The 52,792-nt window shown below is 59.9% G+C and carries 68 protein-coding genes and 3 tRNA genes (2 of these 71 cut by a window edge); 54 read left to right on the plus strand and 17 right to left on the minus strand.

What is annotated here, in order from left to right; translation table 11 throughout:
- A protein-coding gene (locus tag ACZZ0Q_RS12990) for an amidotransferase (RefSeq protein WP_463542028.1) crosses the window boundary here: on the minus strand, positions 1-537 show its 5' portion. The gene continues 192 nt to the left of window position 1, outside the view; 537 of the gene's 729 nt are visible here — the first part of the coding sequence; it begins with the start codon at positions 535-537; its stop codon lies off the left edge, out of view.
- Between the two features lie 345 nt (positions 538-882).
- Between ACZZ0Q_RS12990 and ACZZ0Q_RS12995 the strand changes: the two genes are divergently transcribed.
- From ACZZ0Q_RS12995 to ACZZ0Q_RS13030, 8 genes are all read left to right on the plus strand, one after another.
- Positions 883-1,017, plus strand: a complete 135-nt coding sequence (locus ACZZ0Q_RS12995; RefSeq protein ID WP_463560639.1) for a hypothetical protein — start codon at positions 883-885, stop codon at positions 1,015-1,017.
- A gap of 28 nt (positions 1,018-1,045) precedes the next feature.
- Complete coding sequence (gene ptrC, locus ACZZ0Q_RS13000; RefSeq protein ID WP_463560641.1) at positions 1,046-1,246, plus strand: type III secretion system co-regulatory protein PtrC; 201 nt, start codon at positions 1,046-1,048, stop codon at positions 1,244-1,246.
- Between the two features lie 110 nt (positions 1,247-1,356).
- The gene (locus ACZZ0Q_RS13005; RefSeq protein WP_463542026.1) at positions 1,357-1,890 is read left to right on the plus strand and encodes a DUF3087 domain-containing protein; all 534 of its coding nucleotides are present in this window, start codon (positions 1,357-1,359) and stop codon (positions 1,888-1,890) included.
- Positions 1,891-2,005: 115 nt separating this feature from the next.
- A complete protein-coding gene (locus ACZZ0Q_RS13010) occupies positions 2,006-4,276 on the plus strand; it encodes an ATP-binding protein (protein ID WP_463560643.1) in 2,271 nt (756 codons plus the stop codon).
- Positions 4,276-4,752 carry a response regulator gene (locus ACZZ0Q_RS13015; protein ID WP_463542025.1) on the plus strand — a complete coding sequence of 159 codons (477 nt, stop codon included), beginning with the start codon at positions 4,276-4,278 and terminating at the stop codon, positions 4,750-4,752. Before ACZZ0Q_RS13010 ends, ACZZ0Q_RS13015 begins: the two co-directional genes overlap by 1 nt.
- 13 nt (positions 4,753-4,765) lie before the next feature.
- Complete coding sequence (locus ACZZ0Q_RS13020; protein WP_463542023.1) at positions 4,766-7,168, plus strand: hybrid sensor histidine kinase/response regulator; 2,403 nt, start codon at positions 4,766-4,768, stop codon at positions 7,166-7,168.
- Positions 7,161-7,712, plus strand: a complete 552-nt coding sequence (locus ACZZ0Q_RS13025) for a biliverdin-producing heme oxygenase (protein ID WP_463560645.1) — start codon at positions 7,161-7,163, stop codon at positions 7,710-7,712. The genes ACZZ0Q_RS13020 and ACZZ0Q_RS13025 overlap by 8 nt, the downstream gene beginning before the upstream one ends.
- Positions 7,713-7,790: 78 nt before the next feature.
- Positions 7,791-8,243: an anti-virulence regulator CigR family protein gene (locus ACZZ0Q_RS13030; RefSeq protein ID WP_463542021.1), complete on the plus strand. Its 453-nt coding sequence runs from the start codon at positions 7,791-7,793 to the stop codon at positions 8,241-8,243.
- A gap of 20 nt (positions 8,244-8,263) precedes the next feature.
- Here the strand turns inward: ACZZ0Q_RS13030 and ACZZ0Q_RS13035 are convergent, their stop codons facing one another.
- Positions 8,264-8,890, minus strand: a complete 627-nt coding sequence (locus ACZZ0Q_RS13035) for a response regulator (RefSeq protein ID WP_463542020.1) — start codon at positions 8,888-8,890, stop codon at positions 8,264-8,266.
- A 249-nt stretch (positions 8,891-9,139) separates the two neighbouring features.
- Here ACZZ0Q_RS13035 and ACZZ0Q_RS13040 point away from each other — a divergent pair, with 249 nt between their 5' ends.
- Positions 9,140-9,451 (plus strand): hypothetical protein, encoded by a 312-nt coding sequence (locus tag ACZZ0Q_RS13040; RefSeq protein WP_463542019.1) that lies wholly within the window; start codon positions 9,140-9,142, stop codon positions 9,449-9,451.
- A 48-nt stretch (positions 9,452-9,499) separates the two neighbouring features.
- Here ACZZ0Q_RS13040 and ACZZ0Q_RS13045 read toward each other — a convergent pair.
- The 6 genes from ACZZ0Q_RS13045 to gacA all read right to left on the minus strand — a co-directional run bounded on the left by ACZZ0Q_RS13045 (position 9,500) and on the right by gacA (position 13,068).
- Positions 9,500-9,585 (minus strand) — tRNA-Leu (locus tag ACZZ0Q_RS13045).
- A 160-nt stretch (positions 9,586-9,745) separates the two neighbouring features.
- A tRNA-Cys gene (locus ACZZ0Q_RS13050) sits at positions 9,746-9,819 on the minus strand.
- Between the two features lie 44 nt (positions 9,820-9,863).
- Positions 9,864-9,939 (minus strand) — tRNA-Gly (locus ACZZ0Q_RS13055).
- 65 nt (positions 9,940-10,004) lie between these two features.
- A complete protein-coding gene (gene pgsA, locus ACZZ0Q_RS13060; RefSeq protein ID WP_463542018.1) occupies positions 10,005-10,562 on the minus strand; it encodes a CDP-diacylglycerol--glycerol-3-phosphate 3-phosphatidyltransferase in 558 nt (185 codons plus the stop codon).
- Positions 10,563-10,595: 33 nt separating this feature from the next.
- Positions 10,596-12,422: an excinuclease ABC subunit UvrC gene (gene uvrC, locus ACZZ0Q_RS13065; RefSeq protein WP_463542017.1), complete on the minus strand. Its 1,827-nt coding sequence runs from the start codon at positions 12,420-12,422 to the stop codon at positions 10,596-10,598.
- Between the two features lies 1 nt (position 12,423).
- The gene (gene gacA / locus ACZZ0Q_RS13070) at positions 12,424-13,068 is read right to left on the minus strand and encodes a response regulator transcription factor GacA (protein ID WP_122498105.1); all 645 of its coding nucleotides are present in this window, start codon (positions 13,066-13,068) and stop codon (positions 12,424-12,426) included.
- 223 nt (positions 13,069-13,291) lie between these two features.
- On the opposite strand from gacA, the gene ACZZ0Q_RS13075 reads away from it, so the two are divergent.
- A complete protein-coding gene (locus tag ACZZ0Q_RS13075) occupies positions 13,292-13,945 on the plus strand; it encodes a LuxR C-terminal-related transcriptional regulator (protein ID WP_463542016.1) in 654 nt (217 codons plus the stop codon).
- Positions 13,946-13,948: 3 nt separating this feature from the next.
- On the opposite strand, the gene ACZZ0Q_RS13080 is transcribed toward ACZZ0Q_RS13075, so the two are convergent.
- Together ACZZ0Q_RS13080 and ACZZ0Q_RS13085 are read right to left on the minus strand one after the other, a co-directional pair.
- A complete protein-coding gene (locus tag ACZZ0Q_RS13080) occupies positions 13,949-14,695 on the minus strand; it encodes an ATP-binding protein (RefSeq protein WP_463542015.1) in 747 nt (248 codons plus the stop codon).
- The gene (locus ACZZ0Q_RS13085; protein WP_463542014.1) at positions 14,653-15,579 is read right to left on the minus strand and encodes a sensor histidine kinase; all 927 of its coding nucleotides are present in this window, start codon (positions 15,577-15,579) and stop codon (positions 14,653-14,655) included. The genes ACZZ0Q_RS13080 and ACZZ0Q_RS13085 overlap by 43 nt, the downstream gene beginning before the upstream one ends.
- Positions 15,580-15,792: 213 nt before the next feature.
- Here ACZZ0Q_RS13085 and ACZZ0Q_RS13090 point away from each other — a divergent pair, with 213 nt between their 5' ends.
- Complete coding sequence (locus tag ACZZ0Q_RS13090; RefSeq protein WP_463542013.1) at positions 15,793-16,152, plus strand: hypothetical protein; 360 nt, start codon at positions 15,793-15,795, stop codon at positions 16,150-16,152.
- A 774-nt stretch (positions 16,153-16,926) separates the two neighbouring features.
- On the opposite strand, the gene arsN2 is transcribed toward ACZZ0Q_RS13090, so the two are convergent.
- The gene (gene arsN2 / locus ACZZ0Q_RS13095; protein ID WP_463560646.1) at positions 16,927-17,412 is read right to left on the minus strand and encodes an arsenic resistance N-acetyltransferase ArsN2; all 486 of its coding nucleotides are present in this window, start codon (positions 17,410-17,412) and stop codon (positions 16,927-16,929) included.
- 108 nt (positions 17,413-17,520) lie between these two features.
- Here arsN2 and ACZZ0Q_RS13100 point away from each other — a divergent pair, with 108 nt between their 5' ends.
- Genes ACZZ0Q_RS13100 through arsH form a run of 4 tightly spaced genes read left to right on the plus strand, consistent with a single transcriptional unit; the run spans position 17,521 to position 20,432 of the window.
- Positions 17,521-17,877 carry a metalloregulator ArsR/SmtB family transcription factor gene (locus tag ACZZ0Q_RS13100; protein ID WP_463542011.1) on the plus strand — a complete coding sequence of 119 codons (357 nt, stop codon included), beginning with the start codon at positions 17,521-17,523 and terminating at the stop codon, positions 17,875-17,877.
- A 25-nt stretch (positions 17,878-17,902) separates the two neighbouring features.
- Positions 17,903-19,186, plus strand: a complete 1,284-nt coding sequence (locus ACZZ0Q_RS13105) for an arsenic transporter (protein WP_463542010.1) — start codon at positions 17,903-17,905, stop codon at positions 19,184-19,186.
- A gap of 15 nt (positions 19,187-19,201) precedes the next feature.
- Positions 19,202-19,672, plus strand: a complete 471-nt coding sequence (locus tag ACZZ0Q_RS13110; protein WP_463542009.1) for an arsenate reductase ArsC — start codon at positions 19,202-19,204, stop codon at positions 19,670-19,672.
- A 46-nt stretch (positions 19,673-19,718) separates the two neighbouring features.
- Entirely contained in the window at positions 19,719-20,432 is a 714-nt protein-coding gene (arsH, locus tag ACZZ0Q_RS13115) for an arsenical resistance protein ArsH (protein ID WP_463560648.1), read from the plus strand.
- A gap of 173 nt (positions 20,433-20,605) precedes the next feature.
- On the opposite strand, the gene ACZZ0Q_RS13120 is transcribed toward arsH, so the two are convergent.
- A complete protein-coding gene (locus ACZZ0Q_RS13120; RefSeq protein ID WP_463542008.1) occupies positions 20,606-20,974 on the minus strand; it encodes a response regulator in 369 nt (122 codons plus the stop codon).
- A gap of 177 nt (positions 20,975-21,151) precedes the next feature.
- On the opposite strand from ACZZ0Q_RS13120, the gene ACZZ0Q_RS13125 reads away from it, so the two are divergent.
- Positions 21,152-21,400: a hypothetical protein gene (locus tag ACZZ0Q_RS13125; protein ID WP_463542007.1), complete on the plus strand. Its 249-nt coding sequence runs from the start codon at positions 21,152-21,154 to the stop codon at positions 21,398-21,400.
- 873 nt (positions 21,401-22,273) lie between these two features.
- Here ACZZ0Q_RS13125 and ACZZ0Q_RS13130 read toward each other — a convergent pair.
- Together ACZZ0Q_RS13130 and ACZZ0Q_RS13135 are read right to left on the minus strand one after the other, a co-directional pair.
- Positions 22,274-23,326: a phage portal protein gene (locus ACZZ0Q_RS13130; RefSeq protein WP_463542006.1), complete on the minus strand. Its 1,053-nt coding sequence runs from the start codon at positions 23,324-23,326 to the stop codon at positions 22,274-22,276.
- The gene (locus ACZZ0Q_RS13135; RefSeq protein ID WP_463542005.1) at positions 23,323-25,083 is read right to left on the minus strand and encodes a terminase ATPase subunit family protein; all 1,761 of its coding nucleotides are present in this window, start codon (positions 25,081-25,083) and stop codon (positions 23,323-23,325) included. The genes ACZZ0Q_RS13130 and ACZZ0Q_RS13135 overlap by 4 nt, the downstream gene beginning before the upstream one ends.
- A gap of 153 nt (positions 25,084-25,236) precedes the next feature.
- On the opposite strand from ACZZ0Q_RS13135, the gene ACZZ0Q_RS13140 reads away from it, so the two are divergent.
- The 27 genes from ACZZ0Q_RS13140 (at position 25,237) to ACZZ0Q_RS13270 (ending at position 43,636) form a co-directional block, all read left to right on the plus strand.
- Entirely contained in the window at positions 25,237-26,079 is an 843-nt protein-coding gene (locus ACZZ0Q_RS13140; RefSeq protein ID WP_463560650.1) for a GPO family capsid scaffolding protein, read from the plus strand.
- A gap of 37 nt (positions 26,080-26,116) precedes the next feature.
- Positions 26,117-27,124 carry a phage major capsid protein, P2 family gene (locus ACZZ0Q_RS13145; protein ID WP_463542004.1) on the plus strand — a complete coding sequence of 336 codons (1,008 nt, stop codon included), beginning with the start codon at positions 26,117-26,119 and terminating at the stop codon, positions 27,122-27,124.
- 3 nt (positions 27,125-27,127) lie between these two features.
- The gene (gene gpM / locus ACZZ0Q_RS13150) at positions 27,128-27,838 is read left to right on the plus strand and encodes a phage terminase small subunit (RefSeq protein WP_463560651.1); all 711 of its coding nucleotides are present in this window, start codon (positions 27,128-27,130) and stop codon (positions 27,836-27,838) included.
- Between the two features lie 106 nt (positions 27,839-27,944).
- Positions 27,945-28,409, plus strand: coding sequence for a head completion/stabilization protein (locus ACZZ0Q_RS13155; RefSeq protein ID WP_463542002.1), 465 nt, complete (start codon positions 27,945-27,947; stop codon positions 28,407-28,409).
- Positions 28,409-28,618, plus strand: a complete 210-nt coding sequence (locus ACZZ0Q_RS13160) for a tail protein X (RefSeq protein WP_463560653.1) — start codon at positions 28,409-28,411, stop codon at positions 28,616-28,618. The genes ACZZ0Q_RS13155 and ACZZ0Q_RS13160 overlap by 1 nt, the downstream gene beginning before the upstream one ends.
- A complete protein-coding gene (locus tag ACZZ0Q_RS13165) occupies positions 28,609-29,112 on the plus strand; it encodes a hypothetical protein (RefSeq protein WP_463542001.1) in 504 nt (167 codons plus the stop codon). The genes ACZZ0Q_RS13160 and ACZZ0Q_RS13165 overlap by 10 nt, the downstream gene beginning before the upstream one ends.
- Positions 29,096-29,419, plus strand: coding sequence for a phage holin, lambda family (locus ACZZ0Q_RS13170; protein WP_463560655.1), 324 nt, complete (start codon positions 29,096-29,098; stop codon positions 29,417-29,419). The genes ACZZ0Q_RS13165 and ACZZ0Q_RS13170 overlap by 17 nt, the downstream gene beginning before the upstream one ends.
- Positions 29,416-30,258, plus strand: a complete 843-nt coding sequence (locus ACZZ0Q_RS13175; protein WP_463542000.1) for an N-acetylmuramidase domain-containing protein — start codon at positions 29,416-29,418, stop codon at positions 30,256-30,258. The genes ACZZ0Q_RS13170 and ACZZ0Q_RS13175 overlap by 4 nt, the downstream gene beginning before the upstream one ends.
- Positions 30,255-30,461, plus strand: a complete 207-nt coding sequence (locus ACZZ0Q_RS13180) for a hypothetical protein (protein ID WP_463541999.1) — start codon at positions 30,255-30,257, stop codon at positions 30,459-30,461. The genes ACZZ0Q_RS13175 and ACZZ0Q_RS13180 overlap by 4 nt, the downstream gene beginning before the upstream one ends.
- Positions 30,458-30,889 (plus strand): Rz-like lysis system protein LysB, encoded by a 432-nt coding sequence (lysB, locus tag ACZZ0Q_RS13185; protein WP_463541998.1) that lies wholly within the window; start codon positions 30,458-30,460, stop codon positions 30,887-30,889. The genes ACZZ0Q_RS13180 and lysB overlap by 4 nt, the downstream gene beginning before the upstream one ends.
- Positions 30,777-31,007 carry an Rz1-like lysis system protein LysC gene (lysC, locus tag ACZZ0Q_RS13190; RefSeq protein WP_463541997.1) on the plus strand — a complete coding sequence of 77 codons (231 nt, stop codon included), beginning with the start codon at positions 30,777-30,779 and terminating at the stop codon, positions 31,005-31,007. Before lysB ends, lysC begins: the two co-directional genes overlap by 113 nt.
- Positions 31,004-31,414: a phage tail protein gene (locus ACZZ0Q_RS13195; RefSeq protein ID WP_463541996.1), complete on the plus strand. Its 411-nt coding sequence runs from the start codon at positions 31,004-31,006 to the stop codon at positions 31,412-31,414. The genes lysC and ACZZ0Q_RS13195 overlap by 4 nt, the downstream gene beginning before the upstream one ends.
- The gene (locus tag ACZZ0Q_RS13200; protein ID WP_463541995.1) at positions 31,411-31,863 is read left to right on the plus strand and encodes a phage virion morphogenesis protein; all 453 of its coding nucleotides are present in this window, start codon (positions 31,411-31,413) and stop codon (positions 31,861-31,863) included. The genes ACZZ0Q_RS13195 and ACZZ0Q_RS13200 overlap by 4 nt, the downstream gene beginning before the upstream one ends.
- A 74-nt stretch (positions 31,864-31,937) precedes the next feature.
- Positions 31,938-32,510, plus strand: a complete 573-nt coding sequence (locus tag ACZZ0Q_RS13205) for a phage baseplate assembly protein V (RefSeq protein ID WP_463541994.1) — start codon at positions 31,938-31,940, stop codon at positions 32,508-32,510.
- Entirely contained in the window at positions 32,507-32,860 is a 354-nt protein-coding gene (locus ACZZ0Q_RS13210) for a GPW/gp25 family protein (RefSeq protein ID WP_463541993.1), read from the plus strand. Before ACZZ0Q_RS13205 ends, ACZZ0Q_RS13210 begins: the two co-directional genes overlap by 4 nt.
- A complete protein-coding gene (locus ACZZ0Q_RS13215; protein WP_463541992.1) occupies positions 32,857-33,768 on the plus strand; it encodes a baseplate J/gp47 family protein in 912 nt (303 codons plus the stop codon). Before ACZZ0Q_RS13210 ends, ACZZ0Q_RS13215 begins: the two co-directional genes overlap by 4 nt.
- The gene (locus ACZZ0Q_RS13220; RefSeq protein WP_463541991.1) at positions 33,768-34,385 is read left to right on the plus strand and encodes a phage tail protein I; all 618 of its coding nucleotides are present in this window, start codon (positions 33,768-33,770) and stop codon (positions 34,383-34,385) included. The genes ACZZ0Q_RS13215 and ACZZ0Q_RS13220 overlap by 1 nt, the downstream gene beginning before the upstream one ends.
- Complete coding sequence (locus ACZZ0Q_RS13225; RefSeq protein WP_463541990.1) at positions 34,382-35,473, plus strand: phage tail protein; 1,092 nt, start codon at positions 34,382-34,384, stop codon at positions 35,471-35,473. Before ACZZ0Q_RS13220 ends, ACZZ0Q_RS13225 begins: the two co-directional genes overlap by 4 nt.
- Positions 35,470-36,252 carry a hypothetical protein gene (locus ACZZ0Q_RS13230; RefSeq protein WP_463560656.1) on the plus strand — a complete coding sequence of 261 codons (783 nt, stop codon included), beginning with the start codon at positions 35,470-35,472 and terminating at the stop codon, positions 36,250-36,252. The genes ACZZ0Q_RS13225 and ACZZ0Q_RS13230 overlap by 4 nt, the downstream gene beginning before the upstream one ends.
- The gene (locus ACZZ0Q_RS13235) at positions 36,249-36,872 is read left to right on the plus strand and encodes a phage tail protein (protein ID WP_463541988.1); all 624 of its coding nucleotides are present in this window, start codon (positions 36,249-36,251) and stop codon (positions 36,870-36,872) included. The genes ACZZ0Q_RS13230 and ACZZ0Q_RS13235 overlap by 4 nt, the downstream gene beginning before the upstream one ends.
- 156 nt (positions 36,873-37,028) lie before the next feature.
- Positions 37,029-38,219 (plus strand): phage tail sheath protein, encoded by a 1,191-nt coding sequence (locus ACZZ0Q_RS13240; RefSeq protein WP_463541987.1) that lies wholly within the window; start codon positions 37,029-37,031, stop codon positions 38,217-38,219.
- 46 nt (positions 38,220-38,265) lie between these two features.
- Positions 38,266-38,781, plus strand: coding sequence for a phage major tail tube protein (locus ACZZ0Q_RS13245; protein WP_463541986.1), 516 nt, complete (start codon positions 38,266-38,268; stop codon positions 38,779-38,781).
- A 77-nt stretch (positions 38,782-38,858) separates the two neighbouring features.
- Positions 38,859-39,203: a phage tail assembly protein gene (locus ACZZ0Q_RS13250; protein WP_463541985.1), complete on the plus strand. Its 345-nt coding sequence runs from the start codon at positions 38,859-38,861 to the stop codon at positions 39,201-39,203.
- A gap of 8 nt (positions 39,204-39,211) precedes the next feature.
- Positions 39,212-39,334 carry a GpE family phage tail protein gene (locus ACZZ0Q_RS13255; RefSeq protein ID WP_463541984.1) on the plus strand — a complete coding sequence of 41 codons (123 nt, stop codon included), beginning with the start codon at positions 39,212-39,214 and terminating at the stop codon, positions 39,332-39,334.
- Positions 39,324-41,915, plus strand: coding sequence for a phage tail tape measure protein (locus ACZZ0Q_RS13260; RefSeq protein ID WP_463541983.1), 2,592 nt, complete (start codon positions 39,324-39,326; stop codon positions 41,913-41,915). The genes ACZZ0Q_RS13255 and ACZZ0Q_RS13260 overlap by 11 nt, the downstream gene beginning before the upstream one ends.
- Positions 41,916-41,921: 6 nt before the next feature.
- Positions 41,922-42,374, plus strand: a complete 453-nt coding sequence (locus tag ACZZ0Q_RS13265; protein ID WP_463560658.1) for a phage tail protein — start codon at positions 41,922-41,924, stop codon at positions 42,372-42,374.
- The gene (locus ACZZ0Q_RS13270; RefSeq protein ID WP_463541982.1) at positions 42,371-43,636 is read left to right on the plus strand and encodes a phage late control D family protein; all 1,266 of its coding nucleotides are present in this window, start codon (positions 42,371-42,373) and stop codon (positions 43,634-43,636) included. Before ACZZ0Q_RS13265 ends, ACZZ0Q_RS13270 begins: the two co-directional genes overlap by 4 nt.
- A 291-nt stretch (positions 43,637-43,927) precedes the next feature.
- Here ACZZ0Q_RS13270 and ACZZ0Q_RS13275 read toward each other — a convergent pair whose 3' ends face one another.
- The 3 genes from ACZZ0Q_RS13275 to ACZZ0Q_RS13285 all read right to left on the minus strand — a co-directional run bounded on the left by ACZZ0Q_RS13275 (position 43,928) and on the right by ACZZ0Q_RS13285 (position 46,113).
- Positions 43,928-45,337 (minus strand): KAP family P-loop NTPase fold protein, encoded by a 1,410-nt coding sequence (locus ACZZ0Q_RS13275; RefSeq protein WP_463560659.1) that lies wholly within the window; start codon positions 45,335-45,337, stop codon positions 43,928-43,930.
- Between the two features lie 24 nt (positions 45,338-45,361).
- Positions 45,362-45,709, minus strand: a complete 348-nt coding sequence (locus ACZZ0Q_RS13280; RefSeq protein WP_463560661.1) for a DUF2511 domain-containing protein — start codon at positions 45,707-45,709, stop codon at positions 45,362-45,364.
- 65 nt (positions 45,710-45,774) lie between these two features.
- A complete protein-coding gene (locus ACZZ0Q_RS13285; protein ID WP_463541979.1) occupies positions 45,775-46,113 on the minus strand; it encodes a helix-turn-helix domain-containing protein in 339 nt (112 codons plus the stop codon).
- Positions 46,114-46,198: 85 nt separating this feature from the next.
- Here ACZZ0Q_RS13285 and ACZZ0Q_RS13290 point away from each other — a divergent pair, with 85 nt between their 5' ends.
- The 11 genes from ACZZ0Q_RS13290 to ACZZ0Q_RS13340 all read left to right on the plus strand — a co-directional run.
- A complete protein-coding gene (locus ACZZ0Q_RS13290; protein WP_463541978.1) occupies positions 46,199-46,411 on the plus strand; it encodes a helix-turn-helix domain-containing protein in 213 nt (70 codons plus the stop codon).
- Between the two features lie 29 nt (positions 46,412-46,440).
- Entirely contained in the window at positions 46,441-46,923 is a 483-nt protein-coding gene (locus ACZZ0Q_RS13295) for a YmfL family putative regulatory protein (RefSeq protein WP_463541977.1), read from the plus strand.
- A 69-nt stretch (positions 46,924-46,992) separates the two neighbouring features.
- Positions 46,993-47,295 carry an ogr/Delta-like zinc finger family protein gene (locus ACZZ0Q_RS13300; RefSeq protein WP_463541976.1) on the plus strand — a complete coding sequence of 101 codons (303 nt, stop codon included), beginning with the start codon at positions 46,993-46,995 and terminating at the stop codon, positions 47,293-47,295.
- A 2-nt stretch (positions 47,296-47,297) separates the two neighbouring features.
- On the plus strand, positions 47,298-47,660 hold the full coding sequence (locus ACZZ0Q_RS13305) for a hypothetical protein (RefSeq protein WP_463541975.1): 363 nt from the start codon (positions 47,298-47,300) through the stop codon (positions 47,658-47,660).
- 66 nt (positions 47,661-47,726) lie between these two features.
- Positions 47,727-47,960, plus strand: coding sequence for a hypothetical protein (locus tag ACZZ0Q_RS13310; RefSeq protein ID WP_463560662.1), 234 nt, complete (start codon positions 47,727-47,729; stop codon positions 47,958-47,960).
- Between the two features lie 11 nt (positions 47,961-47,971).
- Complete coding sequence (locus ACZZ0Q_RS13315) at positions 47,972-50,707, plus strand: toprim domain-containing protein (RefSeq protein ID WP_463541973.1); 2,736 nt, start codon at positions 47,972-47,974, stop codon at positions 50,705-50,707.
- 48 nt (positions 50,708-50,755) lie between these two features.
- Positions 50,756-50,890, plus strand: a complete 135-nt coding sequence (locus ACZZ0Q_RS13320) for a hypothetical protein (RefSeq protein ID WP_463541972.1) — start codon at positions 50,756-50,758, stop codon at positions 50,888-50,890.
- A 52-nt stretch (positions 50,891-50,942) separates the two neighbouring features.
- On the plus strand, positions 50,943-51,362 hold the full coding sequence (locus ACZZ0Q_RS13325) for a hypothetical protein (RefSeq protein ID WP_463541971.1): 420 nt from the start codon (positions 50,943-50,945) through the stop codon (positions 51,360-51,362).
- A gap of 62 nt (positions 51,363-51,424) precedes the next feature.
- The gene (locus ACZZ0Q_RS13330) at positions 51,425-52,387 is read left to right on the plus strand and encodes a hypothetical protein (RefSeq protein WP_463541970.1); all 963 of its coding nucleotides are present in this window, start codon (positions 51,425-51,427) and stop codon (positions 52,385-52,387) included.
- Between the two features lie 61 nt (positions 52,388-52,448).
- Positions 52,449-52,682, plus strand: a complete 234-nt coding sequence (locus ACZZ0Q_RS13335) for a hypothetical protein (RefSeq protein ID WP_463560664.1) — start codon at positions 52,449-52,451, stop codon at positions 52,680-52,682.
- Positions 52,683-52,783: 101 nt separating this feature from the next.
- On the plus strand, positions 52,784-52,792 hold the start of the coding sequence (locus tag ACZZ0Q_RS13340; RefSeq protein WP_463541969.1) for an Arm DNA-binding domain-containing protein. The gene runs 1,161 nt beyond the window's last position; the window shows 9 of its 1,170 coding nt (coding positions 1-9); the start codon lies at positions 52,784-52,786; the stop codon falls past the right edge of the window.

Here is a 52,792-nt window from a genome sequence, read left to right on the forward strand (position 1 = left end):
CACCTGATCGTTGATGCGGTACGCAGCGATGGGGCAGAACTCGCTGGAAGCGATCACGGTAGCGTCTTTGGGCAGCGCGGTGACTTGGTCCTGGTGGCTGATCAGCAAGGTCAATTCATCCATCGCCGGCGTCATCCAGCTTGGCTGCTCGGCCACTTGGTAACGGTGCGTGCCCACGCCCCAGCCCTGATGCGCCCGCTCGCTTTTACCGCCCAGCAACAGCGCCAACAGCTGATGGCCAAAGCAGATGCCCAGCAGCTTGTCGCCGCGCTGATAGCGGTCGAGCAGGTAAGTTCTGAGGGTTTCGATCCAGGGATCGGTGCCAAACGAATCGGCTTTGCTGCCGGTAACCAGATAGGCGTCGAAGCGCTCGTCATCTGCCGGGTAGTTGCCCTCCACCACGTTATAGGTGACGAACTCGGCGGCAATCGGCTGGCGGGCGAAGAGCTGCTCGAACATCCGGCCATAGCTCTGATATTGGTCAACCAGTTCCGGACGCAGAATGTCTGTTTCCAGAATGCAGATACGTAACGACATAAGGGATTTCCTGAAGCGATGTAGGTAATGGCCAGCTGTTTGTTTTATTTAACATAGCGGCGCGCGCAAAGAAACCCATAAACCACGGCTTATCTCGCTTTCGCGGTTTTAATTGTGAATACACAGCGGGAGATGTGGCAGCCGTTGTCGTCAATAAAATTTTACGAACTGACCCATTTTCCTGAGCAAAGCCGCGCGTTCATATCGCCGGCTCGATAACGCCGCTGCGCTGTATCACTGGCTTCGATAGTCACCATCGTGCCCATTCACTTCTGGCCGCCGCCACGCGCGGCAATCATGCGACCCATCGGGCAACACCGCCCCCCTAGCATGAGGAATACCGCCATGAACAAATTCGGAGCCATCGCCAGCCTTGTAGCCGCCTCGGCCTTTGCCAGCCACCTGAACGCCGAGCTGTATCGCCACAGCGACAAAAACCCTGCCCCGGAAAAAACCGAACAAAAACCTGCACGTCATTAATGCAACGCGGCTTAACAAGGAGAACGCCATGGGCAGCATGTTCAGCGAAACCGGTAAAAACGCCTATGGCGTGACCTACGCCACCCTCGACGAAAACGGCCTGCACTTTGAAACCGAACTGGCCATTCAGCTACTGGACGGCCACCTTGTCACCCTGAAAATGCCCACTCAGCTCAGCGAGCGCGAGGCGATCAGTCGGTTGGTACGGGGAGCGAATGCGGGGCGCTAAACCTCGCTGCAGCCCTTCTTTTATTCAGCAACTCGCGTCGCCCTCTCTCCCCTGCTCGCCCGCTCTAAGGCGATAATGCCCACCGCATTCGCCTAGAGCCCACGCCCCTTATGTTTGAAATCCAACCCTTCGATCCCGCCACCTATCGCCAGCAAACCCGCCGCAGCACGCTTATCGTGGCGGTGATTTTCGTGGCCATGGCCATGCTGTTGTCCAGCCTGGCGGTGATGCTGTTTGGCACGCCGGGCGGCGACAATTTCCGTTGGAATGCCGGCGGCGTGGCGTTGGCGGTGGTGCTGTGCGCCGCAGTGTTCAAGGTCAAGTTGTGGTCGCAGCCGTGGATGAGCGCAGCGGTGTATGGCTGGCGGTTGAAGCGCGCGCTGATGAGCGTGACCAATGTGATGCACGACGTGGAGGCCGGCGTAAACGCGCAGAACCCGGAGGCCATGAAGCTGCTGCGTTTCTATCACCAGGGCCTGACGCAGATGTACCTGCTGGAAGCCAATACCAGTTCGCTCAGCCAGGTAACCGCTGAAATTGCCGCCCATAAAGAAGCCATGCAGACGCTCGGGCTGGAAACCGACCAGCCGCGCCTGAACCCCCAGTGGCTACTGGCAGTCAACGGGTTGGCCAAGGCAAAATAACCGGCAATCGCACCGTCGAAAATTTCTCGAACCATTTTCCGCAGCCGCCGCTCTGAATTGGGCCAAGCCGTATTGCCGGCCCATTTCTCGTGGCTCTGGTCTGAAAGGATGCACCATGAACACCCCCGTCCCTGATTCGCTGACCGACGCCGTAGCGCGCTGTGCCGACGAACCGATCCATATTCCCGGCGGCATTCAGCCCCATGGATTTTTGATCGTGGTCGCGGCGACAGACTTGGCAGTGCAGCAGGTCAGTGAAAACGTCCGCCAGTGGCTTGGGCTCGAGGCGCAGAGCCTGCTGGGTTTATCGCTGAGCGAGCTGATCGATGAGCCGGAGTTACCGGCGCGGCTGGCCGGGCTCTCGGATGAAGACCGCAACCCCTTCCACCTTGGCGATGTGCGTTTTGTTAAGGGCACGGCACAGGCCTGCTCGTTCGCGCTGATGGGCCATCGCAATGAGGATCAGCTGATTCTCGAATTCGAGCAGGCCAGTAATGCTGGCGAGGCTTACGGTGTTCTGTATCCCTTGATGCGCACCTTTGTTGCCGAGCTGCATGCGGCGAACAGCATCGAGGCCATCTGCCAGTTGGCGGTCAATGAGTTGAGCCGGATCACCGGCTTCGGCCGCGTCAAAGCCTATCGGTTCGATGAAGCCGGCAATGGTGACGTGCTGGCCGAACGCGCCGAGCCGGGTTACGCCAACTACTTGGGCCATCAGTTCCCCGCTTCGGACATCCCGGCCCAGGCCCGCGCGCTGTATTGCAAGAACCTGATTCGGTTGATTCCCGATGCCAATTACACGCCCTCACCGCTTATTCCAACGCTTAATCCGGTCAATCAGCAGCCGTTGGATCTGGGCTTTGCGTCGCTGCGCAGCGTGTCGCCAGTGCATCTGCAATACATGCGCAACATGGGCACCCTGGCCTCGATGTCGGTGTCGATTGTGGTGCGCGATCGCCTATGGGGGTTGATCTCGTGTCATGACAGCGAGCCGCGTCTGCTCAGCCACAAAACCCGCACCACCTGTGAGTTGTTGGCGCGCATTCTGGCGCTGCAAATCGACGCCAGCGAAGCGGCTGAGTTGGCGCACCGCAAGTTGGAATTGCGCCATCTGGTCGTGCGGCTGTTGGCGGGCATGGCCGATTACGACAGCGTGACCGAAGGCTTCCAGCGCTTGCCTGAGGTGGTGTTGGCATTCGCCCAGGCCCAAGGCGCGGCCGTGGTAACAGCCGATACGTGCGTCACGGTCGGTAATGCGCCAGCAGACGCGCAGATCATGCAACTGGCGACCTGGCTGGGCAACCAGAACGGCGGCCCATTGTTCAGCAGCGACAATCTGGGGCGCGACGTCCCCCATTTGCCGCACCTGGCAGCTCACAGTGCCGGCGTGCTGGCGGTGTCGATTTCCAAGCTGCACGCTCATTACCTGATGTGGTTCAGGCCCGAGCGCGTTCAGACGGTGAAGTGGGCCGGGCAGCCGAAAAAAACCTTGGATGAAACCAGCGGTGCCCTCTCTCCGCGCAACAGTTTTGACACGTGGCGTGAAGAACTACGCGGTTATTGCGCTCCGTGGGAAGCGGCTGAGTGCGAAGGCGCGATGGAGCTGCGCAACGCCGTGCTGGGCATCGTGCTGCGCAAGGCCGAAGAGATGGCGATGCTGGCTGGCGAACTGCGCGAGAGCAACAAAGAGCTGGAGTCGTTCTCGTACAGCGTGTCCCACGATTTGCGCGCGCCGCTACGCCATATCGCCGGCTACACCGAACTGCTCGGTGAGCTGGAAGGTCAGCAGCTGAGCGAGCGCGGCAAGCGTTTCCTGGTGAACATCAGCGATGCCGCGCGTTTCGCCGGCGTGCTGGTGGACAACCTGCTGAGCTTCTCGCAAATGGGCCGCGCCGCGCTGCACATGACGGACGTCGATCTGGGCGCGCTGGTCAGTTCCATTCGCGAGGAAATGCGCCCCGACTACGAGCAACGCGACATAGAGTGGCGCATCCAGCCGCTGCCCGTCGTGGTAGCCGACGCCGCCTTTATTCACATGGTGCTGCGCAATCTGGTCAGCAATGCCCTCAAGTATTCCAGCCGCCGCGACAAGGCGGTGATCGAGATGGGCGCTGAGCAGCGCGCTGATGAAATCGTGGTGTTTATCCGCGATAACGGCGTGGGCTTCGACATGCAGTACAGCAACAAGCTGTTCGGCGTATTCCAGCGTTTGCATCGCATGGAAGAGTTCGAAGGCACCGGCATTGGCCTGGCCAGTGTGCGCCGCATCATCGAACGCCATGGCGGCCACGTGTGGGCCGAAGGCCGTATCGACCATGGCGCCACGTTTTATTTCGCCTTACCCCGACTGACTTACAACACTCCACTTGATGACCGGAAAGACTGATGCTCAAACCCATCCTTCTCGTTGAAGACAACCCCAACGATCTGGAACTGACTCTGGTCGCGCTGGAGCGCAGCCAGTTGGCCAACGATGTTGTGATTAAACGCGACGGCGCCGAAGCGCTGGATTACCTGCTGCGACGTGGTGATTACGAGACCCGCGCAGACGGCAATCCGGCCGTGCTGTTGCTCGACTTGAAGTTGCCCAAGGTCGACGGTCTGGAAGTGCTCAAAACCGTGCGCGAAACCCCGGCGCTGCGCAGCATTCCGGTGGTCATGCTGACCTCGTCTCGCGAAGAACCCGACCTGATGCGCGCCTATGAAATGGGCGTGAACGCGTATGTGGTCAAGCCCGTGGAATTCAAAGACTTCGTGGCGGCGATTTCCGATCTGGGCATTTTCTGGGCCGTTCTCAATGAACCACCGCCCGGCTCGCTGCGTCTGAACCGCACCCGCAAGCACGACGACCAGCACGACTGACCTAGGAACATTGATGCCCGCGTCAACACACATCCGTATTTTGTTGATTGAGGACAGCCCGCACGATGCGGAGCTGGCCCAGTTAGCACTGGAGCGCAGTGGTTACACCCTCGATGTCGAATTGGTCTACGACCAGATTGGTGTCATTGAAGCCCTGGAGCGACGCGAGTTTGATCTGATTCTGGCCGACTTTATTCTGCCGGGGTTCTCCGGCAGCCAGGCGTTGCAGGAAGCCCGGCGTCTGGCCCCGCAAACGCCTTTTATCTTCCTTTCCGGTGTGTACGGCGAAGAAAACGCCGTCAACATGATGCGCGCCGGCGCCGTCGACTACGTGCTCAAACAGAACCTCTCGCTACTGCCCAAGGCGGTCAACCGCGCCCTGGCGGAAGTGAATGAGCGGCGCCGTCGGCAGCAGGCGGAGCAGGCGTTGCAGGAGGTTGGCGTGCGCGCCCGTCTGGCCGTGGAAGCGGCTGGCCTGGGCATGTGGGATTACGAGCCCAGCAGCGGCGAACTGCGCTGCGACCAACGCTACCGCGCCATGTGCGGGCTGGACGCCGACGAAACGCTGGACATGAGCGTGTTCGAACGGCTCTGCCACCCCGACGATTTGCCGGCGCTGCGGGCACGCATTCAAGCGGTGACCAGCGACCCGCATCACCCCGATTTCGCCACGCCCTACCGCATTCATTTGCCGGACGGCCGCGAGCGCTGGCTGGAAATGCGCGGCCAGGCGTTTTTTGAAGGCACGCAATGCACCCGCTTTGTCGGCGTGGTGATGGATATTACCGAGCAGCGCGCCGCCACCGAAGCACTCAAGCAAATGAACGAAACCCTCGGCGAGCGCGTGCAGGAGCGTACCCGCGAGCGCGACCGCACGTGGGAGTTGTCCCGCGATTTGCTGGCGGTGACAGGCTTCGACTCCACCACCCTGGCGGTAAATCCGGCCTGGCAGAGCATCCTCGGTTGGCGTCAGGATGAATTGCTCGGGCTGCCGTTGGTCGCCCTTACCCACCCCGACGACGTGCGCAGCAGCCGTGTGGCGATGGCCACCGTGCGGCGCGGCAAGGTGGCGGACCGTTTCGTCAACCGCTTGCGTCACCGTGACGGCGGTTATCGCTGGATTTCCTGGAGCGCGGTGCCAGACGGCGGCCGTGCCTACGTGGCAGGCCGGGATATCACCAGCGAAATTGCCAGCATCGACAAGCTGGCCGACGCCAACGCCGCGTTGCGCAAGCAGATTCAGGAGCGGGAAAAAGTCGAAGCCACGCTCCGGCAAATGCAACGCCTGGAGGCCGTAGGCCAACTCACCGCTGGCGTCGCCCACGATTTCAACAACCTGTTGACCGTGATTCTGACCAGCGCCACGTTCTTGCAGCGCGACCTGGAACGCGGCGTGGCGCCTGAAACCAGCCTGCGGCGGGTTAACCATATCCGTACCGCTGGCGAGCGCGGTGCCACATTGACCAGCCAGCTGCTGGCCTTCGCCCGTCGTCAGCAATTGGCGCCCGCGCCGCTGAACCTCAATGAAACGCTGAACAACCTGCACACCTTGCTCAAAAGCACGCTGGGCGGGCGCATTAGCGTGGCCATTCAGGCGCAGTCCGACCTATGGCACGCCTTGGTCGACCCAACGCAGATCGACATGATCATCCTGAATCTGGCGATCAACGCCCGCGACGCCATGAAAGACGGCGGACAGTTGGTGCTGGCCACCGCCAACGTCACCATCAGCCAGCCAGCACAGAGCGCCGAAGAACCGGGGCCTGGCGACTACGTGATGCTGTCGGTATCGGACACCGGAACCGGCATGAGCCAGGAAGTGCTGCAAAAAGCCTTCGAACCCTTCTTCACCACCAAGGAAGTGGGAAAAGGCTCCGGCCTGGGCTTGGCGCAGGTGTTCGGTTTTGCCAAGCAATCGGGCGGCGGCGCGCGGATTTTCACCGAAGTGGGCGTGGGCACCACGGTGCAGGTGTATTTGCCACGCACCGAACCGCAAGCCAACCCGGTGGCGGCCGATCAGGCGGGCGACAGCCCAGAGTTGCTCTGCGGCGAGCACCATATTTTGCTGGTCGACGATGACCCTTCGGTACGGGACGTCACGGCGCAGATGCTTCGGCGCCTGGGATTTGAAGTCACCGAAGCGGAGTCCGGCGCCCACGCGCTGCACTTGTTGACCAGCATAGAGGTGGATTTGCTGCTCGCCGACTTCGCCATGCCCGGCATGAACGGCGGCGAGCTGGCCCGGGTGGTGGCGGTGCAGCAACCTCAGCTGCCGATCGTGTTCATCAGCGGTTATGCCGAGCTCGACTCCGTGGGCCTCGGCGACAGCCCGGTGATCCAAAAGCCGTTCACCGAAGACCAATTGGTGCGCAAGATTCTGCAAGCGTTGCGCGCCGTGGTGCCCAAGCATGGATAACGTGCGCGCCCGTCTGCGCGAGGCCGGCGCCGGCTTGCACCAGGCGGTTGATGACGCCTTTTCGGCGCTGTCTCTGGAAACGGCCGACGGCTATCGCCACTTTCTGCAAGCCCACGCTGCTGCGCTGTTCAGCCTCGAACACTGCTTGGAACAGAACGGCATCGAGCGTTTGCTCGACGATTGGCCGCAGCGCCGGCGCAGTGATGTTCTGCGTGCCGACCTTGCGGCACTAAACTGCCGACCGATCGCCCCGCTGCCCGCGCGCAGCAGCGTCAGCCAGGCTTGGTGCTGGGGCGCAGCGTATGTGCTGGAAGGTTCGCGCCTCGGCGGCCAAGTGCTCGCCAAGCGTGTGCAAGCCGCACAGCCTGGCGCGCCTATGCACTATCTGGCGCACGCCGCCACGCCTGGTCTGTGGCCAAGCTTTTTGCAGCGGCTGGAAAGCCACGCGCAGAACTGTGACGAGCGCGAACTGCAGCGCGGCGTGACCGAAACATTTGAGCTTTTCTTAGAGGCCGCTCGCGGGCAGTTAACGGCAGTCGCTTAACTTGCCGAGGACGTTGACGTTGCGGCTGAGCTAAGCTCGAATTGTTCACCCTTGCCCTTCCCTCTTGAGAACGCTGCCATGTTCAAAGCACAGAAATTGATCGCGTTGCTCGCCTGCCTGACCCTGGCGATGGGTTCTGTTTCGGCACTCGCTGACCCTGGCAACGGCAAGGGCAAAAACAACGGCAACGGCCATGGTGGCGAACATGCGCAGGGCGGGAAGAATAAGGGCGGGGGCGATAACGAAGGGCATGGCGGCGGCCCCAGCGTGGACCGCAACTCTATCTACGGCCTGCTGGGCGGCCACCGCGACTATTGGAGCCCAGGCCCAGCGCTGCCCCCCGGCATTCAGAAGAACCTCGCCCGAGGCAAACCGCTGCCACCGGGCATCGCCAAAAAACTCGACGGCCGCCTGCTCGGCCAACTGCCACGCTACGAGGGCTACGAATGGCAGCAGGTCGGCACCGACCTGATTTTGGTCGCCATCGCCACCGGCATTATTTATGAGGTTCTCAACGGCGCGTTCGACTAAGAACCGCGCCGTGGAGGGCTTCAGATCAAATTGTTGCGCTTGACCAGTTCGACCAACTCCAGAATGTTGCCAACCTGAAGCTTGCTTATGAGTCGGCTTTTGTAGGTGCTGACGGTTTTCTCGCTCAGCAGCAGCTCATCGGCAATGTCCTTGATCCGATGGCCCGTCGCCAGGCTGCGCAGCACGGTCGTTTCGCGGTCGGACAAGGTTTCCAGCAACTCTTTTTCCGACGCTAGCTGGCCGCTGCCATCGACTGAGGAATACTCAGTGACCGGGAACAACTTGTAGCCCGACATCACCGTTTGCACGGCGTTGGTGAGCTGCTTCAAGTCGCTGTCTTTAGCCACAAACCCCGACGCGCCGGCCCGTGCACAACGAACCGCGTAGCGGCTGGCGTCCAGCCCCGAGAAAACAATGATTTTGGGCGGGTTGGGCTGCGCATGAACCCGCTGAAGCACGGCAAAGCCGTCGAGCTGCGGCATGTCCATGTCCAAAATGACCAAATCCGGGGACAGACTGCGTAAAAGGCCTACCACCTCGACGCCATTACTGGCCTCACCAATAACCTCATGCCCGGCAGTTTCCAGCATCATCCGGGTAGCCATGCGGATGACCTCATGGTCGTCAGCAATCAATACTTTAGCCAAGCTGCACCTCGATCCGTAATTGCAATGTCTATGGCACTTACTCGGCCATGCAGTCTGATCGTAGTACTGATGTGAATTTTATGTAGGACGAATGGAAGCAAAACGGTGGTTATCAACGTAAATCGCCAACTTGTTTGCCCCACGTCAATGGAACAGCAGAGCCTGGAAACGAAAAGGGCCTACCCGTATTGCTGCGAGTAAGCCCTTTTAAGTGCACAGCTCCAAGCGTCGCTACGGCTGATACTCGCCGTGGTCGCTGCCGTCGAGCCGGATTGGCAAGAGATGTTTCGCCAAGGGTTTGCCGTGCTGCAGCCCCACGCGGGCGAGCAGCTCCACCGGCGTTTCCTCATCGAGTTCGACAAAGCGACCGCTCAGGTAGTCGTCGTCTGTGAGTTAGCGCTTGTCGAGAATGCAACACTCGTCCAGCTCCTCCAGGGTTATGCCAAATTGCGCCGCAATGGCCTGCTGGAAACGCTGCTCCATCCCGTCATCGTCCGGCATAACGCCTCCACTGATTGGCCAGCCTCGGTACCGCATCCGCTGGCAACTGCAACCCAATAACAAAAAAAAGGGCCTACGCCGAGTGGTCGTAAGCCCTTGATTTACAAGTGGTGCCCGGAGCCGGGGTCGAACCGGCACGTTCAAAGAACGAGGGATTTTAAGTCCCTTGCGTCTACCAATTTCGCCATCCGGGCGATGGTGTGTGGCAGCGGCCAATGGCGGTGCTGCGGCACAGAACGAGGGCGGAATATATACAGCCATCGTGCATGAGGCAAGCTTCAAGACATGTAGGAATTGGTTAGCCCAGAAAAGAAAAAACCCCGTAGATCAAGGAGCTACGGGGTCTTTCTATAATGGAGGCCGAGGTCGGAATCGAACCGGCGTAAGCGGATTTGCAATCCGCGGCATAACCATTTTGCTACTCGGCCTCAAAACGAAGACGCCGCAAACTGCGACGTCAACGTCAACAAACTGGAGCGGGAAACGAGACTCGAACTCGCGACCCCGACCTTGGCAAGGTCGTGCTCTACCAACTGAGCTATTCCCGCGTCTTGGTGACGGGCGCCATTCTATAGAAACCAAACACCCCGTCAACCCCTTGATTCAAAAAACTTTATTTATCCTGATTGGGGTTCAGGTGCGGCCAGGCGGCGATCAGGTAATGCACCATCGACCACAACGTCAGCCCCGCCGCGACGATCAGCAGACCAAAGCCAATCACCACGCGCACGGTTTCCGACGGCGGGCTCGCCAGCAGAATAACCAGCGCCAGCATTTGCGCCGCGGTCTTCCATTTGCCCAGATTCGACACCGCCACATGCGCGCGAGCGCCGAGTTCCGCCATCCATTCGCGCAAGGCAGAAATAACGATCTCGCGACCAATAATGATCGCCGCTGGCAGGGTCAGCCAAATGGTGTGGTGCTCTTCCACCAGCACCACCAGCGCCACTGCCACCATCAATTTGTCGGCAACCGGATCGAGAAAAGCGCCAAACGGGGTGCTCTGCTCCCATCTGCGGGCCAGATAACCGTCCAGCCAATCAGTCGCCGCTGCCACTGCAAATACCGCACTGGCCGCCAGATAGCTCCAGGAAAACGGTAGATAGAACAGCAACAGGAAGATCGGAATCAGCAGAACGCGCAGAACGGTAAGCAGGTTGGGGATATTCATCGGCACAACTAGGCTGCGAGGTGAGCGGGCATTCTACTCGCTGTGCAAGGCGGCATAAATCGACTCGGCGAGCTTTTTACTAATTCCTGGGGCCTTAGCGATTTCGTCGGTACTGGCGCGCGCCAATTCCTGCAAGCCACCGAAGTGGTTGAGCAGCTCGCGCCGACGCTTTGGCCCAACCCCTGGCACTTCTTCCAGATTCGAGGTGCGTCGCGCCTTGCCGCGCCGGGCGCGGTGGCCGGTGATGGCGAAGCGGTGCGACTCATCGCGGATCTGCTGAATTAAATGCAGCGCCGGCGAGTTGCCGGGCAAGGTGAATTCGTGGGCGGCGTCATTCAGGTACAAGGTTTCCAAACCCGGCTTGCGCGTAACGCCCTTGGCCACGCCGAGCAGAATCAGGTCCGGTACGGCCAGTTCCTGCAACACATCGCGCGCCATCGATAACTGGCCCTTGCCGCCATCGACCAAGAGGATGTCGGGCAGCTTGCCCTCGCCGTCTTTGATTTTGCTGAAACGCCGCGTCAACGCTTGATGCATGGCCGCATAGTCGTCGCCGCCGGTCACGCCTTCGATGTTGTAGCGCCGGTAGTCGGACTTCAGCGGCCCCTCCGGCCCAAACACCACGCAGGAGGCCACGGTGGCTTCGCCGCTGGAGTGGCTGATGTCGAAGCACTCCATGCGCTGCGGAATTTCGTCCATGTTCAAGGCCTGCGCCAAGGCTTCGAAGCGCGCGGCAATGTGCTGGCGATCGGCGAGACGCGAGGCCAACGCCAGCTCGGCGTTGGTCACCGCCAACTGCTGCCACTTCGCTCGGGTGCCGCGCACTTTGTAGCTGATCGCTAACTCACGGCCGCGCAGCGAATGAATCGCTTCGATCAGCACGGGGAAGTCTTCATGGTCGGTGTTAACGATCAACTCGCCCGGCAAATCGCGCTCATGACTGCCGAGGTAATACTGCGCAAGGAACGCGGCCAGCACCTCTCCCACGCTCTCCTCGATCGCCACCTGCGGGTAGAAATTCTTGCTGCCTAACACGCGGCCGCCGCGCACGCTGATCAGGTGCACGCAGGCGCCGCCCGGATTGACCATTGCGGCAATCACATCGACGTCGCCATTGCCGCCTTCCATGCTTTGCTGGTCCTGAACCCGGCGCAGCAGGCCGATTTGATCGCGCAATTCGGCGGCCCGCTCGAACTGCAGGTTCATAGCGGCCTGCTCCATGCCGGTCGACAACTCGTCGGTAAGTGCATTGCTGCGCCCTTCCAGAAACATCACCGAGTGGCGCACGTCTTCGGCGTATTCCTCAGCCGTCACCAAGCCGGCCACGCACGGCCCTTTGCAACGCTTGATCTGGTACTGCAAGCACGGCCGGGTGCGGTTCTTGAAGTAACTGTCTTCGCATTGGCGGACCAGAAAGGTCTTTTGCAGCAGGCTCAAACTTTCGCGGATCGCACCCGCGCTGGGGTAAGGGCCGAAGTAGCGGCCTTTTTGTTTCTTCGCCCCACGGTGAATGCTCAGGCGCGGGAATTCGCCATCGGACAAAAACACGTAGGGATAGGATTTGTCGTCGCGCAGCAGAATGTTGTACGGCGGCCGCCATTGCTTGATCAGGGTTTGCTCAAGCAGCAGCGCTTCGGTTTCGTTGGCAGTGATGGTGGTTTCGATCTGCGCGATCTTGGCCACCAGGGCAGCAGTCTTCGGCGCCAGTCCGGTTTTGCGGAAGTAACTGGCGAGGCGCTTTTTCAGATTCTTAGCTTTGCCCACATACAGCAACTTCGCCTCGGCATCGAACATTCGATACACGCCGGGACGGCCGCTGCTGGTCGCCAGAAACGCACTGGCGTCAAACGGTTCGCTCATTTCAACTGGTGGCATCGACCATCCCGTGACGCACCGCCAACAAGGCCAGCTCGACGTCACTGGTGATTTCCAGCTTTTCGAAAATGCGATAGCGGTAAGTGTTCACGGTTTTCGGCGAGAGGCAGAGTTTGTCGGAGATGGTCTGTACTTTTTGGCAACCGGCGATCATCAGCGCGATCTGGATTTCCCGCTCAGACAACAGGTCGAACGGCGAACCGCTGGTTTGCGGTTGGAACGATTTCAGCGCCAACTGCTGGGCAATTTGCGGACTGATGTAACGCTGCCCGCCAAACACCATGCGAATGGCTTGCACCATCTCTTCTAGCGCCGCGCCCTTGGTCAGATAACCCGCCGCGCCGGCTTGCAGCAAGCGCGTCGGGAACGGGTCATCTTCACACACGGTGACGGCAATAACTTTCATATCGGGGTGACTGCGCAGCAGCTTGCGGGTGGCTTCGAGACCGCCGATGCCCGGCATCTTGATGTCCATCAGGACAACGTCCGGCTTGACCTCGCGCGCCTTCTTCAGCGACTCCTCCCCCGAGTCGGCTTGACCGACAACCTGAAGACCGTCGATATCGTCGAGCATGCGCGTAATACCGGTTCGAACCAGATCGTGGTCATCGACCACTAGCACCCTAATCAAGCGACACCTCTTGCGCGTCAAAGCCGCTTGGCGAAGCGGTCTTATGGGAAGGCGGACACCTTAACAAAATCTCCTTACATGGCCTAGCTTGGCGCATATCAGTCAAATAGCCAACGCCAGAATCTTGGGCTCCTTCGCGGGTGTGGCAGGCAAAAATAGCGCGGCAACACATCCTCGAACCCAAGAGGTGGCGCTGCTGGGAATATGACTTTAGGCTTCGGCTATGACTGATCACGCTCATACCGCGCCCCTCGTGCCACCTGAACGCATCATTGTCGCCGACGACCACCCGGTGTTTCGCGACGGTCTCAGCCGCATCGTGCAACGCGTTTTCCCGCAGGCCAGCCTGCATGAAGCCGGCGACATGGACGAAGTGCTGCGCCTGGCTAGCGAGGGCGCAGCGCCCAGCCTGTTTCTGCTCGACCTGCTGTTTCCCGGACAGTCGCCGCAAGCGGTCAGCACCTTGCGCAAAGCCTTCAAGCGCAGCTCGATTGTGATTGTGTCGATGGTCGACGACCGAACGCTCATAGACGAAGTGATGGCCGCGGGCGCCGACGGTTTTATCGGCAAAGCGACGCCACCCGATGAAATCGTTCAGGCGCTGCTGGCGGTGCGTGCCGGGGAATTCGTGCTGGCCACCGGGCCTGCCGGGCTGCCAGCATTTATCAAAAACGGCAGCGCGCTGGATCAACTGACGCCGCGACAGCGCGAGGTGCTGGTGCTAGTGGCACGCGGTCTGTCCAATAAAGAAATCGCGCGGGAGCTGCTTATCTCGCCGTTCACCGTGCGCATTCACGTGTCGTCCCTACTGCACATTCTCGACGTGACAACGCGCACCGCCGCGGCAGCAATTGCCGCCAAGGCCGGCCTTAACTAACCGTTACGACACGTGCTGCTCCAGCTTCAGCGCCACCAGCAACGACCGCAGCTCCGCCGGATGAACCGGTTTGGGCAGCACCGGAATACCGACGTCGTTCACCGCTTCCTGCACGCGCCGCACGTCGTGGCCGGTGACAATGATCGCCGGAATATTGCGGCCGCTGAGGTGGCGCACATAGGTGATGCAGTCCGCGCCGGAGGCTTCGGTATCCAGGTCGAAATCAGTGATCACCAGGTCGTAAGGGTTTTGGCTGCGCGGAATCGAGGTGTAGCTGTCAACCTTGCACCCCCACTTCTGCAACAAGGTGGCGGTGGCCAACAGAACGTTGGCGTCATCCTCAATCAGGCACACGCGCAACCCGCCGAGCATTGGCGATGCCAGCGGTCGAGGCGCTGCCAACGAACTCTGAACGGCGGGTGGCGAAACTGCTCGAAGACCATCAATGGCTACGACAGTGCCCGCGCCCACGGTCGAACGGATACGGATGGAGAGGTCCATCAACTGCCCCAGGCGTTTGACGATGGCGAGCCCCAGCCCCATGCCCTCCACGTCTTTACCGCGCGCCTGACGCACGCGGTAGAACTCATCAAAAATGCTGCCCAGATGGGCTTCGGCAATGCCGATGCCCTTGTCGTACATTTCGATGGAAAGCCCGCTACTGCGCCGCCGACAGCCAACTAACAATGGCCGACCCGGCGCGTATTTCAGGGCGTTAGTGAGCAGGTTTTGCAGCATGGTGGTGAGCAAACGGGGTCGGCGTGAACGTAGGTCGGCGGGCAATGAACGCGGATCGCCACGCCGGCCCAGCGCGCGGCCTCGGCGTTCTGCTGCACCAGTTGCTGCAGCAAAGTGTGCAGCGCCACCGGTTCCAGCTGCGGCGTGACGCGACCACTGTCCAACGAGTACATGTCAAGAATCGTGCGAAACAGGCGAGAGACGCTGTGCAACGATTTGTCGACGTTGTCCACCAGGCGCTGTTGCTCAGCGTCGAGCCGGCCATCGCGAAGGCAAGCGGTAAACAGGCTTATCGAGTGAATGGGCTGACGTAAATCGTGGCTGGCCTGCGCCAGAAATTGCGACTTGGCCTGGTTCGCCGCGCGCTCAGCCTCGGCGGCTTCGTGGGCGCGCTTGAGCAGCGCGTACATATAACCCGGCACCATCAGCGTGGTGATGATCAGCGTAATGGTCATGAACGGTTGCGCCTGCCAGTACGCGGAGCTGCTGGCGGTAATTGCCAGCGACCCTATCGCCATGGCCGTCGCCACCAATAAATAGCGTGGCCCGTAGCGCAAGCCGTAGCCAACCGTCATCCACAACAAAATGCCGTACACCGGCAGCATGGCGGCGCTGCCCACGGCCATGGTCAGCGTGATGCAGCTGAAGTCGGTGAGCAGCGTAAAGGCGCGCCGCACTGGATGGTCGCCGGGGCGGCGGCAGATGTCCCACCACAGCAGCAACGAAACCGCAAAGAACAGCAAACCGAAGCAAGCGACCAGCCAGGCGAGCTCACGGTCGATGATCGATTGGAAATACACCCAAAACATGTAGCTGACGGTGATCGGCGTGATGATCAAACGCACCGCCGCCTGGGCGCGTTCGGTGTCGTACGGGCGACTCGCGCGCGTAGGCATAAGCAATCCTTGCAAACCGACTTAACAGGTGCGCTCCACCCTAAGCGGTCGCACCCCAGAGGACAAGACGCTAGCAGGCTTGAGGGGCTGAGCGCCGTAGTACACCCGTACTATTCCTCGTGCCTACAACGCGCTCATAGACTTCCCGCCTTCGCTTCGGCATTCGGCCGAGGCCCGGTCTCCGATAACCCGGCAAACCAGAGGGAACTGCAGATGAAGATCAAGGGAACACTGAGCGTATTGTTCGTTTTGCCCGTGCTGGCCACACTCGCCGGCTGCCTGCCGCAAAACACACAAACCCAAGGCCTGAACAACGTACAAACGGCCAACGGACCGTGCGCACCAAACACCACGGCCGACTTGATTTCGACCGGCCGTAGCCTGCTGGCCATCACCAACTCGGTATTGGAAACCCAGCAAAACCTCGGCGGCAGCTCCGCCGGTTACGCTCAGCGCGTGCAGGCTGCAGAACATGCGCAAAAGGTGGATCAAGGCAACAAGGTGCTCGACAACGTGGAGTCCCTGACAGGCGGCCCGAGCACCGGCTGCGCGCCAACCAGCGCCTCTCGCTAAGCGAAAACGCTGGCATAAAAAAGCCCCGCATTAAGCGGGGCTTTTGTTTTATCAGATGGCGGAGGCGGTGAGATTCGAACTCATGTCTTCAAACATTGAGAGGCTGGAGGCCGCATTCCGTGTGGCGACAGCAAGCTTCGCACGTCAATTTCTGTTCCCAGAGTGTTCCCATCGGGAAAGAGCGCACCACTCAAAAAAGGCCCTTTTGAGGGTGTCATGCCGTTTTATGTTGACCCCTAAAAAATGGGTTAGGGAGGTTAGCGAGTGCCGAAACAACGAAATATCCTAGTGAATTCAATCAGTTACAGCACACGAAAAAGGTAAGTTTTAGGTGATTTATAGGTTAGCGGCTTACCTCAACAGGTAGAGATTAACTGGCGCAACACAGCCCTTTAAAATCAATGACTTACAGAAAAATCACCTTTCGCCTAACCTAAAATCACCTACCGAAGTCAGGCATCAAAGCCAGCAAATACGCGGCTTGTAGAGCTTTTTTCCATCCAATCTTAAAAAATCACCTCCTTTGAACACCCCCTCCCAAACTGGGCGTTTTTCCTTATCGAAACGTTGACGAATGCAGTTGAAAAACACCCCACCCTTGCAGGGTTTCGCAGGGTTTCGAGACTCCTGAGCCCTCCTGAAGCACAACGCCGGGGCTGCACTGATGGCTCCGCAGGGGTGCAGAAAAAACGCCCTATTTAGCCCGGGGGCGTGGCGGGGGGACGAGCGCGCGCGCCGGGGTAAAAACGTTTTTGACGGGGGATCGACGGCCCTCTAGCAAACTGCGCCGGGTAACGCTTTGTGCAGGTAACAAGCCGAACCTGGACAGAGCCCCCTGAATTGCTCAGTCCGAGAAATAAGGAGAGGTTCGGAACCGCGCTCACTCGCTTCATAGCCTAAGCGCTCGAAAAAGCCCGACGCAGTGGTCGTGAGCAAATGCAGCCGAGCAATTCCCTCCTTGGCCGCTATAGCTTCAATCAGCTGAAGCACCTCCCCCCCGACTCCTTTCGACCTGTGGGTCGCCTCGACGACCAAAGATCGCAGCAGACCATCAGCGCCGTGCTGTTCAAACCCTCCCCATCCGACCGTTTCACTGCCCCGCAGGAACGCAAAGAAGGTGCGCCCCGGCAGCTCGATATCGTCAATTGGCAGATTTGCAGCACTCAACGCGCTGCGAAAACGCTGCCATTGCACGCCTGCAATTGGCACTGCATGAATTGTCACGAGGCTCTCCATATCTCTCCCTTGAACACAATGCATTCAGCGCCTCCTTGGTGACAGGCGGTCTAGGCAAAACCATATTCACTTTACCGAATATCCGTTAACCCATATATTCGCCGTTCCATATGTGGATGGCCCGGAGGATCTATGACAGAGCCCATGACACCTACAGTATTGTTTAAGTGCCTGGCTGACGACACGCGCGCAAAAATCACCTTACTCGTCGTGGCTGAGGGAGAACTGTGTGTCTGCGAACTTACCGCCGCCCTCGTGTTAAGCCAGCCCAAAATCTCTCGTCACCTGGCGTTACTTCGCTCTGCCGGTTTGCTGATGGATCGCCGCCAAGGTCAGTGGGTTTACTACCGACTGCATCCCGAGTTGCCCGCGTGGGTGGCCGGCGTTTTAAAGGACGTTGTGGACGCCAATCAGCACTGGCTTCAGACGGAAGCCAAGCGTTTGTGCAGCATGGATGGTCGTCCTCGCAGTCGAGCGGTCTGCAACTGATTCAGGTCCTAACGGGATTAGAGAAATGCTTATTGCCGTACTCATCTTTATCGCAACTATTGTCCTGGTCATTTGGCAGCCTAGAGGCCTAGGTGTGGGCTGGAGCGCGAGCTTCGGCGCTGTCCTTGCCCTGCTCACCGGCGTCGTCTCGCCGAGTGACATACCCGAGGTTTGGCACATCGTCTGGAATGCCACGGCGACGTTTATCGCGGTAATCATCATCAGCCTTGTGCTCGATGAAGCCGGGTTCTTCGAATGGGCGGCGCTGCATGTTGCGCGTTGGGGGAAAGGCAGCACGCGCAAGCTATTCGCTTTTATCATCCTGCTCGGCGCCGCTGTGTCGGCACTATTCGCGAATGACGGTGCAGCCTTGATTCTCACGCCCATCGTGATTGCGATGCTGCTAGCACTGCGATTTTCCCCCGCCGCAACATTGGCGTTCGTCATGGCGGCAGGATTCATTGCCGATACCGCGAGCCTGCCCTTGGTGGTATCGAACCTGGTAAACATCGTTTCTGCTGACTACTTCAACATTGGTTTCAGCGAGTACGCGTCCGTCATGGTGCCGGTGAATCTAGTTAGCGTAGCGGCGACGCTCGGCATGCTGATGTGGTTCTTCCGCAAGGAATTACCCAGAACCTACGACATTGAACAACTGCATTACCCGGAAGAAGCCATCCGCGACCGCCCCACGTTCATCGCCGGTTGGTGGATCCTTGCGTTGCTGTTGGTGGGTTTCTTCGTCATTGAGCCATTGGGTGTTCCGATAAGCGCTGTAGCGGCGGTCTGTGCGGCCATCCTGTATGTGATCGCAGCTCGTGGTCATGCCATCGACACCGGCAAAGTGCTCAAAGGCGCCCCATGGCAGGTAGTGGTTTTCTCTTTGGGGATGTACCTGGTCATCTACGGGTTAAAAAACGCGGGCCTGACGGATCACATTGCGCAAACTCTCAACGTATTCGCGGGCCACGGCATCTGGGGAGCTTCACTCGGCACCGGGCTTCTGACCGCGTTCCTTTCCTCGATCATGAACAACATGCCAACCGTTCTGGTAGGCGCCCTGTCTATTCACGCCTCTGGAGTCGAAGGCGTCGTCCAGCAAGCCATGGTGTACGCCAACATCATCGGCTGTGACCTGGGCCCGAAGATCACACCTATTGGCAGCTTAGCCACCTTGTTGTGGCTGCACGTGCTAGCCAAGAAGGACATCAAGATCAGCTGGGGTTACTACTTCAAAACCGGGATCGTGCTGACCTTGCCTATCCTTGTCGTCACCCTCTGCGCCCTAGCTATACGCCTCAGTTTCTGAATTAAGGATCGCCTGATGAAAGTCTTATTCATGTGCACACACAACAGCTGCCGCAGCATCCTTTCCGAGGGGCTGTTCAACCATCTGGCTCCTCAAGGAGTCGAGGCGGTCAGCTCAGGAAGCTTTCCAAGTGGCCGTGTTAATCCACGGGCGCTACAAACTCTGGAGGCAGCGGGCATCGCTACGGCCGGCCTGAGCAGCAAAGCGTCTGACGCTTTTGAAGGCTCGCCTCCCGATATCGTGATTACCGTCTGTGATCGGGCTGCGGGTGAAGCATGCCCCATCTTTTTCGGGCCCGCGCTGAAGGCGCATTGGGGCTTGGCCGACCCTTCAGAATGCTCAGGATCGGAGGCTGAAATTACAGCCGCGTTTGAAGCCACGCTCGCCAAAATTCGTGAACGCGTAAGTGCTTTTCTTGAGCTGCCGCTGAAGACCATGGGTGCTGACGAACTTAAAGCGCAATTGAACCGTATCGGTACGCTTTGACGCTCAACAAAGGCGATGTCCGCGCGGCATCGCAGTAGGAGTAAATATGCAAGATACCTTGCCAAACGTGCATGCCGACCTAGTAGACATTCCATCGTTGGAGCAGTTGGAGCCGCACACACGGTCACTGCACAAGCCTCGAATTCTTCTTCTGTATGGATCCACGCGAGAGCGCTCATTTAGCCGTCTAGTGACTCAGGAGGCAGCTCGCTTACTGGAAGAGTTTGGAGCCGAAACCAGAGTGTTCGATCCCTCTGGGCTCCCCCTACCGGACGACGCTCCTGACACCCACCCAAAGGTCACGGAATTGCGCGATCTTATGCAATGGTCTGAGGGCCAAGTGTGGTGTTCCCCGGAGCGCCACGGCTCCATGAGTGCGGTGTTCAAAGCTCAGATTGACTGGGTTCCCTTAGCTATAGGCGCCGTACGACCCACCCAAGGCAAGACGCTCGCGGTGATGCAGGTCTGCGGAGGCTCGCAATCGTTCAACGTAGTCAATCAGCTGCGTGTGCTGGGTAGATGGATGCGGATGTTCACCATCCCCAACCAGTCCTCTGTTGCCAAGGCATTTACCGAATTCGACGAGGCCGGCCGAATGAAACCGTCCTCGTACTACGACCGTCTCGTGGACGTGATGGAGGAGCTGATGAAGTTCACGCTGCTGTTACGTGATCGTCAGGATTACCTGGTTGACCGTTATTCCGAGCGTAAGGAGACCGCTGAAGAGCTATCCAAGCGGGTAAACCAGCGTTCCATTTAACGCATTCCCACTCCGAGGCTTCCTGGTATGAGTCAGATCCTCCCCCAGCCAATCATTGATCTGTAGGAGGTTTGCCTGCTCAGGCTCCAGCTCGTTGACTGCCCAAACCGCAGGCCGCATCTCGGATCGATCCGAACCCGCCCGCGTGGCGGTGATGCTTAGGCACTCGCCCTTTAATTAGCCCCGTTAGCTGATAACGCATCCTCAACAACGGTTAGAAGCGTGTCCAATGCCCAAGGCTTAGGCAGGAAAGTCACGTTCTTAGGAAGGTCCGAGATGCCTACTTGGGTGTAACCCGAAGAGACAAGTATTGGAAGGGTTGGCCAACGATTATGGATCAGGCGTGAAAGGTCCCAACCGTCCAACTTGCCCGGCATGCGGACGTCCGTGATGACCATCGCAAAAGGTAGGTGTTCAAGGATGATCACAGCCTCGTCTGCGGAACTGCATGCTGTCACGTCCACATCCAACAGTGTCATCGCCTCGATGATCATAAATCGCAGATTGTCGTCATCCTCAACGACCAAGATTCTTGGCTGCATAGCTGTGCTCTGTCGACGTTAGATAAATCCGGCCCTTCGCAATTCACCAGCGCAGATGCCGAAGTACTTCGTGATCACGCTGCTCATGTTGCAGCGACGAAGATGTGAGCCCAGATGGCCCGTTAACATCACGATAATGGCTAAAGTAATGCTTAACTCAGGGAGGATGGGGCGGTCATGTTTTCCACGATTACATATACTCGTTCCGGCGAGAAGCGCACGGCGGAGATTTGCACGAAGCGAGTCCCCAATTTTCTCGCCGTCCAGTTCGTTGTTGTTGTCCAAGAGATGGAAAGCGATGAAGTCCCGATCTCGGAAACCGATAACTTCCGGCTTGAACAACTTTTGCTCGCGATGGACATTGTTATTCTGGACGTATCGCCAAATCTCGGCGCGGGAAAACAGCGTCCACTACTTGGTCAGTGATTGACGTATCCACGCATTCCACTAAGGGCCACCGTCCACTGATGTCTTTAAATTCAGATGGGGGAGCGGTCGTCACGATGTAGAGACGGCGGTCGGGGCCCTCACCCACTATGATGCACTTGATAGCACTTCCCTCAGGAACTTCATGCCATTTGGAAAGCCGTCTGCTTTGTAAGTTGCTTCCGCCAACTGCTTGATTGAAACGCGTGGCCATCACCAGCCCCGGGACTGGTCCAAGAAAATCCCAGTCTCCAGCCTGAACGGTGGATAAACGAGCCCAGCCCCCATACGGCCCGAGCCCTGGTTCTTTCTTCCTTCTCCCCCAGTTGATCCATTCGAGTTGGACATCCCCGCTAATTAGGACGGGAACACGCGCAACGGGAGAAACAAAGTTCACTTTGCCCAGCTTCCCGTTTTTATAAACTTCCAGCCCTTCGCACATGACCTATCCCTGTTCAAAAGCTTCTGCAGTTTTGACCAGCGTCGGAAGGACTCATTCCAAATTTTTAGCCTAAGAATTGGCTTTGCAACCGCGTTACTCATTCAGTCAGCGGCTTCGATACGCGACGTCTTTAACGAACTCGCTTCACACCCAAGTGTCTCACTCCATGCGCCTCCATTGAGGAAGCGCACTGGGCGACCGCGTGAGGGTTGAGCTGATGGATTTCTCGAATGATCTTGTTCGATTGGTCGACGCCCGCAAAGCTGCGAGTCGAGCGATGGATGCCTTTTTCATGGGGAAAAGTCATCCGTTGAGCAACCGCAATTGCCGGGAGTACGTACGCCTCACGCAGCGCTATCTCGCGGCAGTAAGAGAAGAAACGGCGGCGCGAACTTGCCTGGCACCAACGGTGACTTTTCTAGATTGGCACCCTACGCAGGGACTTCATACGGCCGGAAGCGAATCACCTCTTCCCCCAGCCAATCATTGATCTGTAGTAGCCGCGCCTGCTCAGGCTCCAGCTCGTTCACAGCCCAAACCTCAGCCGCATCGCGGATTGATCCGAACCCGCCAGCGTTCTGCGGCACCACACCCATGAGCTGCGGCGGGATGCGCAACATCGCCAATTGGTCGTCGCGGCTGATGTTTTTAATGGTGCCGAAGTCGTCCTTCGCGGCCACTTCGCTGATGGGGATCAGTTGCAGGCCGTCTTTCTTCCCGCCCGGGGCATACATGAACAGGTTGCGGAAATTGCCGGGACCTTTGCTGTTACGCATTGCGGTGCGCAGATCGGACACGAAGTCTTCATTGCCGGCCGGGTCGGTCATATACAGGATGAAGCCGGCATGGCTACCGTTCTGGTAATACTTGCGGCGAAAGAGCGTCGAGGCTTCGTTGAGCAGCGCGCTTTGCAACGCCGGCAGCCATTCGGGTAGGCCGTAGATCTCCTGGTTGATGTCCGCCACGCGCAGGTGGCAGATGCTGCCGCGCTTGAATTCGTGCTCGTCGCGCCAGCCACGCACCTGGTAATACGTCTCCAGATCCACACCACGGCGCACGTACTTGGCCAGACAAGGTTGCAAGCCGATGGCCTGCCTGAGCATGTTGTCGCGCTTCTCCAGGTACAGGTTGCCGGACCAGCCGAGGTCCATGGCGATCTGCTCGAACGCTTGGCGGCTTAGCAAACGATGGGGAATGAAAGTGCGGGCCAGCGCGTTTCGTTTGAAGATGAGGCCCGACTGCAAATACACGCTCGCCTTCGAGGACTTGGCCAGCCCTTCCATCGAGACGGGTGGCTCGTACCAGCGGCCGTTTGCCCAGCATTCCAGGTAGTCGAGAATGTCCCGCCCATCGAGCACCGGCGCCGGGTCGCCAAAACTGAAAGCGACCGACTCACCGCCGCCCTTTTGAACCAGGAGCTCGCCTTCCACTTCACCCGCTGGCGGCATGGTTGCCACCTGGTGGCGTTTGCGGTTTTTGCTCATGTAAAAATCTCCATGATGCCGGTATTGGCCTTGGTCTGGCCTTCGAGCGGCTCGTTGTGCAGGGCGTGGAAAAGCGCCCACGCCAGATCGGCGTGGCCGGTGTTGTCGTTGCGGCCGGCGGTGTAGGTGAACTGGCGCCCGCCCGGGGTGATGGTTTTGCGAATGGCCATGAGGGACTGCGCCACGTCGGTCCAACCAGCGTCGAACTCAAGCCGCCCTTTGTTCACCACGTCCCAAGCTTTCATCACCAGACGGGTCTTAACCTCGGGGTTGTAGGTGAATGTCTTCAGCGCGGGGAAGAACTGGCGGACGAGCTGGGCCACGGCGCTGCCTAAGCCCGTGGTGTCGATACCGATATAGGTGACGTTGTAGCGGCGGGTGACCTGCCGGATGGTTTCGGACTGACTGTTAAAGTCCATGCCACGGAACTGGTGGCGCTCCAGGACACGAAATTTACCGCCTGGCACGAGCGGTGGCGCCACCACGACCAGCCCCGCCGAGTCGCCGCTCTCCGCAGGATCGTAGCCAACCCAGACTTGGCGCTCGCCGAACGGCCGCGCATGGAACGGGCGAAAGTCTTCAGCCCATTCGGTCCAGCTGTCCACCATGCAGGGCTGCAACAGGGCCAGCGGAAAGATGCTCGCGCCGTCGTCGACGAATTGGCACATGAGCAGGTTTTGGAACGCCGCCGCATCGTACTCACGGCGCAACTCGTCGATGTCGAATAGGTCGCAGCCACGCTGCTCCGCGTCGAGGATCGTAACGATCTGGCGCCAGATGTTGTCCTCGCAAAACCGCCCTTGCTGCAACGCGCTGTGGCTCACGTCCAGCTTGACCTGCTGTGCCGTCGGCTTGCCCTTGTTGAACCGCTCACCCGTCCAAAAGGTGTAGGCCTCGTGCGCCATCGAGCTGGGCGTAGAGAAATAGGTCCGGCGGTATTTTTTCTGCATCGCCATGCCGCTGGCGACCTTGTTCAGCTCCTGGAACTTGTAGGTCCAGAAGAATTCGTCGAAGTAGAAATTGCCGTGATAGCCCTGCGCGGTGCGGGCGTTTGTGCCGAGGAAATGCAGCTCGGCGCCATTCCCCAAAATGATCGGGTCGCCGGATACATCAACGCCTGCAACGTCACGCGCGAAGGCCTGGATATAGGCCTTGAAGATATGCGCCTGCGCCTTGCTCGCGGACAGGAAAATCTGGTTGCGGCCGGTGGTCAGCGCATCGAGCAGCGCCTCGCGTGCAAAGTAGAACGTCGCACCGATTTGCCGGCTTTTGAGGATCACCCGGGTGCGCTGTTCACCCGCTCGATACCAGTCTTTTTGATACCCAAAACTCTCATCAAGAAACGCCTCAAGCAGTTTCTCGATCTGTTCCTCTGTGAACTCGTTTCGCTTCGGCTTACGCTTTGGCCCAGCGTTGCGCTTTTCCAGTTCGGGGTTGAGCTCGGTTTCCGTGCCACCATCCTGGAAGCGCTGTATGCGGGCTTGCCGCTCCAACTGACGGCCCAGCAGGTCGATCTCTTTGTAGTCCGCGCCGCTCTTCGGATCCTTGAGAATCAGTTGAACAAGCCGGGCCTCGGTTGCCGCCTGGATGCGTTCCAAAGGCGTCGCGCGGTCCCAGTCGTCCCGGGCTTTCCAGCTATGGAGAGTCTTTTCCTTTTCGCCGGTCAGCTCGGCGATTTCGCACACGCGAAAGCCCTGCCAATACAGGTGCTTGGCGTGGCGGCGGGGATCGGTGGGTAGATCGACGATGGAATTCATGGCGCCGATGCTGCCGCTCGCACGCGCGAGCCCCTATCGCCAAGCCCTGTAGCGCGCCCCGCTACATCCTCAGCGCGTTGCCGCGCCCCGCCGCGCTGCCGACCATGCCCTCAACGCAACGGCACTGCCGCCACCGCATTGAGGATTGCCCGCATGACCACCCCCGCCAAGAAATTCCGCTCCAAGTGGTTTCGTGTTGCCGTAGAAGGCGCCACCACCGACGGCCGCAACATTGAGCGCTCCTGGATTGAGCAGATGGCCGCCCAATACAGCCCCAACACCTACGGCGCCCGCATCAACTGTGAACACATCAAATGGTCGCTGCCGGGTGGCGAATTCGGCGCCTATGGCGACGTGCTTGCCTGTAAGGCCGAAGAGGTCGAGATCAACGGCACCAAGAAGCTGGCGCTGTTCGCTCAGTTGGAGCCGAACGAAGCCTTGCTGGCCCTGAACAAACAAAACCAGAAGGTCTACACCTCCGTCGAAATCAACCCCAAGTTTGCCGACACCGGCAAGGCATACCTGGTTGGCCTGGCGGTAACTGACACTCCAGCCAGCCTCGGCACCGAAGCGCTCCAGTTCAGCGCTCAGCACGGGACCTTGGCGAATCGCAAACAGGACAAAGACAACCTGTTCAGCGCCGCTGAAGAGTCGGTGCTCGAATTCGAGGAAGTCACCGAGCCCGAGAACAAGGCCCTCGGCCTGTTCAACCGGGTGATGGATGCCCTCGGCAAAAACAAGGAAAAAAACGTCAAGGATGACGCCCAGTTCTCCGAGCTCACCCAGGCCGTGGAGGCACTTGCCACCCATGCCAAGGAGCAAGGCGAAGCCTTCGCCAAAGAGCAGAAGGATCACCAAGAGCTGTTCACCAAGGTCACCACGCTGGAAGGCGAGCTGACCGCCCTGGTGAAGCGTCTCGGCGATACCGAGGACCACAGCCAGCAACAACGCCCCCGGGTTTCCGGTGGAAACGGCCAGGCCCTGACCACCTACTGACACCTCGCGAAGTCCGCACCAATCGGAGAAATACCCCATGCGTAAAGAAACCCGCCTAGCGTTTAACGCTCTGGCCGTGCAGATCGCTCTGCTCAACTCTGTGCCAAGCGCAGCGGAGAAATTCAACGTCGAACCGAGCGTTCAGCAAAATCTGGAAGTGGCCATTCAGGAGTCCGACGGCTTCCTGACCCGCATCAACATCATCGGCGTAACCGAGCAAAGCGGCGAAGCGTTGCTGCTGGGCGTAAACGGCCCAATTGCCAGCCGCACCGATACCAGCGCCGGCGGCCGTCGCAACCCGTCCAACGTAACCACGCTGACCAAAGACGAATACGTCTGCAAAAAAACCAACTACGACACGTCGTTCCCTTATGCGCTGCTCGATGCATGGGCGAAGTTCCCCGACTTCCAAGTCAAGCTGTCGAAAGCCATCGCCCTGCGCCAAGCCTTGGACCGCATCATGGTTGGCTTCAACGGCACCTCCGCCGCAGCCAACACCAACCGCGCCACCAACCCGCTCGGCCAAGACGTCAACATTGGCTGGTTGGAGAAAATCCGCACCAAAGCACCGGACCGCGTACTCGACTCCGGCGTAACTGCTGGCAAGGTCAGCATCGGCGCCAATGGCGACTACAAAAACCTCGACGGCCTCGTCTTCGACGCGGTGCAAATGCTGGATCCGTGGCACCGCAGCCGCCCGGACTTGGTAGTGCTCATCTCTCGCAACCTGATGCACGACAAGCTGCTGACGGCGGTAGAGAAAGGTGCTGCCTCCAACCAGGAAGAGAACGCTGCGCAGGAAATTACCGCCCGTGCACGCGTTGGCGGGTTGCCCATCGTCGACGCGCCGTTCTTCCCAGACAACACGGTGTTGGTCACTACCCTCGCCAACCTGTCGATCTATTGGCAGGAAAGCGGCCGCCGCCGTCACCTGAAAGACGAACCCGAATACGACCGCATCGCGGACTACCAGTCGTCCAACGACGCCTATGTGGTCGAGGACTTCGGCCTCGCTGCGCTGGTCGAAAACATCGAGGTCGCGTAAGCCATGGGACTGACCCTTGCCCAAGCCAACCAGCAGCGCAAACGCGCTGCCATGGAGGCAGCTATGACCGCACCGGCCGCCCTGATGGAGGGCGCCACAGGTTATGAAGTGCAAATGGCCCAGCTTCACCAGGACCAACTGCGCCTCAGCAATCTGCAATCCACCGAAGCCAAAGCGGCGCTCAAGGTCGAACTGTTGCCGCAGTACGCGCCATACATTGAGGGGGTGCTGTCAGCAGGCAAGGGCGCACAGGACGACGTAGTCGTCACCACCATGCTTTGGCGCTTTGACGCAGGCGACTTCGCTGGCGGTCTGGACGTCGCTGCCTACGTTCTACAGTACGGCCTGAAAATGCCGGATCGCTTTAACCGCTCCACCGGCTGCGTGGTGGCCGAGGAAGTGGCGGAAGCCGCGCTCAAAGCGCTCAAGCCCGACGGCGGCAGCTTCGATCCGGTGATTCTGGAGCGCGCTCGCGTATTGACCGCCGAGCACGACATGCCTGATCAGGCGCGCGCCAAGTTGTTTCTGGCCATTGGCAAAACCGCCCTCAAGTCCGTTAACCCCGAGCAGATTGACGGCCCGGCCGTGGAGCGTTTGAACGCAGCGAAAGTTGCACTCACGCGCGCCATCGAGCTGCACGACGCCTGCGGTGGCAAAACCGACCTGGGCAACGTCGAGCGCCTTCTCAAAAAACACGCTGGCCCTGCCAGCTAACCGAGCGGTCCCCCGCAACCCCGGCGGCTCGGGGCTGATCAGCAGGCCTCACTCCTTGGCCTCGCTGTGACGCCCCGACCACCGCCGACTTTCACGAGTGATAGGCATGAGCGGATTCGTAGCCGGCGGCACACCAAATGACGCCTACCCGATCAGCAATGCGGATTTTTGGCCGGAGATCGATGGCCAGAAATTGCGCGCCGCGATGCGTATCGACTCAAGCGTCACTGACGCACGCCTTGAGGTGGCCACCGTCAACGCCATGATCGAGGCCAACCGCGAGCTCGCTGGCTATCGCGCGAAGCGCCAGGCCGAAGGCTTCGCCACCTTGGCGGCCGTGCCCAGCGAAATGATCAAAGGCGAAAGCCAACAGGTTCATCTGTACCGCCGCGTCATTTACACCGGCGCGTTAGCCGAGCTGATCGAGCGTTACAACAGCTTCGACGCGACCAACAGCGGCGAGCAAAAAGTCACCGAGGAAGTGAGCAGCCCGGACCAGTTACGGCGCGACGCACGCAAGGCGCTGCGGACTATTTTGGGCATCAGCCACGCCACCGTGGAGCTGCTGTAGTGGCCACCGTGATCGCCTCGCAGGGTGACACCGTAGACAGCCTCTGCTGGCACTACTACGGCCGCACCGCTGGCGTCACCGAAGCAGTGCTCGATGCCAATCCAGGCTTGGCCGACTTCGGCCCAATCATTCCCCACGGCACCCCGGTCACTCTGCCGGAAGCCGCCCCCCAACCTGAACAACGCCAAGTGGTGAACCTATGGGATTGAATCAAGACACGGCCGTCGTCTTCCTCGCGCTCTACAAGGCACGCGGCAAACTCTTCAACTGGATGATCCGTTTGTGGACCCGCTCCAAATACAGCCATTGCGAGCTGGTAATGCCCGACGGCCGCTGGCTTTCGGCGAGCGCAATGGACGGTGGCGTCCGCGCGAAGAACGTCGATTTTGACCCGGACCATTGGGACCTGATCCCTATGCCTTGGGCGAGCGTTCCGCTCATTGAGCAACTGTTCGCCAAGCACAAAGGCAAGGGCTACGACTGGCTCGGCATCGTGCTTTCCCAATTCTTGCCGCTCGCCATCGACAACAAAACCCGCATGTTTTGCAGCGAGTTCTGCGCGGCCGGCTTGGGCCTGTCGGAAGCGGCCCCTCGCTTCAGTCCGGTTCTGCTGAGTGAGGTGGTGCGGCGCATCAACCAGTTGCCGCTTGAACAGCCCACCTACGCGCGTGCGCAGGGTGAAAGGAATGAAGCGAATGCCTGACCGTCCCGAAACGTGGGCCTGGTTCGCCGCCTGGCTGGAGCAAAACTTCCCAGCGCTGTACGCCGGCGGCCTCGCCTTGATGGTGGCGGCTTGGCGAATCATTTACACCGGTGGCCGCGTGCGCCAGATCGCTATGGAGGCCCCTCTCTGCGGCCTGCTCGGCGTGGGCGTGCACTACGGCGCCGAATTCATCGGTGCCCCCGCCAGCGCGGGCACTTTCTTCGCGTGCGTGGTCGGGTTGCTGGGCGTCGAGACCAGCCGTGCGGCTGCAAAACACGCTTTGGAAAAGAAGGTTGAACAGCTATGAGCGAAGCACTCCGCCTCGGTTCTAAAGGTATGGGGGTTCGCCGCCTCCAGGAGCAACTAAACGCCACCGGCGCCAAGCTGCTGGCCGACGGCGACTTCGGCGACACCACTGAACAAGCCGTCCGCGCATTCCAGCGAAAGGCTGGCCTGGTCGTCGACGGTGCTGCGGGATCCAAGACGCTGGCCGCGCTTTCCGGGGCTGACTGTCGCAACCTGCTGGCGAATGCAGCGTTAGTGAAAGGCGCGGAACGTCTTGGCGTCGAGCTGGCTGTTATCTATGCCGTGAACGAAGTCGAAAGCCTCGGCGAAGGGTTCCTCGCGAACGGGAAACCGAAAATCCTGTTCGAGCGGCACGTCATGTTTGAGCGCCTGTCGCTAGCCCGATCCGCAGACGACGACCGAGCCGCATTAGAAAGACACGCCGCAGAGCTGGCCGCGCAGTTTCCCTCCGTCGTGAGCACCAAGCCCGGCGGTTATGTCGGCGGTGTTGGCGAACACCAACGCCTGGCACAGGCCCGAATGATTGATGCGCGTTGCGCAAACGAGTCGGCCAGTTGGGGCGCATTCCAAATCATGGGCTACCACGCCGAGCGCCTTGGCTACCCCAGCGTCGACGAGTTCGTTTTGCTGATGAGCAAGGACGAAAACCAGCAGTTCGAGGCCTTCGTTCGGTTCATCGAAGCGGACCCGGCTCTGCACAAGGCGTTGAAGGCGAAAAAGTGGCAGGCCTTCGCCAAGGGCTACAACGGCCCGGGCTACGCCCGAAACCTTTACGACGTGAAGCTTGAGCGTGCCTACGAACGCCACGCCAAATGCGGCTGCGGCCAGGTGGCGGCATGAGCGTCGCCGGTAAAGCGCGGCGCTTGGAGCTTCGAGATGGGGACGTCGTGTGCGTGCCCGCCGATACCGACGAAGAAACGTTCGAGGCCTTCGCCAAGGAGCTCATCAGTTCGCGACCAGATGTCCGACTGACCGTGGTGCTAGGGGACGTCCATTCGCTGGACGAGGCGTCCATGAATGCCGCCGGCTGGCACCGCAAATGAGCCCGCTACGTCAGGCGCTGTATGGCGGTGCGCTACTCGCTGCTCTCGCGCTATTGCTCTGGACCCAGCACCTGCGCACGGCCAATGAAGAAGCCGCAGCCGCGCTCGCTGCCCAGCAGCAGCGCGAAGCGGAAGAGCGCATTGAGCGCGATGCCAACACCATCACCAGCCTGCGCGATTCACTCAGCGATGAGCGAGATGCGCAGGTAGGCCTGCAACTGGCCGGCCAGGATCTGCGCCGCGAGCTGGACGTGCGCAAGCAACAAATCAAGGAGCTGAAACGTGAAAACACTGAACTACGCGAATGGGCTGACGTTGAGTTGCCTGCTGCTGCTCGGCGCCTGCGCGAGCGCCCCGCCATCACCGGAGCGGCAAATTATCGTAAGTGGTTGTCCGGTCGTAACGCCGTGCACATTGAGCGCAACTAAGCCCGACAAAAACGGGGAGCTTCTCGACGACCAGGATGCCACGGAGGCGGACTGGGCCAGCTGCGCCGCCAAGGTCGATATGGTCTACCAGGAGCAACAGAAGGCGGCGGCCCAATGAACAAACCCAACAGCCTGCGCGAACACTTGCTGGCGTCGCTTGCCGAACTCAAACACAACCCCGACCGCCTGTTGATCTTCATCGACAGCGGTACGGTTCGCTGTACCGCCGCGACCGGTCTGTCGTTTGAATACGGCTACACCTTGCAGGTAATCCTTACCGACTTTGCAGGGCACCCGGACAGCGTTTTTGTGCCTCTGCTCGCCTGGCTGCGGCGTCAACAGCCGGAGCTGCTGACGAACCTGGAGCGCGGCAAAGATGCCATAGGCTTCGAGGCTGACGTCCTGGACGGGGGCAAAGTTGATATGGCCCTGAGCCTGCCGCTCACCGAGCGAGTGATCGTCAAGCGCAACGCCGACGACACACTCGACATCAACCACCCCGACGAGCCGGACTTCGATCTGTGAGCGATAACCTGCAAGCGCTGGAAGAATGGGCAGGCCTTTTACTAGCCAAGCTTTCACCTGGTGAACAACGGAAACTCAGCTCAGAGCTGGGCCGCAAATTGCGCCGCAACCAACAGCAGCGCATCGCAGCTCAGCGAAACCCGGACGGCACCCCATACGCCACCCGCAAGCCCCGCAAATTGCGAGGCAAAGTCGGTCGGATCAAGCGGCAAATGTTCAGCAAGCTGCGCCAAGCCAAACACCTAAAGCTGCGCAGCAGCGCCGCTGGCATTACCCTCGGTTTTGCCGGCCGGGTGTCCCGCATTGCACGCGTTCACCAATTCGGACTACGCGACCGCCCCGCGCGAGGCCAAGCCGACGTGCAATATGAGCGCCGTGAGCTGCTGGGCTTTTCCGAGGCGGATATCGAAATGATCCGCGACCATATCCTCGACCATCTCGCCGGTTAATCCGACCCTGTAGCGCGCCCCGCTCCAGCCCTCAAAAAGTGCGCCCCGCGCGCGTGAGCCCCAACATTGGGGGCATGAACAGTCTCGCCGAACTTGCCCGCCTCATTGAGAACCTGGTCCGCCTCGGCACCGTTGCCGACGTACAGGTCGAGCCGCCGCGCGTGCGGGTGAAAAGCGGGAACGTCACGAGCTCCTGGGTGCCATGGCTCGCCCTTCGTGCCGGATCCTCGAAAGAATGGGACCCGCCCACCATCGGTGAACAAGCCGTCCTGCTCAGCCCGTCAGGCCTACTCACGCAAGGCGTGGCTTTGGTCGGTCTGTTCAGCGACGCCAACCCAGCGAATGGCGACCGCGAAGGCCTGCACCGCCGTACCTACGCCGACGGGGCAGTTGTGGAATATGACTTCGTTTCCCACGTCCTGCGCGCGACGCTTCCAGCGGGCGGCGTAACGCACCTGGTCAGCACTGGCGGCATCCACATAGAGGGTTCGATCACCCACAAGGGCGACTACACCCAAGAAGGCAACCAGCAAATAACGGGGCTGGTCACTGTCAGCGATGACGTAGTCGCCGCAGGCATCAGCCTGGTAAGCCACACGCACGGTGGTGTCCAGTTCGGTAATAGCCAAACCGGGAGCCCGCAATGATCGGCATGAGCTCGAAAACGGGCCGGACGGTGACCGGCAGCGCCCATCTGGCGCAGTCGATTGCCGACATCCTTACCACCCCCATCGGCAGCCGCGTAATGCGTCGTGAATACGGCAGCTACCTGGTGGATCTGATCGACGCCCCATTCAACAACGCCACGCGCTTGCAGGCCTACGCAGCAGTGGCGATGGCCCTCATGCGCTGGGAGCCGCGGATCCGCCTCAACAGCGTGAAGCTTACCCAGGGCGAGGTCGCCGGCCAGGCGATTCTGGACGTCGAGGGTACGCGCACAGACACCAACGAAGCGCTCAGCCTGCGCGTGCCGCTGAGCATGGGGGCCGCTGCATGACCGTCACCTTTACGCCCATCGATCTCAACCAGCTACCGCCGCCAAGTGTGGTCGAACAAATCGACTACGAGGCGATCCTGTCCGAGCGCAAAGCCTACGCGGTCAGTCTCTGGCCAGCCGGCCAACAGGCCGAAGTTGCGGCAACGCTGGCGCTTGAATCGGAACCGCTGACCAAACTGCTCCAGGAGAGCGCATACCGCGAAACGTTGCTGCGCCAACGCGTCAACGAGGCATCGCTTGCCGTATTGCTGGCGTTCGCCAAGGGTGCGGATCTGGAGCAGATCGGTGCGCGCTTCAACGTCTCGCGCCTGGTAATCACACCAGCGGATGACACCGTTGTTCCGCCCGTGGCGGCGGTCATGGAACTGGACGACGCGCTGCGCGAGCGGATCCAGATGGCAATGGAAGGCCTGTCTGTCGCGGGGCCTCGCAATGCCTATATTTTTCACGCCCGCAGTGCGGACGGCCGAGTTGCAGACGCCACGGCACACAGCCCGGCGCCGGCCGAGGTTGTCGTCACCGTGCAGAGCGCACTGGGCAATGGCGCCGCCTCGCCGGAAGAGTTGGCCGCAGTGCTGGCCTACCTCAGCGATGAAGACCGCCGCCCGTTGGCAGACCGGCTGACGGTGCAAAGCGCGGAGGTATTGCCCTACACCGTGCAGGCAGTCCTCCACCTACTCAATTCCGGCCCGGAGAGCGAACCCATTCGCGCAGCCGCCGAAAAACGCCTGGCTGCGTTGGTTGGAAAACGCCGGCGCCTTGGCCAGGAAGTGAACCGTTCGGCGCTTGACGCAGCCATGCACATCGAAGGCGTGAAACGCGTAGACCTGGTCGGTTGGGTCGATATCGTCGCGACCCTGGAACAGGCGCCGTACTGCACCGGCTACACCGTCGGGGTGGCTGAGTAATGGCCGCCCGCCTTTTGCCAAGCAACGCTACGGAGCTTGAGCGTCTTGCTGCTCAGGCCTTGGCGCAGATCGAGCGCGTGCCGGTCCCGCTGCGGGATTTATGGAATCCAGACACCTGCCCGGTTGACCTGCTGCCGTATCTCGCGTGGGCGTTTTCGGTAGACCGCTGGTCTCAGGCCTGGCCGGAAAGCGCCAAGCGGCAGGCCATCAAATCGGCGTACTTCATCCATGCCCACAAGGGAACCATCGGCGCGCTGCGGCGGGTGGTGGAGCCCCTCGGCTACCTGATCGAGGTGCAGGAATGGTGGGAAGAGGCGCCGCTCGGCGTCCCCGGCACGTTTCGGCTGCTGATTGGCGTGCTCGACACCGGCATCACCGAGGCCATGTACCAGGAGCTGAGCTGGCTGATCGATGACGCCAAGCCACTCAGCCGCCACCTGGTTGGCTTAGCCGTGGGCCTGGAGGTTCGCGGCAACCTCCACGTCGGCGCGGCCGGCCTGACCGGTGAAGTCACGACTGTTTACCTATACGAACCCGGCCCGATTGAAGTCGGAGCCCCCGCCGTACTGTTTGGCGGCGCCGCCCATATCATCGAAACCACGAGCGTTTACCAATGAGCCAAACCTATTTCGCACTGCTCACGGCCATCGGCGAAGCCAAGCTTGCCAACGCCACCGCGTTGGGCACCCCGTTGCAAATCAGCCGTATGGCCGTCGGCGACGGGAACGGCGCCCTGCCCAACCCCACCCGCACGCAAACGGCTCTGGTACGCGAAACGTACCGCGCAGATCTCAACAGCCTGATCGTCGACCCGCTTAACACCAGCCAGATCATCGCCGAGCTCGTGATCCCCGAATCTGAGGGCGGCTACTGGCTTCGGGAGATGGGTTTGTATGACGACGTGGGGGACTTGATCGCCGTCGCCAACTGTCCGCCAAGCTACAAACCGGTAGTGGCGGAAGGCTCTGGCAAGACCCAAGTCATGCGCATGGTGCTCATCGTTTCCAGCACCGCCGCCGTGCAACTGAAGATCGACCCGTCGGTAGTGTTGGCCACCCGCGCCTATGCGGACGCGATCATGGTCAACCATCTAGCGGGCGCCGACCCGCACCCGCAGTACACCACCGAGGCCGAAGTCCAAGCGATGATCGCTGCCGGAATCAACGCCATGGACGGCAAACAAAGCGTGCAGTACACGACCGTCGCCAACATCAACCTCAGCGGGTTGGCCGTTCAGGCTGGGGGCGATTGGACGGTGGCACTTACTGCCGGCACACGCGTCCTGGTCAAAGACAAAACCGACCCGAAGGACAACGGTCTTTGGATCGCAGCGGCCGGCGCCTGGACCCGCGCTATCGACGCCGACTCGAACAGCGAAGTAACCCCCGGCCTGCTGGTTACGGTTGAGCGCGGCAACGCGAACGCCGATAGCACCTGGCTTCTCGTCACCGACGGTCCAATCGTCCTCGGCACCACCGGACTGGTCTTCGAGCTCGTTGCCGGCCAGTCAGGCATCGCGGCCGGCACGTACCGCAGCGTGACGGTAAACAAACGAGGGCAAGTGGTCAGCGGAACAAACCCGACAACCCTCGCTGGATACGGCATCACTGACGCGTTTCCAGCGGACCGCATTGTGATTTCCACCGCAGCGCCTACGCCCGCCGATGGCGTGGTGGGCACCATCTGGCTGCAGGTGGAAACATGAATTTCCACGCTAAAACCCCGGCTGGGCAAAAGGCTGGCGTCATGCCGAGCGCCAAGATGGCCGACGGTTGGCGTAACGGGGAGGTGCTTTGGGTAAAGGTCGCCGCCGACACTTGGAAGCGCTCCTGGCGCCGCCGCATCGTCTACACGAACCTCGCCGACCTGGCTGACGCCAGCATCTATTCGCTGATGGGCTCGCCCACCAAGCCGCGCGAGTACGTGTTCATCAACAAAGCGGTGCTTCGCGGCGTCTCTGCGGCCGCGCTACGAACCGGCGTATTTCCAGCGGGCTCGACGCTCCTGGTAATCAACGAGGGATACATCAAGGGCGCAGGTGGTGCCGGTGGCGCCGCCGCCGAAGGTCAGCCAGGTGGAACCGGCTTACTTCTGGAATTTGCGACCACGCTGGATAACTCACGCGGCTACATCCAGGGCGGCGGTGGTGGTGGTGGTCTTGGCCAGCACCGCAGCATTCGTTCAGGTGGCGGCGCGAAGATGGTGTACGGCGGCGCCGGTGGCGCAGGCGAAGGCGTAAGCGCTGCCGTTGCCGGCGCCGGTGGCTCGTCATACCCGGGGGATGGTGCTGGCGGTACAGGCGGTGCTGGCGGAGCTGCTGGCGTAGCCGGGGCAGCGGGCAGTGTCGGATGGTCGAACACCACCTATTCCACGTCAGGCCCTTGGGCCGGTGGCGCACCTGGTGCAGCAATTATTTCGGGGGGAAACGTGTTCACGTTCGCCGCCGGCAATTCCACAGACCGCGTTAAAGGAGTCGTGTCTTGAGCAATTTTGAAGTCCTTTCTGTATCCACAGCCCTCGGGACAATGGTCATCGACTGGGGGAACGTAACCCTCAACCACTACATTCCAGGCGACCTGCTGAGCGCTGAGAACCTTTCAGCCGCTCAGCTGGAGGAACGTATCGAAGCGATGCGACCAGCGGCGGCCGAACCTATCGAAGTCCCCGCCGCGCTGATCGCCTTGGTTAAGCCAGAGCCGGTCATTGCGCCGGAGATTCGCCTGTGCGCGCTGATTGACGCGGCCGCCGACATGGCCCGCGCCAAGGTTGCTGGCGATCCGTTGCGCGCCGTCGAATACGACCGCGCACGCGTAGAAGCTGAGGCCTTTGCCGCTGCCGGCTTCCAAGGCGAACCGCCGCGCACTGTCGCTGCGTGGGCCATTAACGGGCGCACACCACAACAGGCGGCCGAAAGCATCCTCGCCGAGGCAGCTGCATACACCGAGGCGCTTTATGTTCTTCGCGAAACGCGTCTCCAAGCCAAAGAGCTCATCCGCATCGCGCTCGCCGCTGGCAATACCGAACAAGCTGAGGACATCGCCGCCGAGACCGTTGCGGCCATTGAGGCGTCTGTCGCCGGCATCGGTAACAACACCGGCGCTTAACCGTTTTCCTGGGGAGGATTGCCTCGCATCTGCGGGGCTTTTTTATGCCTGCCCTGTAGCGTGCCCCGCTACACCGCCCACCGCTCGCGCCGCTTGCGCGCGCGCGTCACCCTCAAGGCTCACTGAACTGGCACCACGCCCACCAGGAGCTGCCCAATGGCCACCGATTACCATCACGGCGTCCGCGTCCTCGAAATCAACGAGGGCATCCGACCCATTCGCACCATCGCCACCGCCGTGGTGGGCATGGTCTGCACCGGCAGCGATGCCGATGAAGCCACCTTCCCACTCAATAAGCCGGTCCTGCTGACCGACGTGCTCACCGCATCCGGCAAAGCAGGCAAGCTGGGCACCCTCGCCCGCAGCCTGGACGCCATCGCCGACCAGGCCAGCCCCGTCACCGTCGTGGTACGCGTAGAGGACGGCGTCGGCGCCGATGCGTCAGCGAAAGAGGCCGACCAAACCTCCAAGATCATCGGCGGCGTTACAGCCCAAGGCCACTACACGGGTCTCAAAGCGTTGCTGGCGGCGGAAGTGCAGCTCGGTGTGCGCCCGCGCATTCTCGGCGTACCTGGACTGGATAACCTCGCCGTCACCACCGAGCTGGCTGCCATCGCCGAGAAAATGCGCGCCTTCGCTTACGCCAGCGTCTGGAACTGTCAAACCGTTGCCGAGGCCACCGCTTACCGCGAGGGGTTTGGCTCGCGTGAACTGATGCTGATCTGGCCCGACTTCGTGAACTGGGACACCGCAACCAACAGCAACGCGCCCGCGTCTGCCGTAGCGCGTGCTTTGGGCTTGCGCGCCAAAATCGACGAACAGATCGGCTGGCACAAAACCCTTTCCAACGTGCCGGTCAACGGCGTGTCGGGCCTGTCGAAGGACATTTTCTGGGATCTGCAAAACCCAGCCACCGACGCCGGCCTGTTGAACGCCGCCGACGTCACCACCCTGATCCGTCGCGAAGGCTTCCGCTTTTGGGGCAACCGCACCACCAGCGCCGACCCGCTGTTCGCCTTCGAGAACTACACCCGCACCGCTCAAGTGCTCGCTGACACCATGGCCGAGGCGCATTTTTGGGCCGTGGACAAACCCATGCATGGCAGCCTGGTGAAAGACATCGTCGCAGGCGTTAACGCGAAATTCCGCGAGCTGAAAAACGGCGGCTACATCATCGACGGCCAGTGCTGGTACGACCCCGCCGCCAACGACGCCACCACTCTCAAGGCTGGCAAGTTGTTCCTGGACTACGACTACACCCCGGTGCCGCCGCTGGAGAACCTGCTGTTCCGCCAGCGCATCACTGACCGCTATCTGATGACCTTCGCCGACACCGTCAAGGCCTAACCCATTCACCTGCGCGGCCTCGGCCGCGCCGTAGGAGAGCACCACCATGGCGCTGCCCAAAAAGCTCAAGCACATGAACCTGTTCAACGACGGCAACAGCTACCAGGGCGTAGCCAAGTCCGTCACCTTGCCGAACCTGGCCCGCAAGATGGAGGCCTTCCGAGGCGGTGGCATGGACGGCCCGGTCAAAGTCGACCTCGGACACAGCGACGACGGCATCGAGCTCAAATTCACGCTGGGCGGCTGGGATCTAACCGTCATGCGCCAGTACGGCACGGTACGCGCTGACGGCGTTCCCTTGCGCTTTGCCGGCTCGGTTCAGCGCGATGACACCGGCGAGATCAGCGCCGTCGAGATAACGGTTCGTGGCCGACATGAAGAAATTGGCTTCGGCGACGCGGCCCCTGGTGAAGACACCGAGCACGAAATCACCACCACCTGCACCTACTACAAGCTGACGGTAGATAGCGTCGACATCGTCGAGGTCGATCTCCTGAACTTCGTGTTCATCGTCGACGGCGTCGATCTGCTCGCCAAGCATCGGCAAAACATCGGCCTGTAACGCAGGCATTGGTCGCACCCCATTCACAACCACGCGCCGCGCGTTGCGGCGCCCCCCCTTCCCCAAGGAGCCGCATCATGGAAAAGACCGAAACCCTCGAAGCCGTGGCACTCGCAGCACCGGCGAAAAACCCCAACGAAGAAATTATCGAACTGGACACGCCCATCGTTCGCGGTGACACGAAGATCAACCAGGTGATCCTGCGCAAACCCCTCAGCGGCTCGCTGCGTGGCGTCACTTTGTCGGACCTGGCACAGATGGACGTACTGGCGCTTCGCAAGGTACTGCCACGAATCTCGACCCCGGCGCTCACTGAGCATGAAATCGGCTTGATGGACCCGGCCGACCTGCTCCAGTGCGGCGTGGCGGTCGCAAGTTTTTTACTGACGAAGTCGGCGCGGGAGGGTGTCCTCGTTGCGTAGAAGACGCCATGGCCGACCTGGCCATGGTCTTTCACTGGGGGCCGGCGGAGATCGATCCGCTGTCCCTATCTGAACTGATGGAATGGCGCGAACGGGCCAGGATTCGCTGGGAGAAAAACCATGGCCAATGATCTGAAGATGCAGCTCGTGCTCCAGGCCGTGGACCGCGCTCTTCGACCTATCCGCGCCATCACCCGGGGCAGCGTCGGCCTCGGCCAGGAGCTCAAGCGCAATCGCGACCAGCTCAAATCCCTGCAAGCGCAGCAGTCCGACATCCGCAGTTGGACGATCATGCGTAACGCCAGCGCAAAGACCGGCTCAGAACTTGAGGACGCCAAAGCGCGCGTCAAAGCCCTCAGCCGCGAGATGGCTAATACCGGTGTGCCTACGCGGGAAATGGTCGCGAACATGCAGAGCGCGATGCGCGTCGCCTCCGACCTCAAGCGTAAGCACCAGGAGCAACAGGTTCAGCTCCAAGGGCTACGCAATCGGCTAACTGACGCAGGCATAAGCACCAAGAATCTGAGCGGCCACTCGCGCGAACTAAAGCAGCGGATCCAGGAAACCAACGAGGCCATCACCACACAAAGCAAGCGTATGCAGGCCTTAGTGCAGCAGCAAAAACGCCTCGCGTCTGCTCGAGCACAGTTCGACAAATCTCAACACCTGGCTGGCAGCATGGCCGCTGGCGGCGCTGCTGGATTAGGCACTGCATATGGAATCTCGCGACCGCTGAAAAGCATCGTCGACGCGTTTGCTCCAGCCGAGAACGCAGCCACCCAACTCAAGGTGTCGATGATGGACGCCACCGGCAAAGTGCCGGAAGACTTCAAGCGGATCAGCGACCTCGCCACGACGCTGGGTGATCGACTGCCAGGCACCACCGCGGATTTTCAGGAAATGATGACAATGCTCCGGCGCCAAGGCCTGAGCGCTGCCAACGTGCTGGGCGGGACAGGGGAAGCGGCGGCCTATCTTGGGGTGCAGTTGCAAATGCCGGTGACCGCTGCTGCTGAGTTCGCAGCCAAGATGCAGGACGCCACTCGCACCAGCGAGAAAGACATGATGTCGTTGATGGACACCATCCAGCGCGGCTACTACCTCGGCGTCGACAGCGGAAACATGCTCCAGGGCTTCAGCAAGATTTCCCCGGTCATGGACATCATCAAGAAGCAGGGCCTGGAAGCCTCCAAAGTGCTCACCCCTCTCCTGGTGATGATGGACCAGGCCGGCATGGAAGGCGGCGCAGCAGGCAACGCCTACCGGAAGATTTTCCAAGGGGCGATGAACAACGACAAAATCCAGCAAGCGCTGGGCGATTTGAAGGTGACCAAGGGCATCAAGTTGCAACTGGATTTCACCGACGGCAAAGGCGAGTTCGGCGGCATCGAGAAAATGTACGCCCAACTGGAAAAACTGCAGGGGCTTACGACGGAAAATCGCCTGGCTTTGCTCAAGCAAATGTTTGGCGACGATAGCGAGACCATCACAACCCTCAACACCATGATGGCAAAGGGGCTGGGCGGCTATAACGAGGTGGCGGCCAAGCTTTCCGCACAGGCCGATCTGCGCACCCGTGTGAATGAACAGCTCGGCACTCTGACCAACATGACCGAAGCCGCCGAGGGCAGTTGGACCAACGCCATGAGCGAGATCGGCGAAACAATCGCGCCAGAGCTCAAAGACCTGATCGAGGGCATCGGCGAACTGGCCGTCAGCGTAAAGAACTGGGTAAAGGAACACCCCGCGCTGACCGCTGCCATCGTCAAAACGGCGGCGGGGTTGGCCTTGCTGTTGGCTGTAGGTGGTGGGCTCATGCTCACGCTCGCCAGCTTCCTCGGCCCCTTTGCCATCGTCCGCTACGCGCTCACGCTGCTAGGTATCAAGAGCCTCGGCGCCGTTGCGGCGCTTAAAGGATTGGGCAGCGCTTTCCTGTGGGTAGGTCGTGCGGTGCTGTGGATCGGGCGCGCCCTGATGATGAACCCCATCGGCTTGGCGGTGATGGCCATCGCCGGTGCGGTCTACCTGATCTACAAATACTGGGACCCGATCAAGGCTTACTTCCTCGGACTTTGGGAGGAAGTCAAAGCAGGCCTGAGCGGCGGCTTCGCAGGGATCACAGCGCTAATTCTCAACTTCAGCCCGTTGGGGCTGTTCTATCGCGTGTTCGCCGGCGTGATGAATTACTTCGGCGTTGAGATGCCGGCCAAATTCAGCGAATTCGGCTTGATGCTTATGCAGGGCATGGTCCAGGGCATCAGCGAAGGATTAGGCAAAGTGAAAGAGGCCATCACCGGCGCAGGTGAATCGACCATTAACTGGTTCAAGGAAAAGCTGGGCATCCATTCCCCGTCTCGCGTTTTCGCCAGCCTCGGCGGGTTCACGATGGCCGGCCTAGAGCAAGGCCTACAGAACGGTGAAAAGGGTCCGTTGGCGGCCGTAGTTGAGATTGGCAAAAAACTCGCAGCCGCCGGGGCCGTCACCCTCGGGGCTGCGGGTACAGCGCTCGCCATGGATAACCGGCCGCCGTTAAGCGCAATCGGCGGAGGCGGCGTCCCTGCCGTCCAGCAGGCCGCACCGATAACGATCAAGGTGTATGCGGCGCAGGGAATGGACGAACAAATGCTCGCGCGGCTTGTGGCGGCGGAAGTCGCCAAGGTGCAACGCGGGGACCAGGTGCGCCGCCGCAGCGCACTGAGCGACCAGGAGTAACGACCCATGATGATGGCCCTCGGCATGTTCGTATTTGGGCTGCCTACCCTCGCCTACCAGGAGCTGCAACGCAGCACCGAATGGCGGCACAGCTCGACCAGCCGCATCGGCACCAACCCTGCCAGTCAGTTCCTTGGACGCGGTGAAGATGCCATCACCCTGCCGGGCACACTGCTGCCAGGCCTCGCTGGGTCTCCCCTCGGCCTGGACTCGCTCAGGATGATGGCTGACACCGGGAAAGCGTGGGCACTCGTGAGTGGGACCGGCAAGATTTACGGCGCCTGGGCGATCACATCCATCAGCGAAACCCAGCAGATTTTTTTTGAGGACGGCACGCCTCGCCGATACGAATTCACCATCAGCCTCAAGCGTATCGACGACGGCCGCATCGACATGCTCGGCACGGCAACCGGTGTGCTTGGCGGGCTACTGCGCCCTATCTTGGGTGCGCTGCTTTGAGCCTTTTGAGCCAAGCCTCTGGCCTGCTCGATCAGGCGGCCCAGCGTTACCGCGAGGTTACCGCCTACGCCAAACCGATTTGCCGCGTCGTGGTGGCTGGCAATGACATCACCGCCGCTGTGGTTGAGCGCCTGATCAGCATCGAGCTCACCGACAACCGAGGGATGGAGGCGGACCAGCTCGACATTGCGCTAAGCGACCATGACGGGCTCCTGGCAATCCCAACCCGCGACGCTGCCATCGATCTTTGGCTCGGGTGGGATGACACAGGCCTGGTCTACAAAGGCCGCTACAACGTCGACGAAACCGAGCACAGCGGAGCGCCGGATATCCTGAACATCCGCGCCCGCAGCGCCGACCTTAGCGGTGGGCTGAAGGTGAAGCGCGAGCGTTCTTGGGACGCCACGCCCCTTGCCACCATCGTCAGCGCTATCGCGACCCGATACGGCCTCACCCCGCTGATCAGCGCAGCGCTTGCGGGCCTCGATGTGGTGCACCTGGATCAGGCAAACGAGTCGGACGCTAACCTGCTCACCCGCCTCGGCCGCGACCACGACGCCATCGCCAGCATCAAAGCCGGCTGCTTGTTGTTCATTCCCACCGGTAAAGCGGTGACAGTCAGCGGCCTGGAACTTCCACACGTCACGCTGACGCGCGCCGACGGCGACCAGCACCGCTACCTACAGGCCAGCCGCGATACCTACACCGGCGTTAAGGCGTATTTCTACGACGTGAACAGCGCGGGAAAACAGGAAGTGTTCGCCGGCGGCGGCGAGAACATCAAAGAATTGCGCCACAGCTACACCAACAGGGCCAGCGCGCTACGAGCGGCACGGTCAGAGTGGAGCCGATTGCAGCGAGGGACGGCGACGTTGAGCTATACGCTCGCCAAGGGGCGTCCGGATCTGGTGCCGGATCAGACCTACAGCCTGACGGGCATCAAAGCGGAAATTGCGGAAATCATCTGGCTCGGCGGGAACATTCGGCACAGCTTCACGCCGGAGAGTTTCACCACCGCGCTGGAGCTCGAATCCCAGTTACCGGAAGGCGACCTGGACGAGCTGGCGGACCACGACGTCAACGATGGCTTTACGGGGTTGGTTGCCTGGTATCGCGACCCGAAAACCGGGGCACAGCACAAGCTAACCGAGGGCGACCAGACCAAGCCGCGCCGGCTAACGCACCTGTACCAGAGCAAGGCGAACGCGAAGCGCGCATTACGAAGAGAAATTTTGCGCATGGAAAAACGGGGATCTCGATGACTTAGGCCCCGAACCCCGGCAAAGCCGGGGCCAACTAAGCCTTACTCTTCTAACTTCTGGAAAACTTCCATAATTCGCAGCAAGTCGCTTTGCTGTTGCTCAGTCAGCTCACGCCAAACGCGAATTAAAAAGAGTTCCAATAGGGTAAGGTTTTCCATCGTCTTTGCTCCATTTTCCATGTTACGGTTGGCCGCCGCCTATAAAGACGGCCGCACATCCGGGAGCGTGTTAGCTTCGCCAGTTTAACAGTCAGCTTCAAATGAAAGCAGTACTTACTGAATCATCGCAACCTTATTCAAGACTGTTTGCCAGATTTACAAATACCGGATAAGTTTTCATGAAATCGGCGTTCCCCGCGTCGAAAGCCTGCCATGCCAACATATCCAATACAAAGCCAGTTTCAGCAGCTCCTTGGCGCATTCGCGTCTCACGACTCGCGTGATAGGCGGTGAAATACGTTAAAGCCAATTCATGCACTGACGTATTTCCGCCCCCCCAATATAACGTCCGAGCCGGATACAGTTCTTTCAGCTCCTCAAATGCTTTGACGTCTCTTAGCGCCAACATCCGCTTGTAAATAGATGGTGCCTCATCGCGCAACATAACGAGATAAATAAGCCAAAAGAAGTCTTTCGTTTGCAGAGGCATCGCAGCCTGAATAGCTCTTATATGCTTGAAACACTTCTCAAGCTCACGCAACTTAAGCCTAAAAGTGGATGCAACTGCAACAACGATAATCTGGAATGCGTTTAAGTTGAAGTCCCCAGAGAGCACGGCGTCGGAATCTGGGTCTGTCACACTTTGCGAACTGTACATATGACGCCCCCGCGCCCCTAAAACACGGGGGTTACTGAAACTCCGCGTGTCTATTAACTGAGCGGAAACCCATCCTTCAATATTCGAGAAATCCAGAGAGTACTCAGCATCGAAGAACCGTTTTAGATAGCGGTCCGAATTGAAGCGTTGACCGTAGACAGCGCTTACGGAATGTTGCAACTGCTCAAGATCGCAAGCAATAATAAACCGGCATCCGCCAACATCGAAAAAATGTTTAATTCGCTCCAACAATTCGATCGAAAACGTCGGGCGGCAGCGATCTAACTCATCAATAAAGATATAGACGGGCTTTCGATCTGCAGGAGCAGCAGCTGCATAATCGCTTGCTTCGGATATTTTGGTCGCAAACTCAGCCTTGAACTCCTCTACCAACTTGAGGGTTTTTTTATTGCTAGTTAGGAGACTTTCTAATGCTTTTTCCGCCGCATCTCCCATAGCGTCCTGATCAACCGCTTCGGCGATAGCTGTAAACTCAACCCCTGTGACTTTCTTAAGAAGGCCCTTCGCCACTGCGGGCGTCGCGGCGAGAATCGCACTACTTGCTTTTTGCACAAACCCACTCAGCTGCGCCGCAGGGTCTTTCCCTGGTATTAGCTCGACTAAAGAGTCATGTATTGAGGCGGTTAACGCAATGAAGGCGTCGCCTGAATAGTCATGCTGCCAGGCATTAAAATAGATGCATGCGCGAGATTGGCTAAGCTCATCTCGCCAGTTCTCAATAAAAAATGTTTTCCCCGCCCCCCAAGGCGCATTAATGTTGAGTACTTTTATATCCGCATTGTCATCTAAATATTTAGTCAGGAACTTCGCAACCCCCTGTCTATTCATTCGATCCGTGGACCAAGGTACGTTCTGCTCACACATATGAAGCCCCTTCGATAATTCTCGCTATTTGTTGCACAGCTCAATCGCTCGCATTACGAGGGGACTTACGTCCATCTTAATTTCGGGAATTTCGGGATTTGGCTTAACTAGGGTTAGTCCGTCTAGCCAGCCTTTTTCGGCCGCCTTCGAGCGGGCGCTCCCGTTTAGCGCATAGAGTTTTCCATCAACTCGTATTAGGGATGCAGGAGGAGGCCCTTCGCACAACAACTCAACCTGTGGAACAGTAAACGGCCACGCGGCGCCAAGCTCAGCCTCGGAGATCTCCAGTCCAGTAGGTTCTGGTGCGCCGCAGCCAGCAACTGCGGTTGCGGTGATAAAAAAAAACAGTGCGACTTCAAACCTGCTCTTCATTGCTACTCCTTGTCCTAACTCCGTAACGCCGACCCTCTTGGTCGGCGCACCACTTCCTACTGCGATTAAGCACCTACCCGTGCGAAGGCTTCTGCTGTTCTGCGCAAAACCTCAAGGTCAGATGGGGCGACCGTGCGCAGTAGGCTAACGAACTCAACGATGGCGACTGGCAGGTGGTCCGCGACCAGGGGCTTACGCTCGCCTGTGACCACGTAAAGCACATCGACGCCCAACTGGGCGGCCAGGGCCAAAGCAACGGCCCCAACGTCGCCGTTTCCGCTTTCATATCCGGCCAGGGTTCGCTTCGCGACCCCTACTTGCTGAGCGAACTCGTCCTGATTTAGGCCGACACGCTTCCGCTCCTCTTGAAGACGACTCCCGATGGCCTCTCGCGAAAGATGCAAAATTTTTCACTTCCTCTATTGACCAGGTGCAGTTTTCTGCATCATTCTTCGCTCGTCATCACACGAACTTGCACGAATTCGCACTATGCCGAACGCCTACCCCACTGAGCAAGCACGCCAGGCAGCCCGCACTCGACTGGCTGCCATCGGTATTTCCGTAAGGGAATGGTCCGAGCGGAATCAGATCAATGAGTCCACCGTATATGCGGTGTTAAACGGACAGAAAAAATGCTTGCGAGGTGAGTCCCACCGCGCTGCTGTGTTACTCGGCATCAAGGAGGGTACGGTCGCACGTTAGTGCTACCGGCCTTTGGGAGAAACAAGAAGATGAGCCGCCCAATTCTTGATAGCCGCCGTAAGGCTGTTATGGCCGCAGTTGCCGCTTTTCCAGGCGGCAGGGAATGCGCCGCTGCGCACCTCTGTCTGGACCTCAAACAGTTCGACAATAAGGTGTACGAAAACCCGGGCCATCGCCCTCTGACTGACGCTCAAGTTCGCCAGCTCGAACGCGTTAGCGGCACCAACATTCTCGCCGACTACTTGGCCGGCCTTTACAGCGGCGTGTTCGTTCCGATGCCAGAGGATGGCCACGTCGACAACCTCGACCTGTATGCCCGGTCGCTGGCCACAGACGTCGCCGAAGGCAAGGTCGATCAGATCATTTTGAAAGCGCTCGGCGATGGCCGACTGGATGAGGGCGAGCTCGCTGACATCGTCGCAGCTCACCGCCGGCACATTGCAGCAAGACACGCCGAAATCGGCGCAGTGATTACGTTGCACCGGAAAAATCCGGGCAACCAGGACCAGTAGTAGACGCAGGAAGCGTCGCTTTTTTTTGGCGAAAGCCATTGGCCGCGTTAGCGGCCGGGGAGAGAAACGATGAGCACCAACCATGGCGGCGGGTACAAGGCCCTGTGCCCTGCCTGCGGCAGCCGAATGCGTATTCGTAATTCGGAAGAGCAAACACCCATTTTCAAAACCATGTACGGCGAGTGCACCAACCTCGGTTGCGGCGCGACCTACGGCGGCTCCCTTTCGTGGGAATACGAGCTGAACGCCTCTGGCATTGACCGCCCCCGCGTCCGGCTTCCGGTCGCACCTTCAGTCAAGCGTATGCAGGCTTTCCGCGACAGCGCGGTGAAAACCAACCAGCTCGACATGCTCGCCGTTTTGGAGGCCTGACCATGCAAACCATCACGCTCACACGCAAGCAGCTAGACGACTACCGCACCGGCATGCAGCGCAATGCGGCAGCCTTTGTAGAACTACACCAGCAGGAACATCTGAACGACGACGGCCTTTTCGACCGCACCGTCAATCACCTGGTGAACGTATGGGGCGTGCCGGTATTCATGGCCGGGCGCCTCGTGCATCTGGCAATGACGGACCGACTTCCACGGGGCAAGTCGTGGATCGGCGTAGACGTCTCCAGCGGTTCGGATCTTTGCTTGATCCGCGACTACCGCATCGGGAAAACCTACCCGGTCTCGGCACGGCTTTTACCGCAACGTTTCCTGCACACCCAGGCCGACTCGGCCGCTCTCTGACCTTTAACCACCCGGCCCCACTCCCGTGGGTTTGGGGAAGTTTTACCTGCAATTCGAGGTGCAGCCATGCCAGACGCCGTTGCGTTTCAGTTGGACATGCCTAAGCCGGTCGCCGTGGCGTGGCTTGGCAGCCTGCGCGCAGAGCTGCGCAGGGGATTTTTGGAGCATTGGTACGACGACCGCTACCGCGACGTGCCGGAGGCTTTTAGAAGCCGCCGCATCCTCGACGATTACCCGGCCCTTGCCGGCCACAAACGCACCATCGGCGCGCTGAAAGCCGCGCTCCGCGCAATCCATTAAGGCCCCCGAAAATGAAATCCATGCCCAACCAAATCCGCCAAGAGGTGCTCCGCCGCCTGGAGGGTAATTACGGCCTAGTCCACATGGCGGGTACTCAATACCTGCGCAAGGGCACATGTCCATCCTGCGGCAAGAGGGAGCTGTACTCGCGGCATGACGAACCCTGGTTCATCAAATGCGGCCGCGAGAGCAAGTGCGGCGAGCAGTGGCACGTCAAGGAGTTGTTTGACGATCTATTTGACGATTACAGCAAGCAGCACCCCACCACCGAGCAGGCGCCACACGCCTCAGCGGATGCGTACATGCAATTTGCTCGCGGCTTCGATCCTGCACTCGTAAAAGGTTGGTACAGCCAAGAGAATTTTTGGCACCCGGAGCTGCGCATCGGTAGTGCAACGGTGCGGTTCCCGCTGGAACACGGCGTCTATTGGGAGCGGCTGATTGATCGCCCCCACCGCTTCGGCAAGCTCAAGGCACGGTTTGCAAAAGGGCAATCGCCGAAAGGCTATTGGTGGTGCCCGCCTTGCATCGACCTGCGGGAAGTCGACGAGCTATGGATCGTCGAGGGCATCTTTGATGCGATTGCCCTCGTACACCACGGCATCGCCGCCGTGTCGGCGATGAGCTCGGGCGCGTTTCCCTTCGAGTCACTCAAAGCGCTGGCTCAGGCGCGAGCCAACGAAGGTAAGAAGCTGCCTACCCTGGTCTGGGCTTTGGACAATGAACCAGGTGCGCATCGCTTCACCCGTAAGCACGCCTCAATGGCGCACGAGCTGGGTTTCAAGTGCGAAGCAGCCCAGTACCCGCAGGGTGACCGCAAAACGGATTGGAACGACCTGCACCAGCGCTGGCAGTTCATCGACGACGCCGGCAAGCGCGCCGATGCAATTGATCGCGACTTACGACTGGCTCGCTACCACGGCTCGTTGCTGCTGGCCGAGAACGCGAGCGAGAAAGCGTTGCTCATGTACGACTGGCGCGAACAAGGTGAATTCCACTTTGCCTTCGATCACCGGCTTTATTGGTTCAAGCTCGACTTGGACAAGTTCAACCGCGCCATGCAAGGGCTGGAAAGCAGCGAGGACCATAAAGAACAGCAGCTCAACGGAAAGGAAATGCGCGAGAAGGCGCTGCGCCAGGCTGGATGCGTGGTTGAAATCGCCAACTGCTACCCGCAGGCCCTGTATTTCCAACGTAACGAAGTGACAGACGAGAGCTGGTACTACTTCCGCGTCGATTTCCCACACGACGAGCCAACCGTCCGGAATACCTTCACCGGCGGCCAGGTGGCCGCTGCCAGCGAGTTCAAAAAACGCCTTCTGGGCATGGCTGCCGGCGCGGTTTTCACCGGCAGCGGTGCGCACCTGGACAAGATCATGAAGGAGCAGCTTTTTGGCTTGAAAACAGTGAAGACCATCGACTTCATTGGCTACAGCAAAGAACACGCTTGCTATGTGTTTGGCGACTTGGCGGTACGCGGTGGAGTGGTGGAAGCCGCCAACGCTGAGGACTATTTCGAGTTCAAAGGCCTACGCCTGAAGACCTTGCAGAAATCTATCCGTATGGAGATTTCCCGCACCGAAGAGGGTTATCGCAAAGAGTGGCTCGACTGGCTGTGGACTTGTTTCGGCACGCAGGGCCTTATCGCCCTCGCCTACTGGTTTGGCTCGCTATTCGCTGAACAGATCCGAGCGGAATTTCAAAGCTTCCCGTTCCTCGAAGTGACAGGCGAGGCCGGCGCGGGCAAGACCACCCTGCTGACGTTCCTTTGGAAGCTGCTGGGTCGTCCGGACGAGGAAGGCAAAGACCCCTCTAAAATGTCAAAAGCCGGCCTACGCCGTTGGCTGAGCCAGATTTCTGGCATGCCAGTGGTGATGCTTGAAGCCGACCGCAGCGACGACAAGGGCAACGCATCCAAGGCCTTTGACTGGGACGAGTTCAAACCCCTGTTCAACGGCGGCAGCCTCGGCGTTACCGGCGTAAAAACATCGGGTAACGAGACCAATGAGCCGCCATTCCGCGCCGCATTGGTTATCAGCCAAAACGCCACCGTAGTGGCCTCCGAGGCGATCCTTACACGAATCATCCGCCTGCACTTTGTTCGACCGGAAGTGACCGACGCCAGCCGCGCTGCGGCCGACAACCTCAACCACCTACAGGTAGAAAACCTCAGCCACTTCCTGCTGCTCGCTACGCGTTCCGAGCACAAGGTGCTGGAGCTATTTCGCGAGCGGGTTCGCGTCTACGAGCAGGAGCTACGAGCGCTCAAGGAAATCCGAATCGAGCGGATCATCAAAAACCACGCCCAGCTGATGGCCCTGGTCGACGCCTTGCGCTTGGTGGCCCCGATTTCTGATCGCCAATACGACGCTGTTCTCGCTGAGCTTCGCGCCATGGCAGTTGCCCGCCAGCACTCTGTGAATTCCGACCCGCAGGAAGTTGCTGAATTCTGGGAGGTCTTCGACTACCTCGAATCGCTCTACGACGAGCCTCTGGTCAACCACAGCAAAAACCCGGACCTGATCGCCATCAGCATAAATGACTTCTGCGAGCGGGCCGCCGAACACAAACAGAAGCTCGCCGATGCCACCACTTTGCGCGCCCTGCTGGGCAACAGCCGGTCCCGGCCTTTCATCGGTAAGAACGTCAGTGTCGATAGCGCAGTTCGCGCCTCATATAACGCTCGCAACAACGCCAACAACCAGCGCTGCACAACGGTGAAGTGTTGGACCTTTAAAGCCAACTGATCCGCCAAGGCACGGCAATGCCAAGGCACGACCCCAAGGAGAAGCACCATGCACAACGACAACTTCGACCGCGCCGGCCGGCGCGAACGCCTCGCCACGCTGGCCGTCAGCGGCGCGTCCCTGGCCTTGCTTATAGCGGCTGGCTACTACGCGCCGACTCTGCTGGCGGCAGCCCTTCACTGACCCACAGCCCGGGCGCGGCAACGTCCGGGCAATCCACTCAAGGAGAAGCACCATGAAAGCGGAAATAGAAAACGGCGCCCCTGCCGGCGAAAACACGATGCGCAAGTTCGGCAATTTGGAGTTGCTACTGGCGTTCGAGGATTGGGCGCTACCGCGCGGCTATGACTTAGGCCGCCGCACCGGCACCACCCCCGAAGACAGTCAGTTTCTCAACGTCGAAACACAGGCTGCCTGGCTTGGGTTTGAAGCCGCGCACGGCCCGGACGGGTGCAAACCGTTCGGTCAGCAGCTGTATGCGCGCATCAAGAAAACCAGCCGGTACGCCCATCAGACAGAAAAGCTATTCCCGGTGCGGGTGGCCGCAGCACCGTACGACGCCTTTGTCGTTCATGGCGGACCGGGCGGCCTGTATGCCCTGCGGGACGTGAACTTCTACGTCCTGGTCGACGGCAAGCCAATGAAGATCGGCTAAGCACGGAACAAGCGGCGCCCCGGGGCGGCAACCCCGAGGCGTTCGGACGAGGAGAAGCACCCATGCACCACCTTAAAAAGCACCATCGCTGGCCACTGCTGGCAATGGTCGCCGCACTTGCGGGGGTTACGGCCACTTCGGTGGCGCTGGCCATCGCGGCGCTGATCGAAAACGCCTTGATCGCCGCTCTGTTTGCATCTGCAGCAGTGGTCCTGGATCTATTCAAGTACATCGCTTGGCCACTGGCCCTTGGCCTGATTGCAACACGCCGAACCGTTTGTGCATTGCTGATGATGGCGTGCGCGGCGGCCCTGGGAGGCGTCTCCGGCTGGGCAAGTTACGACCGACTGATGAGCTCAATCATCAACAGCCGTGCCGAGCACCAGGCGTACCAGGAGCAACGTCAGATCGATCTGCTAGAACAACGCGACGCCGACGCCGCACGCATTAAGCAGCTCGACACCGATGCCTCCACCACCTACCAGCAGGCCCAGGCACTACGCGACCGAGGAATGGTCAGCCGCGCCCTGGAATTGGAGACGGCCGCCATGGCACGCATCAACGCCGAACGTGAGCACGCCCAGGAGCGGAGAGACCTCGCCTCGCAAGAACTCACCGCCCTACTCGCTAAACCAGACAAAGCCGCCGGCCTACCGCTGTATCTGGCCCAACTCCTCTGCCTCGGATTCGCCGCAGCACTTGAGGTAGTGCCCGCTCTGATCCTCGCTGCGCTTCGCCGCCCCATCGTGCAGGAGCGCTACCCGGTAGCGGAGATAGCGGAGCAGGAACAAGCCCGGGAGCACGATCAGGAACGGCGGGAAGCAGGGGCGAAAGGCGCAGCAGAGCAATGCATACCGCAACAGCTACAAGAGCTCATCGCTAGTACGGAGACAGGAACAAAGGTGGCAGTGAGGCAGATATCAAAAGAGCTGCGGATAGGCAGCACCAAGGCCACCAAGTTGCTACAGCAGGCCGCAGAAATGGGCCTATTGATGAAGACCGCCGGCGGCTACGTCGCGGCTTAAAGAAGTAGGCCCCGCCGAGCGGCAACTCGGCAGGGCCTGACCAACCCCAAGGAGAAGCACCATGCAAGTGAACCCCCAAGAAGCCAGCGGCGAACAGCGTACCACCGCACGCACCCGGCCAACCATGGCAAGCCACCGTCTGGATCTGCCAAGCCTCTGCGATATCTGCGGCAACGCTCGCGCAACTCGTAAGCACGCACGTTGCAGCCGGATTCGCCAGCAGACTAAGGAACCGGAGTGGAAAGGATTGCTCGCAGCGAGATCAGCAGCAAAACAAGAAAAAGGTCGCCGCTAGCGGCAGCAAGGAATAGCTAATACAGATTCTTGGCCCTGCTTAGGGCTTCAATTTTACGGCGCCCATAAACTGGCGCCGTTTTCTTATGCGTGGGGATGCAAATGGCAGAT

This window comes from Pseudomonas sp. AC070, assembly GCF_979258635.1.

Bases quoted from the DNA above. Each gene is read 5' to 3' on its own strand.
- ACZZ0Q_RS13100 (WP_463542011.1), top strand. From the start codon at position 17,521: ATGACAGAGCCCATGACACCTACAGTATTGTTTAAGTGCCTGGCTGAC.
- ACZZ0Q_RS13220 (WP_463541991.1), top strand. From the start codon at position 33,768: ATGGCCGCCCGCCTTTTGCCAAGCAACGCTACGGAGCTTGAGCGTCTT.
- ACZZ0Q_RS13335 (WP_463560664.1), top strand. From the start codon at position 52,449: ATGCAAGTGAACCCCCAAGAAGCCAGCGGCGAACAGCGTACCACCGCA.
- ACZZ0Q_RS13155 (WP_463542002.1), top strand. From the start codon at position 27,945: ATGAGCGGATTCGTAGCCGGCGGCACACCAAATGACGCCTACCCGATC.
- ACZZ0Q_RS13145 (WP_463542004.1), top strand. From the start codon at position 26,117: ATGCGTAAAGAAACCCGCCTAGCGTTTAACGCTCTGGCCGTGCAGATC.
- ACZZ0Q_RS13320 (WP_463541972.1), top strand. From the start codon at position 50,756: ATGCACAACGACAACTTCGACCGCGCCGGCCGGCGCGAACGCCTCGCC.
- ACZZ0Q_RS13105 (WP_463542010.1), top strand. From the start codon at position 17,903: ATGCTTATTGCCGTACTCATCTTTATCGCAACTATTGTCCTGGTCATT.
- ACZZ0Q_RS13025 (WP_463560645.1), top strand. From the start codon at position 7,161: ATGGATAACGTGCGCGCCCGTCTGCGCGAGGCCGGCGCCGGCTTGCAC.
- ACZZ0Q_RS13245 (WP_463541986.1), top strand. From the start codon at position 38,266: ATGGCGCTGCCCAAAAAGCTCAAGCACATGAACCTGTTCAACGACGGC.
- ACZZ0Q_RS13305 (WP_463541975.1), top strand. From the start codon at position 47,298: ATGCAAACCATCACGCTCACACGCAAGCAGCTAGACGACTACCGCACC.
- uvrC (WP_463542017.1), bottom strand. From the start codon at position 12,422: ATGAGCGAACCGTTTGACGCCAGTGCGTTTCTGGCGACCAGCAGCGGC.
- ACZZ0Q_RS13325 (WP_463541971.1), top strand. From the start codon at position 50,943: ATGAAAGCGGAAATAGAAAACGGCGCCCCTGCCGGCGAAAACACGATG.
- ACZZ0Q_RS13130 (WP_463542006.1), bottom strand. From the start codon at position 23,326: ATGAGCAAAAACCGCAAACGCCACCAGGTGGCAACCATGCCGCCAGCG.
- arsH (WP_463560648.1), top strand. From the start codon at position 19,719: ATGCAAGATACCTTGCCAAACGTGCATGCCGACCTAGTAGACATTCCA.
- ACZZ0Q_RS13240 (WP_463541987.1), top strand. From the start codon at position 37,029: ATGGCCACCGATTACCATCACGGCGTCCGCGTCCTCGAAATCAACGAG.
- ACZZ0Q_RS13120 (WP_463542008.1), bottom strand. From the start codon at position 20,974: ATGCAGCCAAGAATCTTGGTCGTTGAGGATGACGACAATCTGCGATTT.
- ACZZ0Q_RS13005 (WP_463542026.1), top strand. From the start codon at position 1,357: ATGTTTGAAATCCAACCCTTCGATCCCGCCACCTATCGCCAGCAAACC.
- ACZZ0Q_RS12995 (WP_463560639.1), top strand. From the start codon at position 883: ATGAACAAATTCGGAGCCATCGCCAGCCTTGTAGCCGCCTCGGCCTTT.
- ACZZ0Q_RS13260 (WP_463541983.1), top strand. From the start codon at position 39,324: ATGGCCAATGATCTGAAGATGCAGCTCGTGCTCCAGGCCGTGGACCGC.
- pgsA (WP_463542018.1), bottom strand. From the start codon at position 10,562: ATGAATATCCCCAACCTGCTTACCGTTCTGCGCGTTCTGCTGATTCCG.
- ACZZ0Q_RS13295 (WP_463541977.1), top strand. From the start codon at position 46,441: ATGAGCCGCCCAATTCTTGATAGCCGCCGTAAGGCTGTTATGGCCGCA.
- ptrC (WP_463560641.1), top strand. From the start codon at position 1,046: ATGGGCAGCATGTTCAGCGAAACCGGTAAAAACGCCTATGGCGTGACC.
- gpM (WP_463560651.1), top strand. From the start codon at position 27,128: ATGGGACTGACCCTTGCCCAAGCCAACCAGCAGCGCAAACGCGCTGCC.
- ACZZ0Q_RS13250 (WP_463541985.1), top strand. From the start codon at position 38,859: ATGGAAAAGACCGAAACCCTCGAAGCCGTGGCACTCGCAGCACCGGCG.
- ACZZ0Q_RS13265 (WP_463560658.1), top strand. From the start codon at position 41,922: ATGATGATGGCCCTCGGCATGTTCGTATTTGGGCTGCCTACCCTCGCC.
- ACZZ0Q_RS13020 (WP_463542023.1), top strand. From the start codon at position 4,766: ATGCCCGCGTCAACACACATCCGTATTTTGTTGATTGAGGACAGCCCG.
- ACZZ0Q_RS13175 (WP_463542000.1), top strand. From the start codon at position 29,416: ATGAGCGAAGCACTCCGCCTCGGTTCTAAAGGTATGGGGGTTCGCCGC.
- ACZZ0Q_RS13280 (WP_463560661.1), bottom strand. From the start codon at position 45,709: ATGAAGAGCAGGTTTGAAGTCGCACTGTTTTTTTTTATCACCGCAACC.
- ACZZ0Q_RS13085 (WP_463542014.1), bottom strand. From the start codon at position 15,579: ATGCCTACGCGCGCGAGTCGCCCGTACGACACCGAACGCGCCCAGGCG.
- ACZZ0Q_RS13300 (WP_463541976.1), top strand. From the start codon at position 46,993: ATGAGCACCAACCATGGCGGCGGGTACAAGGCCCTGTGCCCTGCCTGC.
- ACZZ0Q_RS13275 (WP_463560659.1), bottom strand. From the start codon at position 45,337: ATGTGTGAGCAGAACGTACCTTGGTCCACGGATCGAATGAATAGACAG.
- ACZZ0Q_RS13125 (WP_463542007.1), top strand. From the start codon at position 21,152: ATGTTTTCCACGATTACATATACTCGTTCCGGCGAGAAGCGCACGGCG.
- ACZZ0Q_RS13310 (WP_463560662.1), top strand. From the start codon at position 47,727: ATGCCAGACGCCGTTGCGTTTCAGTTGGACATGCCTAAGCCGGTCGCC.
- ACZZ0Q_RS13135 (WP_463542005.1), bottom strand. From the start codon at position 25,083: ATGAATTCCATCGTCGATCTACCCACCGATCCCCGCCGCCACGCCAAG.
- ACZZ0Q_RS13180 (WP_463541999.1), top strand. From the start codon at position 30,255: ATGAGCGTCGCCGGTAAAGCGCGGCGCTTGGAGCTTCGAGATGGGGAC.
- ACZZ0Q_RS13170 (WP_463560655.1), top strand. From the start codon at position 29,096: ATGAAGCGAATGCCTGACCGTCCCGAAACGTGGGCCTGGTTCGCCGCC.
- ACZZ0Q_RS13195 (WP_463541996.1), top strand. From the start codon at position 31,004: ATGAACAAACCCAACAGCCTGCGCGAACACTTGCTGGCGTCGCTTGCC.
- lysB (WP_463541998.1), top strand. From the start codon at position 30,458: ATGAGCCCGCTACGTCAGGCGCTGTATGGCGGTGCGCTACTCGCTGCT.
- ACZZ0Q_RS13010 (WP_463560643.1), top strand. From the start codon at position 2,006: ATGAACACCCCCGTCCCTGATTCGCTGACCGACGCCGTAGCGCGCTGT.
- ACZZ0Q_RS13290 (WP_463541978.1), top strand. From the start codon at position 46,199: ATGCCGAACGCCTACCCCACTGAGCAAGCACGCCAGGCAGCCCGCACT.
- arsN2 (WP_463560646.1), bottom strand. From the start codon at position 17,412: ATGCATTGTGTTCAAGGGAGAGATATGGAGAGCCTCGTGACAATTCAT.
- ACZZ0Q_RS13210 (WP_463541993.1), top strand. From the start codon at position 32,507: ATGATCGGCATGAGCTCGAAAACGGGCCGGACGGTGACCGGCAGCGCC.
- ACZZ0Q_RS13225 (WP_463541990.1), top strand. From the start codon at position 34,382: ATGAGCCAAACCTATTTCGCACTGCTCACGGCCATCGGCGAAGCCAAG.
- ACZZ0Q_RS13230 (WP_463560656.1), top strand. From the start codon at position 35,470: ATGAATTTCCACGCTAAAACCCCGGCTGGGCAAAAGGCTGGCGTCATG.
- ACZZ0Q_RS13140 (WP_463560650.1), top strand. From the start codon at position 25,237: ATGACCACCCCCGCCAAGAAATTCCGCTCCAAGTGGTTTCGTGTTGCC.
- ACZZ0Q_RS13205 (WP_463541994.1), top strand. From the start codon at position 31,938: ATGAACAGTCTCGCCGAACTTGCCCGCCTCATTGAGAACCTGGTCCGC.
- ACZZ0Q_RS13165 (WP_463542001.1), top strand. From the start codon at position 28,609: ATGGGATTGAATCAAGACACGGCCGTCGTCTTCCTCGCGCTCTACAAG.
- ACZZ0Q_RS13015 (WP_463542025.1), top strand. From the start codon at position 4,276: ATGCTCAAACCCATCCTTCTCGTTGAAGACAACCCCAACGATCTGGAA.
- ACZZ0Q_RS13330 (WP_463541970.1), top strand. From the start codon at position 51,425: ATGCACCACCTTAAAAAGCACCATCGCTGGCCACTGCTGGCAATGGTC.
- ACZZ0Q_RS13075 (WP_463542016.1), top strand. From the start codon at position 13,292: ATGACTGATCACGCTCATACCGCGCCCCTCGTGCCACCTGAACGCATC.
- ACZZ0Q_RS13315 (WP_463541973.1), top strand. From the start codon at position 47,972: ATGAAATCCATGCCCAACCAAATCCGCCAAGAGGTGCTCCGCCGCCTG.
- ACZZ0Q_RS13030 (WP_463542021.1), top strand. From the start codon at position 7,791: ATGTTCAAAGCACAGAAATTGATCGCGTTGCTCGCCTGCCTGACCCTG.
- ACZZ0Q_RS13215 (WP_463541992.1), top strand. From the start codon at position 32,857: ATGACCGTCACCTTTACGCCCATCGATCTCAACCAGCTACCGCCGCCA.
- ACZZ0Q_RS13255 (WP_463541984.1), top strand. From the start codon at position 39,212: ATGGCCGACCTGGCCATGGTCTTTCACTGGGGGCCGGCGGAGATCGAT.
- ACZZ0Q_RS13110 (WP_463542009.1), top strand. From the start codon at position 19,202: ATGAAAGTCTTATTCATGTGCACACACAACAGCTGCCGCAGCATCCTT.
- ACZZ0Q_RS13090 (WP_463542013.1), top strand. From the start codon at position 15,793: ATGAAGATCAAGGGAACACTGAGCGTATTGTTCGTTTTGCCCGTGCTG.